Origin of the sequence: Pseudomonas sp. PDM17 (assembly GCF_014851985.1) — a bacterium.
GTDB lineage: Bacteria > Pseudomonadota > Gammaproteobacteria > Pseudomonadales > Pseudomonadaceae > Pseudomonas.
Genome location: NZ_JACVAT010000009.1, coordinates 167386 through 223944 on the forward strand (window position 1 = coordinate 167386; position 56559 = coordinate 223944).

General features: G+C 63.9%; 52 protein-coding genes and 2 pseudogenes (2 of these 54 cut by a window edge). 20 read left to right on the plus strand and 34 right to left on the minus strand.

Annotated features, from left to right (window positions below):
* On the minus strand, positions 1 to 215 hold the 5' end (the start) of the coding sequence (locus tag IB256_RS27105; RefSeq protein ID WP_192294954.1) for an SDR family NAD(P)-dependent oxidoreductase. Its footprint begins 676 nt before the window's first position; 215 of the gene's 891 nt are visible here — the first part of the coding sequence; the start codon lies at positions 213 to 215; the stop codon falls past the left edge of the window.
* A pseudogene (locus IB256_RS27110) lies at positions 212 to 1803 on the minus strand (flavin-containing monooxygenase). The gene IB256_RS27105 and the pseudogene IB256_RS27110 overlap by 4 nt, the downstream one beginning before the upstream one ends.
* A 76-nt stretch (positions 1804 to 1879) precedes the next feature.
* Between IB256_RS27110 and IB256_RS27115 the strand changes: the two are divergent.
* The 8 genes from IB256_RS27115 (at position 1880) to IB256_RS27150 (ending at position 8364) form a co-directional block, all read left to right on the plus strand.
* The gene (locus IB256_RS27115) at positions 1880 to 2575 is read left to right on the plus strand and encodes a TetR family transcriptional regulator (RefSeq protein WP_192294952.1); all 696 of its coding nucleotides are present in this window, start codon (positions 1880 to 1882) and stop codon (positions 2573 to 2575) included.
* Positions 2576 to 2605: 30 nt separating this feature from the next.
* The gene (locus IB256_RS27120; RefSeq protein ID WP_192294951.1) at positions 2606 to 3001 is read left to right on the plus strand and encodes a GFA family protein; all 396 of its coding nucleotides are present in this window, start codon (positions 2606 to 2608) and stop codon (positions 2999 to 3001) included.
* A gap of 945 nt (positions 3002 to 3946) precedes the next feature.
* A complete protein-coding gene (locus tag IB256_RS27125; RefSeq protein WP_225601978.1) occupies positions 3947 to 4591 on the plus strand; it encodes an iron-containing redox enzyme family protein in 645 nt (214 codons plus the stop codon).
* Between the two features lie 50 nt (positions 4592 to 4641).
* The gene (locus IB256_RS27130) at positions 4642 to 4812 is read left to right on the plus strand and encodes a rubredoxin (protein ID WP_192294950.1); all 171 of its coding nucleotides are present in this window, start codon (positions 4642 to 4644) and stop codon (positions 4810 to 4812) included.
* Between the two features lies 1 nt (position 4813).
* A complete protein-coding gene (locus IB256_RS27135; protein WP_192294949.1) occupies positions 4814 to 5419 on the plus strand; it encodes a LysE family translocator in 606 nt (201 codons plus the stop codon).
* 96 nt (positions 5420 to 5515) lie between these two features.
* Positions 5516 to 6424 carry a hypothetical protein gene (locus tag IB256_RS27140; RefSeq protein WP_192404711.1) on the plus strand — a complete coding sequence of 303 codons (909 nt, stop codon included), beginning with the start codon at positions 5516 to 5518 and terminating at the stop codon, positions 6422 to 6424.
* Positions 6417 to 7679, plus strand: coding sequence for an ATP-grasp domain-containing protein (locus IB256_RS27145; RefSeq protein WP_192294947.1), 1263 nt, complete (start codon positions 6417 to 6419; stop codon positions 7677 to 7679). Before IB256_RS27140 ends, IB256_RS27145 begins: the two co-directional genes overlap by 8 nt.
* The gene (locus IB256_RS27150; RefSeq protein WP_192404712.1) at positions 7672 to 8364 is read left to right on the plus strand and encodes a substrate-binding periplasmic protein; all 693 of its coding nucleotides are present in this window, start codon (positions 7672 to 7674) and stop codon (positions 8362 to 8364) included. The genes IB256_RS27145 and IB256_RS27150 overlap by 8 nt, the downstream gene beginning before the upstream one ends.
* Before the next feature lie 283 nt (positions 8365 to 8647).
* Here IB256_RS27150 and IB256_RS27155 read toward each other — a convergent pair whose 3' ends face one another.
* The 17 genes from IB256_RS27155 to ccoN (IB256_RS27235) all read right to left on the minus strand — a co-directional run bounded on the left by IB256_RS27155 (position 8648) and on the right by ccoN (IB256_RS27235) (position 25292).
* Entirely contained in the window at positions 8648 to 9478 is an 831-nt protein-coding gene (locus IB256_RS27155) for a metal-dependent hydrolase (RefSeq protein ID WP_192294945.1), read from the minus strand.
* Between the two features lie 275 nt (positions 9479 to 9753).
* A complete protein-coding gene (locus tag IB256_RS27160) occupies positions 9754 to 10302 on the minus strand; it encodes an adenine phosphoribosyltransferase (RefSeq protein ID WP_045209111.1) in 549 nt (182 codons plus the stop codon).
* A 115-nt stretch (positions 10303 to 10417) separates the two neighbouring features.
* On the minus strand, positions 10418 to 11152 hold the full coding sequence (gene anr, locus IB256_RS27165; protein ID WP_024763934.1) for a transcriptional regulator Anr: 735 nt from the start codon (positions 11150 to 11152) through the stop codon (positions 10418 to 10420).
* Between the two features lie 258 nt (positions 11153 to 11410).
* Positions 11411 to 12793, minus strand: a complete 1383-nt coding sequence (gene hemN / locus IB256_RS27170; protein ID WP_151187650.1) for an oxygen-independent coproporphyrinogen III oxidase — start codon at positions 12791 to 12793, stop codon at positions 11411 to 11413.
* 72 nt (positions 12794 to 12865) lie between these two features.
* Positions 12866 to 13591: a sulfite exporter TauE/SafE family protein gene (locus tag IB256_RS27175; RefSeq protein WP_192294944.1), complete on the minus strand. Its 726-nt coding sequence runs from the start codon at positions 13589 to 13591 to the stop codon at positions 12866 to 12868.
* Entirely contained in the window at positions 13584 to 13805 is a 222-nt protein-coding gene (gene ccoS / locus IB256_RS27180; RefSeq protein ID WP_081518553.1) for a cbb3-type cytochrome oxidase assembly protein CcoS, read from the minus strand. The genes IB256_RS27175 and ccoS overlap by 8 nt, the downstream gene beginning before the upstream one ends.
* A 1-nt stretch (position 13806) precedes the next feature.
* Entirely contained in the window at positions 13807 to 16284 is a 2478-nt protein-coding gene (locus IB256_RS27185; protein ID WP_192404713.1) for a heavy metal translocating P-type ATPase, read from the minus strand.
* Positions 16281 to 16826, minus strand: coding sequence for a FixH family protein (locus IB256_RS27190; protein ID WP_192224380.1), 546 nt, complete (start codon positions 16824 to 16826; stop codon positions 16281 to 16283). The genes IB256_RS27185 and IB256_RS27190 overlap by 4 nt, the downstream gene beginning before the upstream one ends.
* 129 nt (positions 16827 to 16955) lie before the next feature.
* Entirely contained in the window at positions 16956 to 18371 is a 1416-nt protein-coding gene (gene ccoG, locus IB256_RS27195) for a cytochrome c oxidase accessory protein CcoG (protein WP_192294942.1), read from the minus strand.
* 210 nt (positions 18372 to 18581) lie between these two features.
* Complete coding sequence (gene ccoP, locus IB256_RS27200; RefSeq protein ID WP_081518549.1) at positions 18582 to 19547, minus strand: cytochrome-c oxidase, cbb3-type subunit III; 966 nt, start codon at positions 19545 to 19547, stop codon at positions 18582 to 18584.
* Positions 19544 to 19735: a cbb3-type cytochrome oxidase subunit 3 gene (locus IB256_RS27205; RefSeq protein ID WP_024763940.1), complete on the minus strand. Its 192-nt coding sequence runs from the start codon at positions 19733 to 19735 to the stop codon at positions 19544 to 19546. The genes ccoP (IB256_RS27200) and IB256_RS27205 overlap by 4 nt, the downstream gene beginning before the upstream one ends.
* Positions 19736 to 19740: 5 nt before the next feature.
* The gene (gene ccoO, locus IB256_RS27210) at positions 19741 to 20349 is read right to left on the minus strand and encodes a cytochrome-c oxidase, cbb3-type subunit II (protein ID WP_017516817.1); all 609 of its coding nucleotides are present in this window, start codon (positions 20347 to 20349) and stop codon (positions 19741 to 19743) included.
* Positions 20349 to 21791: a cytochrome-c oxidase, cbb3-type subunit I gene (gene ccoN, locus IB256_RS27215; protein ID WP_081518548.1), complete on the minus strand. Its 1443-nt coding sequence runs from the start codon at positions 21789 to 21791 to the stop codon at positions 20349 to 20351. Before ccoN (IB256_RS27215) ends, ccoO (IB256_RS27210) begins: the two co-directional genes overlap by 1 nt.
* Before the next feature lie 341 nt (positions 21792 to 22132).
* Positions 22133 to 23056 carry a cytochrome-c oxidase, cbb3-type subunit III gene (gene ccoP / locus IB256_RS27220; protein ID WP_138214736.1) on the minus strand — a complete coding sequence of 308 codons (924 nt, stop codon included), beginning with the start codon at positions 23054 to 23056 and terminating at the stop codon, positions 22133 to 22135.
* On the minus strand, positions 23053 to 23244 hold the full coding sequence (locus IB256_RS27225) for a CcoQ/FixQ family Cbb3-type cytochrome c oxidase assembly chaperone (RefSeq protein WP_017516305.1): 192 nt from the start codon (positions 23242 to 23244) through the stop codon (positions 23053 to 23055). The genes ccoP (IB256_RS27220) and IB256_RS27225 overlap by 4 nt, the downstream gene beginning before the upstream one ends.
* A gap of 4 nt (positions 23245 to 23248) precedes the next feature.
* Positions 23249 to 23857, minus strand: coding sequence for a cytochrome-c oxidase, cbb3-type subunit II (ccoO, locus tag IB256_RS27230; RefSeq protein WP_192294941.1), 609 nt, complete (start codon positions 23855 to 23857; stop codon positions 23249 to 23251).
* A 10-nt stretch (positions 23858 to 23867) separates the two neighbouring features.
* On the minus strand, positions 23868 to 25292 hold the full coding sequence (gene ccoN, locus IB256_RS27235; protein WP_192294940.1) for a cytochrome-c oxidase, cbb3-type subunit I: 1425 nt from the start codon (positions 25290 to 25292) through the stop codon (positions 23868 to 23870).
* A 121-nt stretch (positions 25293 to 25413) separates the two neighbouring features.
* Here ccoN (IB256_RS27235) and IB256_RS27240 point away from each other — a divergent pair, with 121 nt between their 5' ends.
* On the plus strand, positions 25414 to 26112 hold the full coding sequence (locus tag IB256_RS27240; protein WP_225601980.1) for an alpha/beta family hydrolase: 699 nt from the start codon (positions 25414 to 25416) through the stop codon (positions 26110 to 26112).
* 89 nt (positions 26113 to 26201) lie between these two features.
* Positions 26202 to 27374 carry a cationic peptide resistance protein CprA gene (gene cprA / locus IB256_RS27245; protein WP_225601981.1) on the plus strand — a complete coding sequence of 391 codons (1173 nt, stop codon included), beginning with the start codon at positions 26202 to 26204 and terminating at the stop codon, positions 27372 to 27374.
* Between the two features lie 113 nt (positions 27375 to 27487).
* On the opposite strand, the gene IB256_RS27250 is transcribed toward cprA, so the two are convergent.
* Positions 27488 to 29053, minus strand: a complete 1566-nt coding sequence (locus tag IB256_RS27250) for a methyl-accepting chemotaxis protein (protein ID WP_192404714.1) — start codon at positions 29051 to 29053, stop codon at positions 27488 to 27490.
* A 194-nt stretch (positions 29054 to 29247) separates the two neighbouring features.
* A complete protein-coding gene (gene acnA / locus IB256_RS27255; protein WP_192404715.1) occupies positions 29248 to 31980 on the minus strand; it encodes an aconitate hydratase AcnA in 2733 nt (910 codons plus the stop codon).
* 356 nt (positions 31981 to 32336) lie between these two features.
* Here acnA and rlmM point away from each other — a divergent pair, with 356 nt between their 5' ends.
* Positions 32337 to 33404 carry a 23S rRNA (cytidine(2498)-2'-O)-methyltransferase RlmM gene (gene rlmM, locus IB256_RS27260; RefSeq protein WP_192294938.1) on the plus strand — a complete coding sequence of 356 codons (1068 nt, stop codon included), beginning with the start codon at positions 32337 to 32339 and terminating at the stop codon, positions 33402 to 33404.
* A 100-nt stretch (positions 33405 to 33504) separates the two neighbouring features.
* Positions 33505 to 34383 (plus strand): MaoC family dehydratase, encoded by an 879-nt coding sequence (locus IB256_RS27265; RefSeq protein WP_192294937.1) that lies wholly within the window; start codon positions 33505 to 33507, stop codon positions 34381 to 34383.
* 56 nt (positions 34384 to 34439) lie between these two features.
* Here IB256_RS27265 and IB256_RS27270 read toward each other — a convergent pair whose 3' ends face one another.
* Complete coding sequence (locus IB256_RS27270) at positions 34440 to 35996, minus strand: alpha/beta hydrolase (RefSeq protein ID WP_192404716.1); 1557 nt, start codon at positions 35994 to 35996, stop codon at positions 34440 to 34442.
* Between the two features lie 152 nt (positions 35997 to 36148).
* On the opposite strand from IB256_RS27270, the gene tusA reads away from it, so the two are divergent.
* Positions 36149 to 36388 carry a sulfurtransferase TusA gene (gene tusA, locus IB256_RS27275; protein ID WP_015477744.1) on the plus strand — a complete coding sequence of 80 codons (240 nt, stop codon included), beginning with the start codon at positions 36149 to 36151 and terminating at the stop codon, positions 36386 to 36388.
* A 194-nt stretch (positions 36389 to 36582) separates the two neighbouring features.
* On the opposite strand, the gene IB256_RS27280 is transcribed toward tusA, so the two are convergent.
* The 8 genes from IB256_RS27280 to IB256_RS27315 all read right to left on the minus strand — a co-directional run bounded on the left by IB256_RS27280 (position 36583) and on the right by IB256_RS27315 (position 45217).
* On the minus strand, positions 36583 to 37398 hold the full coding sequence (locus IB256_RS27280; protein WP_192294934.1) for an ABC transporter permease: 816 nt from the start codon (positions 37396 to 37398) through the stop codon (positions 36583 to 36585).
* 10 nt (positions 37399 to 37408) lie between these two features.
* Positions 37409 to 38245 (minus strand): ABC transporter permease, encoded by an 837-nt coding sequence (locus IB256_RS27285; RefSeq protein WP_192404717.1) that lies wholly within the window; start codon positions 38243 to 38245, stop codon positions 37409 to 37411.
* A gap of 15 nt (positions 38246 to 38260) precedes the next feature.
* Positions 38261 to 39376, minus strand: a complete 1116-nt coding sequence (locus tag IB256_RS27290) for an ABC transporter substrate-binding protein (RefSeq protein WP_192294933.1) — start codon at positions 39374 to 39376, stop codon at positions 38261 to 38263.
* A gap of 56 nt (positions 39377 to 39432) precedes the next feature.
* Entirely contained in the window at positions 39433 to 40518 is a 1086-nt protein-coding gene (locus tag IB256_RS27295; RefSeq protein WP_192404718.1) for an ABC transporter ATP-binding protein, read from the minus strand.
* 140 nt (positions 40519 to 40658) lie between these two features.
* Positions 40659 to 41582 carry a LysR substrate-binding domain-containing protein gene (locus tag IB256_RS27300; RefSeq protein ID WP_081518536.1) on the minus strand — a complete coding sequence of 308 codons (924 nt, stop codon included), beginning with the start codon at positions 41580 to 41582 and terminating at the stop codon, positions 40659 to 40661.
* 370 nt (positions 41583 to 41952) lie between these two features.
* Complete coding sequence (locus IB256_RS27305; protein WP_192404719.1) at positions 41953 to 43266, minus strand: NAD(P)/FAD-dependent oxidoreductase; 1314 nt, start codon at positions 43264 to 43266, stop codon at positions 41953 to 41955.
* A 207-nt stretch (positions 43267 to 43473) separates the two neighbouring features.
* Positions 43474 to 44838: a glutamine synthetase family protein gene (locus IB256_RS27310; RefSeq protein ID WP_151187641.1), complete on the minus strand. Its 1365-nt coding sequence runs from the start codon at positions 44836 to 44838 to the stop codon at positions 43474 to 43476.
* Positions 44839 to 45028: 190 nt separating this feature from the next.
* Positions 45029 to 45217, minus strand: a complete 189-nt coding sequence (locus IB256_RS27315) for a hypothetical protein (protein ID WP_192294931.1) — start codon at positions 45215 to 45217, stop codon at positions 45029 to 45031.
* Positions 45218 to 45449: 232 nt separating this feature from the next.
* Here IB256_RS27315 and IB256_RS27320 point away from each other — a divergent pair, with 232 nt between their 5' ends.
* Both IB256_RS27320 and IB256_RS27325 read left to right on the plus strand, forming a co-directional pair.
* The gene (locus IB256_RS27320) at positions 45450 to 45719 is read left to right on the plus strand and encodes a MoaD/ThiS family protein (RefSeq protein WP_192404720.1); all 270 of its coding nucleotides are present in this window, start codon (positions 45450 to 45452) and stop codon (positions 45717 to 45719) included.
* Between the two features lie 28 nt (positions 45720 to 45747).
* Positions 45748 to 46851, plus strand: coding sequence for a WD40/YVTN/BNR-like repeat-containing protein (locus IB256_RS27325; RefSeq protein WP_192404721.1), 1104 nt, complete (start codon positions 45748 to 45750; stop codon positions 46849 to 46851).
* On the opposite strand, the gene IB256_RS27330 is transcribed toward IB256_RS27325, so the two are convergent.
* Positions 46830 to 46973 (minus strand): hypothetical protein, encoded by a 144-nt coding sequence (locus IB256_RS27330; RefSeq protein WP_192294928.1) that lies wholly within the window; start codon positions 46971 to 46973, stop codon positions 46830 to 46832. The genes IB256_RS27325 and IB256_RS27330 overlap by 22 nt on opposite strands.
* Before the next feature lie 23 nt (positions 46974 to 46996).
* A pseudogene (locus IB256_RS27335) lies at positions 46997 to 48487 on the minus strand (RimK family protein); the annotation flags it as partial.
* A gap of 183 nt (positions 48488 to 48670) precedes the next feature.
* Here IB256_RS27335 and IB256_RS27340 point away from each other — a divergent pair.
* The 5 genes from IB256_RS27340 (at position 48671) to IB256_RS27360 (ending at position 51238) form a co-directional block, all read left to right on the plus strand.
* Positions 48671 to 49120, plus strand: coding sequence for a GNAT family N-acetyltransferase (locus IB256_RS27340; RefSeq protein ID WP_192404723.1), 450 nt, complete (start codon positions 48671 to 48673; stop codon positions 49118 to 49120).
* 75 nt (positions 49121 to 49195) lie between these two features.
* Positions 49196 to 49525 (plus strand): ArsR/SmtB family transcription factor, encoded by a 330-nt coding sequence (locus tag IB256_RS27345; protein WP_081518528.1) that lies wholly within the window; start codon positions 49196 to 49198, stop codon positions 49523 to 49525.
* Complete coding sequence (locus IB256_RS27350; protein WP_192404724.1) at positions 49522 to 49956, plus strand: YeeE/YedE family protein; 435 nt, start codon at positions 49522 to 49524, stop codon at positions 49954 to 49956. The genes IB256_RS27345 and IB256_RS27350 overlap by 4 nt, the downstream gene beginning before the upstream one ends.
* A complete protein-coding gene (locus IB256_RS27355; protein ID WP_081518526.1) occupies positions 49953 to 50378 on the plus strand; it encodes a DUF6691 family protein in 426 nt (141 codons plus the stop codon). The genes IB256_RS27350 and IB256_RS27355 overlap by 4 nt, the downstream gene beginning before the upstream one ends.
* Positions 50375 to 51238, plus strand: a complete 864-nt coding sequence (locus IB256_RS27360) for an MBL fold metallo-hydrolase (RefSeq protein ID WP_192404725.1) — start codon at positions 50375 to 50377, stop codon at positions 51236 to 51238. The genes IB256_RS27355 and IB256_RS27360 overlap by 4 nt, the downstream gene beginning before the upstream one ends.
* Positions 51239 to 51308: 70 nt before the next feature.
* Here IB256_RS27360 and IB256_RS30890 read toward each other — a convergent pair whose 3' ends face one another.
* Together IB256_RS30890 and aceF are read right to left on the minus strand one after the other, a co-directional pair.
* On the minus strand, positions 51309 to 54635 hold the full coding sequence (locus IB256_RS30890; protein ID WP_192404726.1) for an autotransporter domain-containing protein: 3327 nt from the start codon (positions 54633 to 54635) through the stop codon (positions 51309 to 51311).
* 323 nt (positions 54636 to 54958) lie between these two features.
* On the minus strand, positions 54959 to 56559 hold the 3' portion of the coding sequence (gene aceF / locus IB256_RS27370; RefSeq protein WP_192404727.1) for a dihydrolipoyllysine-residue acetyltransferase. It continues 328 nt past the right edge of the window; 1601 of the gene's 1929 nt are visible here — the last part of the coding sequence; its start codon lies beyond the right edge, outside the window; it ends in the stop codon at positions 54959 to 54961.

The window sequence follows — 56559 nt, forward strand, 5'->3', positions numbered from 1 at the left end:
GCGTGCACCTGCTCGCGGTCGGCGACGTTCACCGTGTCGATGGACACCCGCACGCCGGAGGAGGAGAGCAGTTGGCGGGTTTCCTCCAGGCCTGCGGCATTCACGTCCGCCAGGGCCAGGTGGCAACCACGGGAGGCCAGTTCCACGGCCAGGGCGCGGCCGATGCCGGAGCCTGCGCCGGTGATGGCGGCGACCTTGTTCTCGAAGTTCTTCATGCCGGCACCTCCTCGGCGTGGCGTTGCGGTTGGACGACAGGGCTGCTCAGGGGTTTGGCCTTCAGATGATAGGCGCCGGGATCGAACTGGCTGGTCAGGGCGCGGAAGCGCCAGGTGAAGCCCGGCCACAGGGTGCAGTTGCGCCCGCTCACCGGGTGCAGGTACCAGCTCTTGCAGCCGCCGGTGTTCCATACGCTGTGGTTGAGGCCACGCTGCAGCTTCTCGTTCCAGCGCTCTTGCACCTCCTGCTTCACTTCGACGCTCTGCAGCTCGCGGCGATCCATCAGTTTGATGGCGCCCAGCACGTAGGCGATCTGCGACTCGATCATGTAGACCATCGAGTTGTGGCCCAGGCCAGTGTTCGGGCCCATGAGGAAGAACAGGTTGGGGAAGCCGCGGGTCATGGTGCCCTTGTAGGCTTCCGGGCCGTTCTTCCAGGTGTCGAGCAGGTCCACGCCGTCCCGGCCGAACACCACGCCGCGCGGGATCGGGTCGTTAGCGGTGAAGCCGGTGCCGAAGATGATCGCGTCCACCTGACGCTCGCGGCCATCGCTGGTGATGATGCTGCCGGCCTTGATCTCGCGGATGCCGTCGACGATCACCGAGGAGTTGGAGGCCGCCAGCGCCGGGTAGTAGTTGTGCGACATGAGCACGCGCTTGCAGCCGATGGTGTAGTCCGGGGTCAGCTTGCGGCGAAGGTCCGGGTCCTTGACCTGCTGGCGGATGAAGCGCTCGGCCAGTTTGCCCACCAGCTTCATTGCCCAGGGTGCGAAGGTGAAACCCAGTACACGGCCTTCGAGCATGCTGTAGAGCGCGCCGCGCCAGAGTTTCTGCACGGCGGGGAAGTGGCGGAAGCGTGCGCGCTCCTTGTCGCTGATGGCGCGGTCCGGCTTGGGCAGGATCCACGGCGCGGTGCGCTGGTAGAGGTCGAGCTTGGCCACCAGCGGCTGGATTTCCGGGACGAACTGGATGGCTGAGGCGCCGGTACCGATCACCGCGACGCGCTTGCCCTTGAGGTCGTAGTCATGGTCCCACTGTTGGGAGTGGAAGGCCTTGCCCTGGAAGTTCTCCAGGCCCTTGAGCGCGGGGATCGCGGGGATCGACAGCGCGCCCATGCCGGAGACTACCGCCTTGGCGGTGTAGTGGTTGCCGGCGGCGTCGAACAGGTGCCAGAGCTGCTGTTCCTCGTTCCACTCGAAGCGCGCCATCTCGGTGTTGAGCAGCGTCTTGTCTTCCAGGCGGTACTTCGCCCAGCACTTCTCCAGGTACGCGCGGATTTCCGGCTGGCGGGCGAACATGCGCGTCCAGTCCGGGTTCGGCTCGAAGGAGAAGGAGTAGACGTGGGATTGCACGTCGCAGGCGCAGCCCGGGTAGTTGTTGACCCGCCAGGTGCCACCGACGCCGGCATCCTTTTCGAACAGCAGAAAGTCATTCTCGCCTTCCTGCTTCAGGCGTATCGCCATGCCCAGCCCGGAAAACCCGGTGCCGATGATGGCGACCTTGCAGTGTCTGGGGGCAGTCTTTGGTTGGGTACTCACAACCGTACTCATGGCCACGCTCCTGTTATGATTATTGCTGGCGTATACAACTGTCTACGTGGTGAAATGTAGACACCTGTATACTGCGGGAACAACCAACCTTAGGTGGGGTCGGGCGCCAGACACATGGAAATCGGACAGGAAGAACGGCCAGTGGAGGCCGCCGGCAAGCGCGCGCTGATCGATGCGGCGCTGCGCCTGGCGGCCAGCCGGCGCAGCCTCAGCAGTCTCGGGCTGCGCGAGCTGGCGCGCGAAGCGGGGCTGAACCCGAATACCTTCTACCGGCACTTCGGTGACGTGGATGATCTGGGCCTGGCGATCATTCGCGACATCGCCACCCAACTGCGCCAGCCGCTGCGCGATCTGCGCCGCGAGGCCGCCGAGCGCGCGCAACCGGGGGAGGGCACGGCCAGCGTGCCTTTCGGCCTGGACCTGGAGCGTGGCCAGCGGGTGACGCGGGAGACTGTGCGGCTGTTCTTCGACTTCGTGGAAGGCAACCCGCAGGCCTTCATCATTGGTGTGCGCGAGCTGCATGGGCCGTCGCCGGTGCTGCGCGAGGCGTTGGCGCGAGTGATGGACGAGTTCGGTGAGGACATGGCCGAGGACATCCGCCAGTTCCACTTGTTGCCGGACATCGACGAGAACGAGTTGAACCAGCTCTCGCGGCTGATCAGCCGGCAATTGTTCCAGCAATCGCTGGACTATCTCGAGCGCCCGCCGGAGCAGCGCGGGGAAGTCTGCGCCCTGGCCGAACGACAAATCCTGTTGCTCTTCACCGGCGTCGCGGTGCTGCAGACTTTCGGCATGCTCGCTAGGCTGTAAGTCTTCTTGGGTCATAGCGGGAGCGTCAGCATGTTGCCTTTGCCCCTGTTTGGCGGCTGCGCCTGCGGCGCGGTGCGCTACCGGGTGGATGCCGAGCCGGAAGAGACCGGCTACTGCCATTGCCGCATCTGCCAGAAGTCCAATGCCGCGCCGGCGGTGCCCTGGGCTGTGATTCCGCTGACGGGCTTCGCGTATACCGCCGGCGAACTGGGAGTGTGGCGCTCAAGCCCGGACGGCGAGCGGCGCTTCTGCGTGAAGTGCGGCACGCCGATGGAGTTCCGCGTGCGCGACGGCGAGACGGTGGGGCTCAACACCGTGACCCTGGACGAGCCGGAGCTGATCGAGCCGCAGTGTCATGTCTGGTGTTCGTCGCAGCTTTCGTGGTTCGACACGGTGGATGATCTGCCGAGGCGCGCTGAGGGCTGACGCCTGGTCATGCGTTGCAGGGGCGAGCTTGCTCGCGAACCTCTCGGCACCGGAGCGGCGTCCGTTCGCGAGCAAGCTTGCTCCTACAGAAACCGTCATTCGGTGCGATGTGCGGAATTGCATTGCACTTGATCATCCGTTTGCATTTGTTCTGACCATTGATTGCACCGGATTTGCTCAGAACCTTTGAAACCATGGTCTGTTGAGAGCGCTCAAGCCTCTGAAAAAACAGGGCCAGTCCTGTTGCTATCCTGCCGGCCGCGGTCATAGCAAAGGCTGTCCATGAGGAGTTCATCCAGGGTGAAAATCTAGACCAAACCAAGCTACTGCCCGACAGCTTGGATAATTAAGTCGCGGATACCAATCCGGCACCGGCATTGTCGGTTAGATGCTCGAACTTTCCGTTTGAAGAGTCGCTAAGCAGAAATTTTCCGGCGACTATTATGGGTCGTTCAAATGATTGGCGCCGATATGTGATCTCATACCTAAGTTGTACTGGTGGCGGTGCTTGGATTGTCAGATGGTTCTTGTTTTCTTGGTTGTTTATAGAGCTCTATTGTGGGACGGTTCTGTAACCCGATTTAGAGAGTTTTTCGCTGATCCTTGGTATCAAGTTGACACCATGTTGACAGGCATTGAAGGGGGATATAGAAACATTCTGCGGCATGTAGTCGGGGCAGAATTATCTGGATGGCCAGGGAGGAGGTATCTCAAGATGCGTCCACGTCATTCAATATTGGCCGCAATTTCAATACATTCATTGAGGTGATAACTTTGGATATTCAACAGGCGTTCACTCTTCGTGAAAATTAAGTCGCACGAGACCACGGTCAAAGCGATACTATTTACACTGAAATTGCATCGGCGGTAGTTCGTCATAATGCCATCAAAGAGCTTGATCGTTTTGGCCAAATTCTGGCCAGTCGACCGCTTGATCATGAAGGCTTGGCAACTTTCTTCGGGACCCTTTGGGCATTTTTCAAAGACGTTCCCTCTGGCATCATCGCGCTGGCCGCTCGCATTACTGACGAACTGCTGGCCGAAGACACGTGGAACGCAACTGCAAAAGCTGCATGCGTGCTCTACGCATCTGTTGACGAGTTCGGACTGCACCAGCATCAGCGACACATGCTGCCTACTCATCACCAAATGTTCCGGGAACTGACCGAACATCTTAGGCTGAGTCATCAAGACCTGCACAATCCAGCTTTTGTCTTGCCGGAAGGGGTCGCCATGGGCGATGCAACACATCGTCTCTATCGTTCTGATCAACTCGGTGAGGCCCTGGGATTCCATCTCGCATCCGAGATGACATCGTCCCGTGAGTTCCAATATTTCTTGGCCGGCTTCCAGAAGTACGCCAAGGAATATGGTCTGAAAGACGAGGATGACCCGGTTCTGGCCTTCTTCGCCGTACACTGCGAAGTTGAACCGATGCATGTATCCACTGGGCGAGACGTCTTGGTGTCGTTCCTGAACCGTGACGAGCGCATCGGCAAGCAGGCATTACGGGGCGCCATGGCATTCATGGATGGCTTCGAACGCATGTTCGCTGCCTTGAATCGTAAGCTGGGTCACAGTATTCAGTGATCGCGCCAAGGGCGCAGGCGTTGCCTGCGCCCTTTAAATGGAGAGTTATCATGGCTAGCAAGGAATATGAGTGCAATTTCTGCCATTACGTCTACTCGGAGGAACAAGGTGAGGAGACGGAAGGGGTAGTTCCAGGGACACAGTGGGAAGACCTTCCTGAAGATTTTAAATGCCCCCACTGCCGAACAAAGAAGAAGAACTTCACTGAACGGACGCTCTGACGTGCTGCCAGCAAGTGCCCTCAAGGCCTTTCTCTTTGGCATTACACTTTCTATTGCCGTAGGGCCTATCGCATTAATAATCATCCGAAACGGCATTCAGCATGGCAGAGTCGTTGCCATAAAGAGTGCGTTAGGGGCGGCGATTGGAGATCTTTTCTTTAGCGTGATTGCGTTTGCCGGCGCAAGCTTGGTAGTGGGATTTCTATCCAGTCATCAAAGGTTCCTGAGCGCAGCTTCCGCGCTAATTTTAATTCTATTCGGACTGCACATGATATGTGGCGAATTCAAGGCCAAGACTGATAGTGGCGTCCCGTCAAAAAACATTGGCTTTACAACTACGTTCATACTAACGATTTCAAATCCATTAACTATTCTGGCTATTTCAGCATTTGCAACTCAAGTTGACGGGCGCACAATAACTTCCCTCGTGATATCGTGTCTTTGTTTGTTTGCGGGGAGCTTATTTATTCAATGCTTGTACGCATTGGGTGGCACCGCATTAAAGCCATTCATCACCAATAATAGCCGCCTAAGAATTCTTGGATTTTTCAGTGGCTTGGGTGTCACGATGTTCGGCTTGGTCGAGGCTGCTTTTTTATGGAAATAGTGCTCCCCTTAATATTTCCGAGATCAGAGATACAGCTTCTTAAATTTCAAAAATTAACATCCATGTACCCTGCTATCGACATCAAGGGAGGGGGCTATGCTCGTTGAACACCGCTCCTTGGCAGTCGGGCTTTGCCTACTGCTCGCGCATAACATGCTCACCGGTTGGCAGGATGTATACCGCGCCGTTGCATTCCGGAAGCTAGACGTATTCTTCCTGACTTTCGTCGCCTTCTTGATTGTCATAGCGACTTTCGAGGTGTGTTTCAGGGGAGGCGGAGGCGAAGCCCGGCTGCGATGGAAGGAGGTCGTCTCGCTGAACCTCTGGACCGCGGGAAGTTGGGGGGCGTTGTTCCTTTCAATCTGGCTCATCCCCCCAGCCCTTGCCGCTGCGATTGCAACCTCCCTCTGTCCGATATTCACTTACTTCGTAAACCGTCGACTGCGCCCGAGTTCGCCGGCTGCCCTCCGCGACATCGCTGTATGCTTGGCTGCACTCGCAATCACTGCATTCTTGTCTTGGGCGACAATCGCCACAGATGCAGGAAAAGGGACGAATGGCCTCGTTCTTTGGGGAATCCTCCTAGCCATGGCAGCGGCTTTCTCGGATGCGTTCATGACCGTGTCCATGAAGGCCTGTTATGACCGGGGGGGTTCTGGTTCCGAACTGCTCGCGCGGAGGTTCTACTTGCTGACAGGCTTGGCGTTCATAGGCGCGCTTGTAAGGGGAGCTTTCTCAGTGTCAGCTGAAGAACTTATGAGCGGAGCCTCTCTCGCGCTTCTCGGTGTCATTCCCGCAACGCTCCTCCTGCAGAGAAGTCTTAAGTACATTGAGCCGGTACTTTTCGAGATTGTGCTCGCCACAGCACCTGCCTTTGTCCTCGCGTTCCAGTTCACGCATTCCGCCCTCACCCCATCTACTCCGGCCATTGTGGGCGTCGTACTGGTCATCGGCCTGTCCCTGGCCCAGATCTATCACTCCTTCTTTGGTGCCCGTCATGCATAGCCTTGGGATCATCGTTGATGCGTACTCAACCGGAAACAAGCTCGCCAGGGAGTTCTCGGCCTACGGAGTCGAATGTTTCCACGTCCAGTCCAGGGACCCTATCCTGGTTTTTGACGCGCCGTCTTTCGTGCCGGAGGACTTCACCAGAAATTTTGTGTACCAGGGAGATGTAGCTAAGCTGGCTGAGGACATCGGGAAGCTCTCGCCTTTGTTTGTGATAGCCGGCTGCGAGTCGGGCGTCCCCCTAGCCGACGCGCTATCGGAAGTCCTCAAGCTGCCTTCGAACGGAACGGCTAAGTCCAGCACCCGACGAGACAAGTTCCTCATGCAGGCAGCCCTAAAGGACGCCGGCGTTGAGCATATTCGGTCGCTGCGAACGGATTCGGCTGCAGAGGCGATCACATGGTGTGATCGGCAGTGCGCATGGCCTTGCGTGGTGAAGCCCCTCGACAGCGCTGGATCTGATGGAGTCACCTTTTGCCATGTGCCAAATGAGGTCCGCGCGGCCTTCGCGTCCCTACTCGGTAGGACAAATGCAATGGGGACAGTCAATACGCTGCTTATCGTGCAGGAAAGATTGGTTGGCGAGCAGTACATAGTCAACACAGTAAGCCTTCAGGGGAGCCACTACGTCTCCGAAGTGTGGAAGGACGTCCGTCTTGAAGTGCCCGGGGCGTGCGCAGTTGGATGCTACGAGGCGCTGCTCAAGTCCGCATCCACAGAATCCACTGTTCTCGGTCGTTATGCCGGCTCCGTCCTTGACGCTCTCGAGATTCAGAACGGCCCTGCCCACTTAGAGATCATGCTTGTCGAAGGACGCGGTCCCGTGCTCATAGAAGTGGGCGCCCGTATGCAGGGATCCATCTGCGACTCCGTGGTTCTTTCAACCCTCGGCCACAGCCATGTGACGCTCACTGCGCTGCGCTATGCGGACCCGAGTGGCTTTGCCAGCTATTCGAATACGCCTTACCAAGCCCGGAAGCCGGTGTTGGCGGCGATGCTTGTGTCCCCCCGAGACCTTCGAGTATCGGACTCTAGGTTCCCGTCAGCGATCAGGGCTCTACCGAGTTACGCAGCGGACCAGGGACTGCCAACGTCTGGGACCTCCATCAAACGGACAATCGACATGGATACCTGCCCGGGAATCGTCTACCTGTCCCACGAGTCGGCCGAAGTGCTCCAAGCAGACTACGTTCGCCTCAGGGAGTTGGAGGTGCAGATGTACGAGGAAGCTGTGGAGGAAGTCGATGTTTAGGATTGGTTGCGATCCCGACAACCCTCCCTACACGAAACTGTCAGCCGGTGTGTGGAGTGGGACTGAGTACGAGTTCATCACCTCATTGCTTTATGAGACCAGGCTGGAATTCGAGATCGTCCCAGTCTCTTGGGGTGACATGTTTGATCAGTTGCGGCTTGGTAAGGTTGCTGCAATCTTCTCGAGCCTCTCGGCAACGGAAGAGCGGCGGCAAGAGTTCCTTTTCAGCGACGCCTATTTCGACTCCCCAGAGACGCTGATGGGATGGGAAGGTGTCAATCTGGAAAGTATCGAACTGGGGCGCTGCTCCTTGGCGGTGCTCGCTGGATCCAACCATGAGCGCTACGCGCGGGCATCCTTCCCAGGAGCGGATATCCGCCTTTTCAGTAACTCAGTCGAGATGCTTAATGCGCTCGAAAGCGCAACTGTCGACACAGTCGTGTCTGAGTTAAATGCGGCCCAACATTGGCTTCATGGCCAAGGCAAACGAGAGAAAATCCGAGTTCTGGGAGAACCGATAATCTGCCCGGAAATATTCGGTAATGGTTCCTCGGCGGCGGTCGGCAGGTCTTTCCCGGAACTGAGAGACTGCATTAATACTGCCCTGCGGGGCACACCTGGCCAGGCATCTGCAGGATTAGGATGCGTAGTAGAGGATGGCCTGGGAGCACAAGTAATCGACTAGTGAACGCCGGGATTATGTGGATTGGCTGTGCCAAGCCGCAGGTCGCAGACTGCAGCGCGAGCCCCGATGCTCCGGCCTGATCAAACAGTTGCACCCAGCGCAGTATTCCAATCGTATGGGGCGTTCTCTGTCGGTCATGGCCACGCTGTGTAATGGTCAGGTCCGATGCAAATGATTGGTCAAGTCAAATGCAATCAGGTGGTCAAGAAAGTGCAATTGCGCTCGATGGGGTTGAATGAAAATCGCCAGGCGTTTGCCTGGCGTTTTCCTTGGTGCGCGACAGTCAGCCGGCGAAATCCAGCGTTTCCTTCCAGCGGGTTTCCAGCGCCTTGGTGTCATGGTCGAAGGGGTGGAAGCCGGGACGGAAATAGTCCAGCCACGGGCGGATCAGGTTGACGAAGTAGCCGCGGCGCGGGTGCAGCAGCACGCCCAGACCGTGTTTCCAGCTGCGCCAGTTGAACAGCTGGCCGTCGCGGCGCAGTAGGTTGATCTGGAAGCCGGCGATGACGCCGAGGAAGATCCCGGTGGTGAGCAGCATCACCGCGGTACGGGTGAAGTAGCCGCCATAGACCTGCTGGTAGACGTCGTAGGCCACCGCCTTGTGCTCGTTCTCCTCGACGGCGTGCCACATCCACAGCTTGTACATCTTGTCCGACTTCATCTGGCTGCTCAGGTCTTCACGCTTGAGCAACTGCTCGGCCATGGTCGCGGTGAAGTGTTCCAGGGCGCAGGTGATCGCCAGCTGGTGCTTCTGGGTGGTGACCTTGCTGATGGATTCGAGCAGCACCTTGATGCGCAGCTCCAGGGTTTCCAGGTCGATGCCGTGCTCGTCGGCGTACTCGTTGTAGGCCGCGTGCTCCTTGGAGTGCATGGCTTCCTGGCCGATGAAGGCGCTGACGTCCTTCTGCAGCTGCGGGTCCTGGATGCGCTCGCGCACGGCGCGCACGCTGTCGACGAAGAACTTCTCGCCATAGGGGAACAGCGAGGACAAGTTGTTCATGAAGTGGGTCATGAAGGGTTGCCCGTCCCACCAGTATTTCGGCGTTTCGCTGAAGCTGAAATCCATGCGGCGGACCGGGAAATTGGCGCGGATCGGCGTGGTGCTGGCGTTCATGACTAACTCCTTCTTGTTGTGCGGGAGGGCGCGCGCGGCAGGGGCGGCGACCCAGGCAAGCCCTGTCGTTAGTTCGCTATGCCACCTCGTAATGTGTCATTAGCTGATGTCATGTTCGGAGTCTTGTCGGACAATCGAAAGGTCATATGTGGCCGTGGCGGGGTCGAATCAGGCCAAGCGGGTCACGACCAGCCATTGGATGGGGCGTCTGAGCGGTGGGGAGGGCGGAAACGAAAACGGGCGCCGAAGCGCCCGTGTTTACCGACAGCGGTCTGTCACTGCTCGTCGAGGGCGAAGGCAGTCAGGCTGTAGGTGGGGATCTGTGCGTCATTGAGCTTGGTCGAACCGCCCAGCTCCGGCAGATCGATGATCGCGGCGGCCTCGAACACGCTGGCGCCCATCCGGCGGACCAGCTGCGCGGCGGCCAGCAGGGTGCCGCCGGTGGCGATCAGGTCATCGAAGATCAGCACGCTGTCGCCTTCGCACAGGCTGTCGGCGTGGACTTCCAGCAGGGCTTCGCCGTACTCGGTCTCGTAGGCCTGGGCCAGCACGTCAGCCGGCAGCTTGCCACGCTTGCGGAACAGCACCAGAGGCTTGTTCAGCTCGTAGGCGATGATCGAACCGATCAGGAAGCCGCGCGCATCCATGGCGCCGATGTGGGTGAAGTCGGCCTCGACATAGCGCTGGATGAAGCTGTCGGCGACAAAGCGCAGGGCTCGCGGCGACTGGAACAGCGGGGTGATGTCGCGGAACATGACGCCGGGCTTGGGAAAGTCGGGAACGGCACGGATCACGGACTTCAGGTCGAGTTGGTTGAGGATCATGCTGGATGTGCACCTGATGCGGTTTTTGCTGAGGCCAAAGTATAACGGGCCCGCCAGTCGGCGAGCCCGTTTTCGATGACCGGAAAGTCAACCAATAGGTCAGCTTTCGTGTCTGTCAGCTTTCCAGCTGGCCGCCGGCCAGTGCGCACAGCTCGATGGAATCGAGGATGTGCACTTCCTTGCCTTCGGCGGCGATCAGGCCGTTCTGCTGGAAGCGGGTGAACACGCGGGAGACGGTTTCCACCGCCAGGCCAAGGTAGTTGCCGATCTCGTTGCGCGACATGGCCAGGCGGAACTGCTGGGCCGAGAAGCCACGGGCGCGGAAGCGCGCGGAGAGGTTCACCAGGAAGGTGGCGATGCGCTCGTCGGCGGTCTTCTTCGATAGCAGCATCATCATCTGCTGGTCGTCGCGGATTTCACGGCTCATCACGCGCAGCAGCTGGCGGCGCAGTTGCGGCAGTTGCTCGGACAGCTCGTCCAGGCGTTCGAAGGGAATCTCGCAGACCGACGTGGTTTCCAGGGCCTGGGCCGATACCGGGTAGCTCTCGGTATCCATGCCGGACAGGCCGACCAGCTCGCTGGGCAGGTGGAAGCCGGTGATCTGCTCCTCGCCGCCGTCGGTGATGCTGAAGGTTTTCAGGGCGCCGGAGCGCACGGCGAAGACAGAGCCGAAGGCATCGCCCTGGCGGAACAGGAACTCGCCCTTCTTCAGCGGGCGTCCGCGCTTGACGATTTCATCGAGGGCGTCCATGTCGCTGTGGTTGAGCGACAGGGGCAGGCAGAGTGGAGCCAGGCTGCAATCCTTGCAGTGCGCCTGGGGCAGGGCGCGCACTTTGATGGTTTCGGCCATGAGTGTTCCTTGAATGGGATGGCACACAAAAACCAAGGGTACCGCAGACCGCAAGTCGCGCGCCAGTTGGCGACCTGTCTGAATCGCTGGTTCCAGCGATGGGGATGAGGGTTTCGTAGGGGTTGGAGCGGTCTCGAATCCTTTCGAAAAGTGCCGGTTCAGGGCTGTTCCTACACCCTGGGGTGAAGGACATATCCTGTAGCAAAGGGTGCGACAGTTGGCCCCGTACCGTCGGTCGTACGGAAGGGAACCCGCGGGTCAGATGACCCGCGAGAAGCGTTGCAGGTTCTGCATCGGCAGGTAGCGGTCGAACAGCATGCACAGCGAGCGCACCAGCAGCCGGCCGGAAGCACTGACATCGATACCGCGTGGGCCGAGGCTGATCAGTCCGTCGCGGGCGAAGCGTTCGAGGTCGTCCCAGATTTCGGCGAAGTAGCCACGGAAATCGATGTTGTAGAGGTCCTCGATGTCCTCGAAGTCCAGCTGGAAATGGCAGATCAGCTGCTGGATCACCGCGCGGCGGATCAGGTCGTCCTTGTTGCAGTGCAGGCCCCGGCGAGTGGCGAGCTGACCCTGGTCGAGGGTGTTCTGGTAGTCGGCGATGTCATTGCTGTTCTGGCAGTAGAGATCGCCGATCTGGCTGATCGAGGAAACCCCGAGGCCCACCAGGTCGCAGTGACCGTGGGTGGTATAGCCCTGGAAGTTGCGTTGCAGGGTGCCGTCTTCCTGGGCCATGGCCAGTTCGTCGTCCGGCAGGGCGAAGTGGTCCATGCCGATGTAGCGATACCCGGCGGCTTCCAGTTGCTCGGTGGTGCGTTGCAGCATCTCCAGTTTCTGTCCGGGGGAGGGCAGGTCCTCGGCCTTGATGCGCCGCTGCGGCGGGAAGCGTTCGGGGAGGTGTGCGTAGTTGAACACGGACAATCGGTTGGGCTGCAGGGCGATGACCTGCTCGACGGTGCGGGCGAAGGTGTCCGGGGTCTGCCGGGGCAGGCCGTAGATCAGGTCGATGTTGATCGAGCGGAATTGCAGCGTGCGCGCCGCGTCGATGATGGCGCGGGTCTCGTCGAGGCTCTGCAGGCGGTTGATCGCCTGCTGCACTTCCAGGTTGAAGTCCTGCACGCCGATGCTGGCGCGGTTGAAGCCCAGCTCGCGGAGCAGGCCCATGGTCGACCAGTCGGCCTCGCGCGGGTCGATCTCGATGCCGTAGTCGCCGAAGTCGCCCTCGACGAAGTGAAAATGGGTGCGCAGTTGCGCCATCAGCTCGCGCAGCTGGCCGGGGCTCAGGAAGGTCGGGGTACCCCCACCGAAATGCAGCTGCTCGACTTGCTGCTGGCGACCCAGGTGACGGCTGACGATCTCGATTTCATGGATGAGACGGGCGAGGTAGGGGGCGCTGCGGCCACGATCCTTGGTGATGACCTTGTTGCAGGCGCAGTAGTAGCAGATGTTCGCGCAGAACGGGACGTGCACGTAGAGCGAGAGCGGGCGCTGCGCCTTCTGGCTATCGCGCAGCGCGTGCAGCAGGTCGAAGGGTCCGACTCCTTCGTGGAACTGCACGGCTGTGGGATAGGAGGTGTAGCGCGGGCCGGCCAGATCGTATCGGCGTATCAGATCTGCGTCCCAGCGAATATTGTCGAGCATGCCGATGTTCCCCGGTGGCGAGCTTTTCCTGCGCAGTCTAGGGAGAGTCCGACAGAGGCCTGTTGACCTGTATCAAGCGGCTTTATGGTGGGGAGCGGCGGCGCTGGCGTGCATGTCGTGGCCCATGATCCAGGCCTGGTGCGGGCCGGGGAGGGTCCACAGGCCAAAGAGGATCACCAGGATACCGCCGGTCATGCGTACGCTGCGTTTGCGCAACAGGGCGGTGATGCGCTCGGCGGCGAGCCCGGTAGCGAGCAGTACCGGCCAGGTGCCCAGGCCGAAGGCGAACATCAGCAGGGCGCTGTCTACCGCCGAGCCCTGGCTGGTGGCCCAGAGCAGGGTGCTGTAGACCAGGCCGCAGGGCAGCCAGCCCCAGAGTGCGCCAAGTAGCAGCGCGCGCGGCAGCGTGGCGACCGGCAGCAGACGGCTGGCAAAGGGCTGTATGTGCTTCCACAGGCCGCGGCCCAGGGCTTCGATGCGGGTCAGGCCGCTCCACCAGCCGGCCAGGTACAGGCCCATGGCGATCAGCAGCAGGCCGGCGATCACCCGCAGCGCCGAGGCGAACGGCGTACGCGCGACGGCCCAGCCGGCGAGGCCGAGCAGAAGGCCGGCACAGGCGTAGCTGAGGATGCGGCCGAGGTTGTAGGCCAGCAGCAGGCGCAGGCGGCGCCCACGCTGCTCTGGCGGAATGGCCATGGTCAGCGCGCCCATCAGGCCGCCGCACATGCCCAGGCAGTGACCGCCGCCGAGCAGGCCGAGGATCAGCGCAGACGCCAGCAGCGGCGCCAGGTCAGGCATCGCGCTTGTCCTGCTTCTGGCTGGCGTGCGCGTCGTCACCCTCGGCTTCGTCGATGCCAGCCTGGTGCCTGGGATCTTCGTCGTCGAACAGGATGCTGTGGGCCGGCCCGTCCAGGTCGTCGTACTGGCCGCTGTTCACCGCCCAGAAGAAGATCGCGATGCAGATGCCGACGATTACCACCGCGACCGGGATCATGATGTAGAGAGCGGGCATTTCAACTCCGTGGCAGCGCCTGCGCCGCTTGCGGGGCGACGGGCAGGGCAGTGGTCGCTGGTGGGGCGCCGGCGCCCTTGTGCAGCCGTGTCAGGCGCAGGGCGTTGAGCACCACGGTCAGCGAACTGATCGACATGCCCACCGCGGCCCACACGGGCGTGATCCAGCCGAGGGCGGCGAAGGGCAGCATGAACCCATTGTACAGCCCCGCCCAGATCAGGTTCTCGATGATTACCCGGCGAGTGCGACGGGCCAGGCCGAAGGCCTGTACCACGCTGTCCAGACGATTGGAAAGCAGCACCGCGTCGGCGCTGGTCTTGGCGAGATCCGTGGCCGAGCCCATGGCGACGCTGATGTCGGCGGCGGCCAGTACCGGCACGTCGTTCACGCCGTCGCCCAGCATCAGCACGCGGCGGCCTTCCTGATGCAGTTGGCGCAGCACTTCGAGCTTGTCGTCCGGGCGCAGGCCGCCGCGGCAGTCGTCGATGCCCAATTCGGCGGCAACGCGGCCGACCATGGGCGAACTGTCGCCGGACAGCAGCAGGGTGCGCCAGCCGCGGGCACGACAGGCGTCGAGCAGGTCGGCGGCGTCATCGCGGATGCGGTCGTCCAGCACCAGCCACGCGAGGGCACCGCCTTCATCGCCCAGCAGCAACCACTGGCCGGGTTCCTGCGGGTGTTCGGGCGCGCCGCTACCGCTGAGGGCGCAGACGAAGGACGGTTCGCCAATGCGCAGGCGGCGCTCGCCGACCACACCTTCCAGGCCCCGGCCGGGATGGCTCTCGACATTCTCGGCGGGCTGCGGCGCACGGCCGAAGGCGCGGGCGATGGGGTGTTCCGAGCGGTTCTCCAGCGCGGCGGCCAGGGCCAGGCAGGCATCGCTGTCCAGCGCACCCATCGACCTTACTGCACGCAGCGTCAGGCGGCCTTCGGTGAGGGTGCCGGTCTTGTCGAAGATCACCGTGTCGATGTGGTTCAGGCCCTCCAGCACGTGGCCGCGGGTCACCAGCAGGCCGAGCTTGTGCAGGCTGCCTGTGGCGGCGGTCAGCGCGGTGGGCGTGGCCAGGGACAGGGCGCAAGGACAGGTCGCCACCAGCATCGCCAGGACCACCCAGAAAGCGCGGGAAGCGTCGTGCTGCCACCAGAACAGGCCGACCACGGCGGCGAGCACCAGCAGCGCGACGAGGAACCATTGCGCGGCCTTGTCGGCCAGTTCGGCCAGGCGTGGCTTGTCCGACTGGGCGCGTTCGAGCAGGCGGACGATGGCGGAGAGCCGGCTGTCGCCGCCCAGCGCCTTGACCTGCACGGTCAGCGGGCCTTCGACGTTGAGGGTGCCGCCGGTGACGCTGTCGCCGCTCTGGCGCGCCTGCGGCAAGTATTCGCCGGTGAGCAGGGATTCATCGACGCTGGACTGGCCCTCGAGGATCAGGCCGTCGGCCGGGATCACCGCGCCGGGCTGTACCAGCACGTGGTCGCCGACGTTCAGTTCACTGAGCAGCACGCGGCTGCTCTGGCCACTCTCATCCAGGCGCAGGCAGGACGCGGGCAACAGGTTGACCAGCTGTGCGGTGGCGGCGGCGGTGCGTTCGCGGGCGCGGCGTTCGAGGTAGCGGCCGGCGAGCAGGAACAGGGCGAACATGCCCACGGCGTCGAAGTACAGGTCGCCATGGCCGGTGACAGCGGTCCAGATGCCGGCCAGGTAGGCGCCGCCGATGGCCAGGGACACCGAGACGTCCATGGTCAGGTGGCGGGTGCGCAGGTCACGCACGGCGCCGCGGAAGAACGGCTGGCAGGAGTAGAAGACGATGGGCGTGGTAAGGAACATCGCCACCCAGCGCAGGATCTCGTGCAGCTCGGGGCTCAGGTCGATGTTGAATTCCGGCCAGGTGGCCATGGTCGCCATCATTGCCTGGAACCACAGCAGGCCCGCGACACCCAGCTGGCGCAGGGACTTGCGGTTTTCCTGGTGCAGCTGCTCGGCGGCGCGGTCCGGTTGGAACGGGTGAGCGGCGTAGCCGATCTTGCGCAGTTCGGCGAGCAGTTCGCTCAGCGGCAGCTCGCTGTCGGACCAGCGCACATGCAGGCGGTGATTGGACAGGTTGAGGCCGGCCTCGGCGACGGCGGGCAGGCCCTTGAGGTGCTTCTCGATCAGCCAGCCGCAGGCGGCGCAGCTGATGCCTTCCATGATCAGGGTGGTCTCGGCCAGTTCGCCCTGGTGCTGGACGAAGGGCTGCTGCACGTCGGGGCGGTCGAACAGCCTCAGCTCGTCAGCGAGTTGTTCGGGGAGGGCATCAGGGTTGGGGGCGGCTTCGGTGCGGTGGCGGTAGTAGCCTTCCAGGCAGCCGGCAACGATGGCTTCGGCCACGGCCTGGCAACCGGGGCAGCAGAATTCGCGGGGCTCGCCCAGGACGGGCGCAACAAAGCGGCTGCCGGGGGGAACCGGCAGCGCGCAGTGGTAACAGAGCAGCGCGGCGCTCATGGGCGCTCGGCTTCATCTCCGCTGAGGGGCTCGTCGCCGAGGTCGAAGGAGCCGCCGGGGGCGACTTTCTCTTCCTCGAACAGACGCCAGGTCTTGCCGTTCTCCTCGCCGAGCAGTTCGACGAAGCGGCGACCCTTGACGGCGGCATCCAGGCTGGCGGTGTAGCGGCCCGGCTCGGCGGGGCTGGCGCGCAGCTCCAGGTGCTTGTCCTGCGACTCCAGGGTAGGGGAGAGCAGGTTCAGGGTGAGCGTGGCCGGACGGCTGTTGCCGGTGAGGCGCAGGTCTACTTCGCCGGTCAGTTCGTCGAAGCTGATCCTGGCGCGCAGCTTGAGTTCCTGTGCCAGGTGCTCGCGGTCGAGGGAGCGGTTGATGCCCTTGCCGGCCTCGTAGTAGTTGTCGCTGACCAGGGAGTCCTGATTATTCACGGCGATGTTGACCATCGTCAGGCTGAGGGCGATCGAGGTGGCCAGCATGGCGATGATGATCCACGGCCAGAGGTGCTTGTACCAGGGTTCCACGGGCGTTTTCATGGCCGATTGCATGGTCTTTTTTCTCTCGCTGGCAGTGCCGCAGGGGCGCTGCCCGGTGAAGGGGCGGGCGAAATTCTACGTGCTTCGTTCGGTACTGGCACCCCATGCGCAACATGGGGTGCCAATTCGTTCAGCGTTGGTTCAACGAACGCGCGGGCCGATGAAGCGGCTGGTGGATTCCTTGCTGATGGACGGGTCGTCCACCGACTGGATGGTGAAGCTGATCTCGTTGGTGGTGGAGGGCAGCTTCTCCGGCTCGATGGACAGTTCCACCGGCATGGTGAAGATGTCCCCGGCGGCGACCGAGATTTCCTTCTTGCCTTCCAGGATCAGGCCGTCCATGCCCTTGGCGCTGAGCACGTAGGTGTGGTCCTTCTGGTCCTTGTTCATGACCTTCAGGCTGTACACGTTCTCGATCCGGCCTTCGGCGTTCTCGCGGTAGAGCACGCGGTCCTTGCTGACGTCGAAGCCCACCAGCGGGCGCAGGACGATGGCGGTAATCAGCAGGCCGATCATGATGCACAGGGCGATGGCGTAGCCGATCAGGCGCGGGCGTACCAGGTGGGTCTTCTGGCCCGACAGGTTGTGCTCGGTGGTGTAGCTGATCAGGCCCCGCGGGTAGTTCATCTTGTCCATGATGCTGTCGCAGGCGTCGATGCAGGCAGCGCAACCGATGCACTCGATCTGCAGGCCGTCGCGGATGTCGATGCCGGTCGGGCAGACCTGTACGCACATGGTGCAGTCGATGCAGTCGCCCAGGCCCTGGGCCTTGTAGTCGACGGTCTTCTTGCGCGGGCCACGCTTCTCGCCACGACGCGGGTCGTAGGAAACGATCAGGGTGTCCTTGTCGAACATCACACTCTGGAAGCGCGCGTAGGGACACATGTAGATGCATACCTGCTCGCGCAGCCAGCCGGCGTTGCCGTACGTGGCGAGGGTGAAGAAGCCGACCCAGAAATAGGCCCAGCCGTCTGCCTGGCCGGTGACCAGATCGCTCAGCAGTTCGCGCATCGGGGCGAAGTAGCCGACGAAGGTCAGGCCGGTCACCAGACCGATCAGCAGCCAGAGGCCGTGCTTGGCGATCTTGCGTAGCAGCTTGTTGCCGCTCATGGGCGCCTTGTCGAGCTTCATGCGCTGGTTGCGGTCACCCTCGGTGACTTTCTCGCACCACATGAAGATCCACGTCCACACGCTTTGCGGGCAGGTGTAGCCGCACCAGACGCGGCCGGCGAACACGGTGATGAAGAACAGGCCGAACGCGCTGATGATCAGCAGGCCGGAGAGAAGGATGAAGTCCTGCGGCCAGAAGGTCGCGCCAAAGATGTAGAACTTGCGCTCGGGCAGGTCCCAGAGAACCGCCTGACGACCGTTCCAGGTCAGCCACACGGTACCGAAGTAGAGGAGGAAGAGGAGGGCGCCCCCGGCCATGCGGAGGTTGCGGAAGAACCCGGTAAAGGCTCGGGTGTAGATCTTTTCCCGGGAGGCATAAAGGTCGACGCTTTCACCCTTGCCCTTGGTGGGCGGGGTGACGTCCTGGACCGGAATTTGTTTGCTCATCAGTGCATTCCACGGCAGCGGGAGGGCGCCCTGTCGATACATGCCGAGAGGGTCAGAAATATGCTTGCACGCCTAACAATGATACGGCGTGGTGGGTGTTGCAACCGTGCGACAGTTGGTCGCGCAAGGAATTATGGACCCAGAAATAGAGCGGCGCCGGTGTAGAAACCGGCGCCGCTGGGTGTCGCTCTGGGTGTAGGAAGAAGAGGCTTATTCGGCGCTCTTCTCACCTTCGCCATGGGACAGGCTGTACACGTAGGCAGCGAGCAGGTGAACCTGGTCTTTGCCCAGACGCTCCAGCTGAGCCGGCATCTGGCCCTGACGGCCGTAGCGGATGGTCTGCTGCAGCTGAGCGAAGCTCGAGCCGTAGATGAACGCAGCCGGGTGGGTCAGGTTCGGCGCGCCCATGGCGGCGGTGCCTTTGCCTTCGGCGCCGTGGCAAGCCACGCAGTTGGTGGAGAAGATCTTCTGGCCGTTGGCGACCTGCTCGTCAGTCACGCCTTCGGGCAGCTTGCGGCCGTCCAGCTTGGTGGTGACGAAGGCAGCTACGTCATGAACGCCCTGGTCGCCGATGACCTCGCCCCAGGCCGGCATGGCCGCGTGGCGACCGCCTTCGATGGTTGCGATGATGTCCTTCGGCTCGCCGCCCCAGCGCCAGTCGGCGTCGGTGAGGTTCGGGAAGCCGTGGGCACCCTTGGCGTCGGAACCGTGGCAGACGGAGCAGTTGGAAGCGAACAGGCGGTTACCCATTTTCAGGGCCTGCTCGTCCTTGGCCACTTCCTCGATCGGCATGGCGCCGAACTTGGCGTACAGCGGGCCGTACTTCTCATCGGCCTTGGCCATTTCCTTTTCCCACTGGTGCACACCGGTCCAGCCTTGTTCGCCGTTGGCGAATTCGGCCTTGTCCTGGTAGCCCGGCAGCAGGCCCTTCCAGTTGCCCAGGCCCGGGTACAGGACCAGGTAACCGAGGGCGAAGATGAAGGTGGCCACGAACAGCATGAACCACCACTTCGGCAGCGGGTTGTCGTACTCCTCGATGCCATCGAAGGCATGGCCGACGGTTTCATCGGTGGCTTCGTTGCGCTGACCGCGACGGGTGGCGAACAGCAGCCACGCCAGGGCGAAGATGGTGCCCAGGGTAAGTACGGTGACGTACAGACTCCAGAAGGTTGTCATTCTTTGTTGCTCCTAGAAGCTTGCTCTTGCTCGACGTGCTTTTTGGCGACCGGGTCATCCGCGAAGGGCAGCAGGGCGTCTTCGTCGAAGCGCTCCTTGCGTTTGCCGCCATAGGCCCAGAGCAGGACGCCGACGAAGGCGACCATGACTACGACGGTGCCGATACCGCGAATGGTCCCGATATCCATCACTGTCACCGTTTGCTCTTGATGATGGTGCCGAGGCCTTGCAGGTAGGCGACGACAGCGTCCATCTCGGTCTTGCCTTTGACGGCATCACGGGCACCGGCGATGTCTTCGTCGGTGTAAGGCACGCCCAGCGTACGCAGGGCTTCCATTTTCTTCGCCGTGTCCTTGCCGTCGAGCTTGTTCTCCACCAGCCAGGGGTAGGAGGGCATCTTCGATTCCGGCACTACGTTGCGCGGGTTGTACAGGTGAGCGCGGTGCCAGTCGTCCGAGTAGCGGCCGCCGACGCGGGCCAGGTCCGGACCGGTACGCTTGGAGCCCCACAGGAACGGGTGATCCCAGACGCTTTCACCGGCGACGGAGTAGTGGCCATAGCGCTCGGTCTCGGCGCGGAACGGACGGACCATCTGCGAGTGGCAGCCAACGCAGCCTTCGCGGATGTAGATGTCACGGCCTTCCAGCTCCAGCGCGGTGCGCGGCTTCATGCCCTCGACCGGCTTGTTGGTCACATCCTGGAAGAACAGCGGGACGATCTGGGTCAGACCGCCGATGCTCACCGCAATGACCATGAAGAAGGCCAGAAGGCCGATGTTCTTCTCGACTACTTCGTGCTTCATCAGTGAGCTCCTACAGCGGGGATCTGGGCAGCGGCATCGGCGTCAGCCAGTTTGAAACCGCGCACAGTACGGAAGGTGTTGTAGGCCATCAGCAGCATGCCGGAGGCGAAGAAGGCGCCGCCCAGAGCACGGACGATGAAGCCCGGGTGGCTGGCCTGCAGGGCTTCCACGAAGGAGTAGGTGAGGGTGCCGTCGGCGTTGATCGCGCGCCACATCAGGCCCTGGGTGATGCCGTTGACCCACATCGAGGCGATGTACAGAACGGTACCGATGGTGGCCAGCCAGAAGTGGGCGTTGATCAGGCCGATGCTGTGCATCTGCTCGCGACCGAAGACCTTCGGGATCAGGTGGTACAGGGAGCCGATTGAGATCATCGCAACCCAGCCCAGAGCGCCGGCGTGTACGTGGCCGATGGTCCAGTCGGTGTAGTGCGACAGGGAGTTGACGGTCTTGATCGCCATCATCGGGCCTTCGAAGGTGGACATGCCGTAGAAGGCCAGGGATACCACCAGGAAGCGCAGGATCGGGTCGGTGCGCAGCTTATGCCAGGCGCCCGACAGGGTCATCATGCCGTTGATCATGCCGCCCCAGCTCGGAGCCAGCAGGATCAGGGACATCACCATGCCCAGGGACTGGGCCCAGTCCGGCAGGGCGGTGTAGTGCAGGTGGTGCGGACCGGCCCAGATGTACAGGGTGATCAGCGCCCAGAAGTGCACGATGGACAGGCGATAGGAGTAGATCGGACGCTCGGCCTGCTTCGGAACGAAGTAGTACATCATCCCGAGGAAGCCGGTGGTCAGGAAGAAGCCCACGGCGTTGTGGCCGTACCACCACTGGATCATCGCGTCGGTGGCGCCAGCGTAGACCGAGTAGGACTTGAACCAGGTCACCGGCAGTTCCGCGCTGTTGACGATGTGCAGCATGGCGGTGACGAGGATGAAGCCACCGTAGAACCAGTTGCCCACGTAGATGTGCTTGGTCTGGCGCTTGACGATGGTGCCGAAGAACACCACGGCGTAGGTGACCCAGACGATGGCCAGCAGGATGTCGATCGGCCATTCCAGCTCGGCGTACTCCTTGGAGGAGGTGTAGCCCAGCGGCAGGGTGATGCCGGCCAGCACGATCACCGCTTGCCAACCCCAGAAGGTGAAGGCCGCGAGGCTGTCAGAAATCAGGCGGGTCTGACAGGTGCGCTGTACGACGTAGTAGGAAGTTGCGAAGAGAGCACAGCCGCCGAAGGCGAAGATCACCAGGTTGGTGTGCAGCGGACGCAGGCGCCCGAAACTGGTCCAGGGAAGGTCCAGGTTCAACTGGGGCCAAACCAACTGTGAGGCGATGTAAACACCCACCCCCATTCCAAGTATCCCCCAGACCACCGTCATGATGGCGAACTGGCGGACGACCTTATAGTTATAAGCAGTCGGACTGATTGCTGTGCTCATTCTAAGGTTCCACGGTTTTTGGATTTTATGGACAAAAAAACGGCGGCAAGTATGGAGAAAGCAGGTGGCCATTGCAACGCGCCGGGCCTTGGCACGGTGCCGGTTCGACGCCTGCTCCGAAGCGCTTTGCGCCGCTGTTTGCGCCTGTTTCGAGTCGCCCGTACCAACCTGGGAAGTGGGTCAGGTTAGTCGTATTGCAGGTTTGCGAATGGAATCCAGCTTAGACGTGAACCGGAAGGGTGTGAAGAAAGGAGATAGAGAGGGTGCGACACTTCGTCGCGATATTGCGGGGGTAAGAAACTCGCGCCCGTTTTAATGGGCGCGAGTTGGGGGCGGGGAGTTTACTTCGCCTGGCCGGAAATGTTGTAGATGTAACCGGCGAGAATGTGCACTTTGTCTTTGCCCAGGTATTGCTCCTGCGCTGGCATCTGGCCCTGGCGGCCGTGGCGGATGGTCTGCTGCAGTTGTGCGTAGCTGGAGCCGTAGATGAAGGCGCCCGGGTGGGTCAGGTCAGGCGCACCCATGATCGGGTTGCCCTTGCCTTCCGGACCATGGCAGGCGACACAGGTGGTAGCGAACAGCTTGCCGCCGTTGTCGACGTTGTCCGCAGTCACACCTTCGGGCAGCTTGCGGCCGTCGAGGTTGGCGGTGACGAACGCGGCGACGTCCTGAACGCCTTTCTCGCCCAGTACTTCGCCCCAGGCCGGCATGGCAGCGTGACGGCCACCGAGGATGGTGGTCTCGATGTCCTGGGCGGTACCGCCCCAGCGCCAGTCGCTGTCGGTCAGGTTCGGGAAGCCCTGGGCGCCTTTGGCGTCGGAGCCGTGGCAGATGGAGCAGTAGGTGGCGAAGAGGCGCTCGCCCATTTTCATGGCTTGCGGGTCTTTTGCCACTTCTTCCACGGGCATGGCGGCGTATTTGGCGAAGATCGGGCCGTATTTTTCCTTGGCCAGGGCTTCTTCGCGCTCCCATTGCTTGTCCTGGGTCCAGCCGCCGTCGTAACCCGGCAGGATGCCTTTCCAGGTGCCCAGGCCCGGGTAGAGGACCAGGTAGCCGGCGGCGAACACGATGGTGCCGACGAACAGCAGGAACCACCACTTGGGCAGCGGGTTGTCGTATTCCTCGATGCCGTCGAAGGCATGGCCCATGGTCTGGTCGGTGGTGTTCGAGGACTGCCCGCTGCGGGTGGCGAATACCAGCCACAGCAGGGCGATCAGCGAGCCGACTGTTAGAACGGTGATGTACAGACTCCAGAAGGTAGTCATGCGTTGTTGCTCCTAGAAGCTTGCTCTTGCTCAGCGTGACGCTTGGCTGCCGGGTCATCCGCGAAGGGCAGTAGCGCGTCTTCGTCGAAGCGCTCCTTGCGTTTGCCGCCGTAAGCCCAGAGCAGTACGCCGACGAAGGCCACCATCACGATGACGGTGCCGAGGCCGCGAATGGTCCCGATATCCATGCTGTCACCGCTTGTTCTTGATGGAGGTGCCGAGGACCTGCAGGTACGCGACCACCGCGTCCATTTCGGTCTTGCCTTTGACGGAATCGCTGGCGCCAGCGATGTCGTCGTCCGTGTAGGGCACGCCCATGACACGCATCACTTCCAGTTTCTTCGCCGTGTCCTTGCCGTCGAGCTTGTTCTCGACCAGCCAGGGGTAGGCGGGCATCTTCGATTCCGGCACCACGTTGCGCGGGTTGTACAGGTGCGCGCGATGCCAGTCGTCCGAGTAGCGCCCGCCGACGCGGGCCAGGTCCGGACCGGTACGCTTGGAGCCCCAGAGGAACGGGTGGTCCCAGACGCTTTCGCCGGCGACGGAGTAGTGGCCGTAGCGCTCGGTCTCGGCGCGGAACGGACGGATCATCTGCGAGTGGCAACCTACGCAGCCCTCGCGGATGTACACGTCACGGCCTTCCAGTTGCAGCGCGGTGTAGGGCTTCATGCCTTCCACCGGGGTGTTGGTGACGTCCTGGAAGAACAGCGGAACGATCTGGGTCAGGCCGCCGATGCTGACGGCGACGGCCATGCACAGGGCCAGCAGGCCGACGTTTTTCTCGAGTATTTCGTGTTTCATGTCGGACTCCTCAGGCCATCTGCGCCGCGGCTTGCATTTCGGCCGGCTTGGCGGCCGCTACGGTGCGCCAGGTGTTGTAGGCCATGACCAGCATGCCCAGCAGGAAGATGGCACCACCGATCATCCGCACGATGAAGCCGGGGTGGCCGGCGGCCAGGGCTTCGACGAAGGAGTAGGTGAGGGTGCCGTCGGAGTTCACTGCGCGCCACATCAGGCCCTGGGTGATGCCGTTGACCCACATCGAGGCGATGTAAAGAACGGTGCCGATGGTGGCCAGCCAGAAGTGGGTGTTGATCAGGCCCACGCTGTGCATCTGCTCGCGACCGAAGACTTTCGGGATCATGTGGTAGAGCGAGCCGATGGAGACCATGGCTACCCAGCCCAGAGCGCCGGCGTGTACGTGGCCGATGGTCCAGTCGGTGTAGTGGGAGAGGGCGTTGACGGTCTTGATGGCCATCATCGGGCCTTCGAAGGTGGACATGCCGTAGAAGGCCAGGGAAACCACCAGGAAGCGCAGGATCGGGTCGGTGCGCAGCTTATGCCAGGCGCCGGAGAGGGTCATCATGCCGTTGATCATGCCGCCCCAGCTCGGAGCCAGCAGGATCAGGGACATCACCATGCCCAGCGATTGCGCCCAGTCCGGCAGGGCGGTGTAGTGCAGGTGGTGCGGGCCGGCCCAGATGTAGACGGCGATCAGTGCCCAGAAGTGCACGATGGACAGGCGGTAGGAGTAGACCGGACGCTCGGCCTGCTTGGGAACGAAGTAGTACATCATCCCCAGGAAGCCGGCGGTCAGGAAGAAGCCCACGGCGTTGTGGCCGTACCACCACTGGATCATGGCGTCGGTGGCGCCCGAGTACAGCGAGTAGGACTTGGTCAGGCTGACCGGGATTTCCAGGTTGTTGACCACGTGCAGGATCGCCACGGTCAGGATGAAGCCGCCGAAGAACCAGTTGCCCACATAGATGTGCTTGGTCTTGCGCTTCATCAGCGTGCCGAAGAAGACGATGGCGTAGGAAACCCAGACGATGGTGATCAGGATGTCGATCGGCCATTCCAGCTCGGCGTACTCCTTGGAGGAGGTCATGCCCAGCGGCAGGGTGATGGCGGCACACAGGATCACCAGCTGCCAACCCCAGAAGGTGAAGGAAGCGAGCGTGTCGGAGAACAGGCGGGTCTGGCAGGTACGCTGCACCGAGTAGTAGCTGGTGGCGAACAGTGCGCAGCCGCCGAAGGCGAAGATCACCGCGTTGGTATGCAGCGGACGCAGGCGGCCGAAGCTCGTCCACGGTAAGCCGAGGTTAAGGTCCGGCCACACCAGTTGCGCGGCGATCAGGACACCGACGGCCATGCCGACGATCCCCCACACCACTGTCATAATGGCGAACTGGCGGACCACCTTATAGTTATAAGCGGTCTGATTGGTTGTGCTCATTTATGGGCTTCCATCCACGGTTATGGGCTATGCCCATCCCGGCAAGGTTTTTTACGGCTTACGGCGTATGCCGCCCCTCCCCCTTGGGATAGGTACTAATTCGGAATTAGCGGAGTGAAGGATGGATAAAGGCACTTCCCGGAATATTGATTCGGATCAATTGGCACCTGAGACCCCTGTCGCGGGCGCCTGCGGTCCTTTGTCGCTGCTGCGGAACCCGGCACAGCGCGCACTGTCGGCGACGCTGGTTCTGGCGCACGGAGCGGGTGCACCGATGGACAGCCCGTTCATGGACGACATCGCTGCGCGCCTGGCCGAAAGGGGTATCTCCGTGGTGCGCTTCGAGTTCCCCTATATGGCTATGCGCCGCAAGGATGGAAAGCGCCGCCCGCCGAATCCGCAGAAGCAGTTGCTCGAGTGCTGGCGGCAGGTTTACGCGCAGGTCCGCGCCGAGGTGCCGGGCAAGCTGGCCATTGGGGGCAAGTCCATGGGCGGGCGGATGGCCAGCTTGCTGGCGGACGAACTGGGCGCTGATGCGCTGGTCTGTCTCGGCTACCCGTTCTATGCCGCCGGCAAGCCGGAGAAACCGCGCGTCGCGCACCTGGCCGATCTGCAGACGCCGACCCTGATCGTGCAGGGCGAACGTGATGCGCTGGGTGATCGGCCCACGGTCGAAGGCTATTCGCTGTCGCCGGCGATCCACCTGCACTGGCTGGCCGCTGCCGACCACGACCTCAAACCGCTCAAGGCTTCCGGGGTGACCCACGAGCAGCATCTGGAAAGCGCAGCCGCGAGGATCGAAGCTTTCCTATTGCGCTAATCGGTCCTTAATGCACGCGTTCCTATCCTCGCCGGCGTCGGCTCCCTGCAGTCGACGCCCCGCATCCAGAGGACAGGCCGAACGCTGCCATGAACCCCGATTACGCTGAACGCATTGCCACCCAACCCTTCCGATACTCCCCCGGCGCCGCGCACAGCCTGTTGTTGACTGGCGCGACCGGCTTCCTTGGCGGCTCCGTTGCCGCTCACCTGATCGCCGACGGTCACAGCCTGTCGCTGCTGTTCCTCGTTCGAGCAGAAAATCCGGAACTGGGCCTGGAGCGGCTGCGCGACAACCTGCGCCTGCACTGCGTGCCGGAGACTGCGCTGGAGGGCCTTCAAGAGAGCCAGATACTCTGCGGCGACCTGCTGGACACTGCATGGATGCAGGGCGAGCGCGCTCGCCTGATGCGCGTGGAGCAGGTAATCAACTGCGCCGCCGTGGCCTCGTTCTCGAAAAACCCGAGCATCTGGCCGGTAAACGTCGAGGGCACCTTCGCGTTTGCCCGCCTGCTCAGCCAGTCGCGCAACCTCAAGCGCTTCCTTCATGTGGGCACCGCCATGTGCTGCGGCCCGCAGCGCGAGTCGCCAGTGCGTGAGTCCTGGGATTTCCCCGACAGCGAAGAGCAACTGGTGGACTACACCGCCTCCAAGGCCGAGATCGAGCGGCGCATGCGCGAGGAACTGCCGTCGTTGCCGCTGGTGGTGGCGCGCCCCTCCATCGTGGTTGGGCACCGCGAACTGGGTTGCCGTGCGTCGGGGAGTATTTTCTGGGTGTTCCGCATGGGTTTCGCCCTGGAGAGCTTCACCTGCGGCCTGGACGAGCAGATCGATGTGATCCCGGTGGACTACTGCGCCGAAGCGCTGGTAGCCCTGGCGCTGAAGCCGACACTGAGCCACAGCCTCTACCACATCTCTGCCGGCCACGGTTCGGCGTGCACCTTCGGCGAGATCGATCGCGCTTATGCCGACGCTCGTGGCGAGGAGCCTGTGGGCGAGCGTTATCGCAAGGTCAGCAGCGAGGACCTGCGCGAGTTGGCCGGCAGCTTCGAGAGCCGTATCGGCAAGGCCAATCCGCGTCTGGTGCTGCGGGCGTTACGCCTGTACAGCGGCTTTGCCGACCTCAACTACCTGTTCGACAACCAGCGCCTGCTGGACGAAGGCATCGCCGCGCCGCCGCGCTTTACCGATTACGTGGGCGTGTGCGTGCATTCCTCGCGGGATGTCAGTATCCCGGCTCAGATGCAGTGGGACTTCAAGTAACGCGAACGGCTCTTCTGCAGGAGCGAGCCTGCTCGCGAAAAGCCCCGCAGCGGGGCCGGGGCCGCGAGCAATAACGATGGCGTCCCCCTCGCTCCTGCGAAGGCGCTCGCTTCCTAGCGATTGAACCGTTCCACCAGCGAGTACTGGCGGTGCGCAGTCTGCGTCAGCTCCTCGCTGAGCAGCGCGGTGCGCTGGGCCTCGCCGGAGGTCTGGTCGGCCAGGTTGGCGATGGTGCTGATGTTGCGGTTGATCTCTTCCGCCACGGCGCTCTGTTCCTCGGCAGCGGCGGCGATCTGGGTGGCCATTTCGGTAATGTTGGCCACCGCGTCGCTGATGCCCACCAGCGCGTTGTCCGCCTGCAACACGCGCTCCACGCCTTCGTCGGCCTGGCGGCGGCCGGAGTCCATGGCACGCACCGCCTCGGTGGCGGTGTTCTGCAGATTGGCGATGAGCTGGTGGATCTGCCCGGTGGACTCGGCAGTGCGCTGGGCCAGGGAGCGGACTTCATCGGCGACCACGGCGAAACCGCGGCCCATCTCGCCGGCGCGGGCAGCTTCGATGGCGGCGTTGAGCGCCAGCAGGTTGGTCTGGTCGGCGATCCCCTTGATCACGTCCACCACGCCACCGATCTGCTCGCTGTCGCGGGCCAGTTGGCTGACTGCATCACCGGTTTCGCCCACGGAGCTGGAAAGACGCTGCATGGCCTCGCGGGTCTCGGCGGCGATCTGCCGGCCTTCGGTGGTCAGGTTGTTGGCCTGGCGAGTGGCGTCGGCGGTGCGCTGCACGTTGTCGGCCACTTCCTGGGTGGTGGCGGCCATCTGGTTGACGGCGGTGGCCACCTGCTCTGTTTCCTGGCGCTGGCGGTCCAGACCGGCGGAGCTGTGGTGGGCGAGGGAGTCGGCTTCACGGGCCTGCTCGGTGAGCGTTTCGGCGGTGTCCTGCAGGCGGGTCAGACAGGTCTTCAACCGTGCCTCCTGGCTGAGGATCGACATTTCCAGGCGCGCCTGAGCGCCACGGCTGTCGGTGTACATCTGCGCGATCAGCGGGTCGGATGTGGTCTGTTCGGCCAGGCGCAGCAGGCGTTTGAGCCCGCGTTGCTGCCAGCCCAGGCCTGCCAGGCCCAGCGGGATCGAGAGCAGTGCTGCGAGCAGGAAGCCCCAGTGGGAGTTCAGCCAGACGCCGATGAGGAAGCCGATCTGGCCGATCAGGATGAACGGCAGCCAGTCCAGCAGCACCGGCAACCAGCGGTCGCGGGCGGGGATGGCCGACTTGCCGGCATTGATCCGCGCGTACAGCGCTTCGGCGCGGCGCACCTGTTCGGCGGTGGGCTTCACCCGCACCGATTCGTAGCCGACGATCTCGTTGTGCTCGTACATCGGTGTGACGTAGGCGCTGACCCAGTAATGGTCACCGTTCTTGCAGCGGTTCTTGACGATGCCCATCCAGGGGCGGCCTTTCTTCAGGGTCGCCCACATGTGCGCGAATACCGCCGGTGGCACGTCCGGATGGCGCACCAGATTGTGCGCTGCGCCCAGCAGTTCTTCGCGGGAGAAGCCGCTGATGGCGCTGAAGGCATCGTTGACGTAGCTGATGACACCGCGGGCGTTGGTCGTGGAGATCAGTCGCTGTTCGGCGGGGAAGGTGCGTTCACGCTGGGTGATCGGCTGGTTGTTGCGCATCAGGCTGGGATCTCGGAGAAAGGCGAATTGGCACGTCTGTCCAGCTTATCGGCCGCTGGATCGAAAATTTGATGGCGATCACAGAAAAATGTCAGAAGAGTGACGCCGAGAGAATGACGATAGCGTATCGCCACTGGTCAGCGAAATGAAACCAAAGAAGCAAGCGGCGGCCCGTTGCAGGCCGCCGCAGCGCTCTAGATCAGGCTGCGCAGCACATAGTGGAGGATGCCGCCGGCCTTGAAGTACTCGACTTCGTTCTGGGTATCGATGCGGCAGAGCACCTCGAAGCTGTCCTGGCTGCCGTCCTCGCGTTTCACCGTGACCTTGAGGTTCATGTGCGGCTTCAGCTCGCCCGACAGGCCGCTGATGCTCAGCACTTCCTTGCCGGTCAGCTTCAGCGCCTTGCGGTCCTGCCCGTCCTTGAACTGCAGCGGCAGCACGCCCATGCCTACCAGGTTGGAGCGGTGGATACGTTCGAAGCTTTCGGCGATCACGGCTTTCACGCCCAGCAGGTTGGTGCCCTTGGCCGCCCAGTCGCGGGACGAACCGGTGCCGTATTCCTTGCCGGCGACGATCACCAGCGGCGTGCCGTCCTGCTGGTAACGCATGGCGGCGTCGTAGATCGCCAGCTTGTCGCCGGTGGGAACATAGAGCGTGTTGCCGCCTTCTTCGCCGCCGAGCATCTCGTTCTTGATGCGGATGTTGGCGAAGGTGCCGCGCATCATCACCTCATGGTTCCCACGGCGCGAGCCGTAGGAGTTGAAGTCGGCGTAGGCCACGCCGTGCTCGCTGAGGTAGCGGCCGGCGGGGCTGTCCTTCTTGATGTTGCCGGCGGGGGAGATGTGGTCGGTGGTCACCGAGTCGCCCAGTACTGCGAGGATGTTGGCGCCCTGGATATCCGCAACTTTCGGTGGCGCCTCGGCGATGTGCTCGAAGAACGGCGGATGCTGGATATAGGTGGAATCGTCCTGCCAGGTGTAAGTCTGGGCGTCCGGCACCTGGATCGCACGCCATTTCTCATCGCCCTGGAAGACTTCGGCGTATTCCTTGTGGAACATTTCCGTGTCGACTTTCTGCACCGCCTCGGCGATTTCCTGCTGGGTCGGCCAGATGTCCTTCAGATAGACCGGCTTGCCGTCCTTGCCGGTGCCCAGAGGGTCTTTCGTCAGGTCGGTGCGCACGGTGCCGGCCAGCGCATAGGCGACCACCAGCGGCGGTGACGCCAGCCAGTTGGTTTTCACCAATGGATGCACGCGGCCCTCGAAGTTGCGGTTGCCGGAGAGTACCGAGGCGACGGTCAGGTCCGCCTGCTGTACAGCCTTCTCGATGGGGTCGAGCAGCGGGCCGGAGTTGCCGATGCAGGTGGTGCAGCCGTAACCCACCAGGTCGAAGCCCAGCTCGTCGAGGTAGCGGGTCAGGCCAGCGGCATGGAAGTACTCGGTGACCACCTTGGAGCCGGGAGCCAGCGAGCTCTTCACCCAGGGCTTGCGCTGCAGCCCCTTCTCCAGCGCCTTCTTCGCCAGCAGGCCGGCGGCCATCATCACGCTGGGGTTGGAGGTGTTGGTGCAGGAGGTGATGGCGGCAATCACCACGGCGCCGTTCTTCAGCCGATAGGTGTGGCCGTCGTGCTGGTAGTCGGCCTCGCCGGTCTGGGCTGCCGCGCCCACGGCGGCGCCACCACCACCTTCGCTGAGCAGGCGGCCTTCCTCGGTGGAGGCGGGTTTGATCTGCAGGCCGAGGAAATCATCGAAGGCCTGGCTGACGTGGCCGAGGGCCACGCGGTCCTGCGGGCGCTTGGGTCCGGCCAGGCTGGCCTCGACGTCGCCCATGTCCAGTTGCAGGGAGTCGGTGAATACCGGTTCGTGGCCTTTTTCACGCCACAGGCCCTGGGCTTTGCTGTAGGCCTCCACCAGCTTGACGGCGTCTTCCGGGCGACCGGACAGGCGCAGGTAGCCCAGGGTGATGTCGTCCACCGGGAAGAAGCCGCAGGTGGCGCCGTACTCCGGGGCCATGTTGGCGATGGTGGCGCGGTCGGCCAGCGGCAGGTCGGCGAGGCCGTCGCCATAGAACTCGACGAATTTTCCGACGACACCTTTCTTGCGCAGCATCTGGGTGACGGTCAGCACCAGGTCGGTGGCGGTGATGCCTTCCTTCAGCTTGCCGGTCAGCTTGAAGCCGATCACCTCGGGAATCAGCATCGACACCGGCTGGCCGAGCATGGCCGCTTCCGCCTCGATGCCGCCAACGCCCCAGCCGAGTACGCCGAGGCCGTTGATCATGGTGGTGTGCGAGTCGGTGCCGACCAGGGTGTCGGGGAAGGCGTAGGTACGGCCGTCCTCGTCCTTGGTCCAGACGGTGCGCCCCAGGTACTCCAGGTTGACCTGGTGGCAGATGCCGGTGCCCGGCGGCACCACGCGGAAGTTGTCGAAGGCGTTCTGCCCCCAGCGCAGGAAGGCGTAGCGCTCGCCGTTGCGCTCCATCTCGATCTCGACGTTCTGAGCGAAGGCGGACTGGCTGGCGAACTTGTCCACCATCACCGAGTGGTCGATGACCAGGTCGACGGGGGACAGTGGGTTGATCTTCTGCGGGTCGCCGCCGGCCTTGGCCATGGCGTCGCGCATGGCGGCGAGGTCGACCACCGCCGGTACGCCGGTGAAGTCCTGCATCAGCACACGGGCGGGGCGGTACTGGATCTCGCGCTCGGAGCTGCGGGTCTTCAGCCAGCCGGCCAGGGCTTTGAGGTCGTCGCCGGTGACGGTGTTGCCGTCCTCCCAGCGCAACAGGTTTTCCAGCAGGACTTTCAGGGACATGGGCAGCTTGCCCAGGTCCCCCAGACTCTTCGCCGCTTCAGGCAGGCTGTAGTAGTGATAGGTCTTGCCGGCGACCTCAAGGGTGCGCAGGCTGTTCAGGCTATCCACTGCGGGCATGACATTCTCCTCAGGCTTGGATTCTGCTCGTGATCGGCGGCGCGGCCGAATCAACGGCGCACTGGCGATACTTGGCGAAGGAGGGCGCTAACGTCCTGATCCATCGCAGGCCTACTTCAGACAGGCCGCAATCGGGGGCAATCTTCGCCAGGCAGGGCAATCATCGGGCAGTCTTCTGGCGGGCTGGGCCAGACCACTCAAGCTAGACCGCCCGAAGGGGTATTGCCATCTGTTCTGGACCCCAGGTTCCTGAGTGGGGTTCAGAACAAGTGGCTCAGGTCGTGGGATATTTCCGGCGAATCTGCATGAAACCTTCGTGGCCAGCCTCTATAGTGCGCGGCCAAGGAGACACCCCGATGAATACCCTCTTACTGCATTGCCGTCCGGGCTTCGAGAACGAGGTCTGTGCCGAACTGTCCGAGCACGCCGCGCGCCTGGACATCCCCGGCTACGCCCGAGCCAAGCCGGCCTCTGCCTACGCAGAGTTCATCTGCATGGACGCCGATGGTGCTGACCGCCTGATGCGCCAGCTGCGCTTCCCTGAGCTGATCTTCCCGCGCCAGTGGGCGCGTGGTAACGGCTTCACCGCACTGCCGGAAACAGACCGCATCGGCGCGATCCTCGAAGCCCTCGCTGGCTTTGCGCAATGCGGCAGCCTCTGGCTGGAGGTGTTCGACACCAACGACGGCAAGGAGCTCTCGACCTTCTGCCGCAAGTTCGAGAAGCCCCTGCGCGCCGCCCTGGTGAAAGCCGGCAAGCTGGTGGAAGACCCCAGCCTGCCGCGCCTGCTGCTGACCTTCCGTTCCGGCCGCGAGGCCTTCATCGGCATTGCCGAGGCGCGCAACTGCGCCATGTGGCCCATGGGCATCCCGCGGCTGAAGTTCCCCCGCGAGGCGCCCAGCCGTTCGACGCTGAAACTGGAAGAGGCCTGGCACCATTTCATTCCCCGCGCCGACTGGGACCGCCGCCTGGCGCCGGACATGCTTGCCGTGGACCTGGGCGCATCGCCCGGCGGCTGGACCTGGCAGTTGGTGAACCGGGAGATGCGCGTCGTCGCCGTGGACAACGGGCCGATGGCGGAGAATCTGATGTATTCCGGGCTGGTCGAGCACCAGCGCGTTGACGGTTATGCCTTCCGTCCGCGCCAGCGCATGGACTGGATGGTCTGCGACATCGTCGAGAAGCCCGCGCGAACCGGCGCGATGATCGAAACCTGGATCGGCGAGGGGCTGTGCCGCGAGGCCATCGTCAACCTCAAGTTGCCGATGAAGCAGCGCTACGCCGAGGTGCGACGCATCCTCGACCGCCTGGAGGAGTCCTTCCGCGAGCGCGGGCTCAAGGTGCAGATCGGCTGCAAGCAGCTCTACCACGACCGCGAGGAAGTGACCTGCCACCTGCGCCGCATTGAGAAGGGCGAGCGCTAGCGACGCGCAACTGCCCGGTCACGCCACCCGACCTTCGGTGACTTGCCGCGCCGCCCGGCATTGCCCATGCTGTGCGGCGCGAGATCTTCCGGAGACCTTCGTGAAGCGAAAGTTGCCCTCCCTCCTGGGCAGTTACAGCCGCATGCTGTTGCCACGCCGTGGCCTCGGCCAGGGCGAGCGCGTGCCCTACCTGGCGATGGACAGCCGCACCCTGAAATTCGACCTGCGCCACCTGCGCGCCTACCGCCAGCATTTCGGCCTCGACCCGACGCTGGGCGTGCCGCTGCTCTATCCGCAAGTCATCAGCCTGCCGCTGCACCTGCGCCTGCTCAGCCGCTCGCGCATGCCGCTGTCGGTGGTCGGGCTGATCCACCTGCGCAGCCATATCCAGCGTTACCGCCTGCTCGAAGAGCACGAGCCGCTGCAGTTCGACTGCCGCATCCTCACCAGCCGCCGCAGCGAGCTGGGCCTGGAGGTGGATGTGGTCACCGAGGCCTGGCACCACGACATGCTCTACTGGCAGTCGATCACCACCTACCTGCGCCGGGGCGACTTCCTCGATGGCGGGAGCGAGCCTGATCCGCTGCCCGAGCGTGCCCAGTGGCACACCCTGGAAGCGCCGGTGCATTCCGGTGTGCAGTGGCGCGTGCCGAAGATCGTCGGCTGGCGCTACGCTGGGCTGAGCGGCGACTTCAACCCACTGCACCTGTCGCGGCTGATGGCCTCGCACTATGGCTTCGGCAAACCCTTCGCCCACGGCATGTGGGGCCTGGCGCGCAGCCTGACTGGCCGCCGCCTGGCCGAGAACGTGCGCCTGGACGCGCACTTCAAGGCGCCTTTGCCGTTGGGGAGCCAGGTGAAGCAGGTGTACCGCCGCTTGGGCAAGAAGGAACAATGGGCGCTGCTGCCCGCCGAGGGCGATGGTCAGCCGATGCTGCTGGCGCAGCTGGACGAAGCGCCGGACGGGCCTTTGCGCTGAGGGTCCGCTCCTTTGTAGGAGCGGGCCATACCCGCGATCGCGTCCATGGGACGCTCCTACAGGGAGCCCGCGACTCGTGGTTGCAGCGGGATGAGGTTGGGCAGTTGTACTTCGCCCTGCAGCTCTACCGGCGCAATCCGCCAGGAACTGTTGAACAGGTACTGGTCGCTGAACCCGCTCACCAGCAATCCGATTTCATCCCCCGGCGCGAGGCTGGCGCTGACGGCGTTCAGTCGCGTGCTGCCCTGGTTCGCCAGCGGTTTCACCTGTTCGTCCAGGCGTCGGGTGCTGCCATCGGCGCTGCGGATCGCCAGAGCGGCGAACAGCTGCGCGTCGGGGCGCTCCGTCAGCGGCCGGTTCAGGCGTACTTCGGCGCTGCCGAGCAGGGCGCTGTGTTCGCTGACGCGCTGCAAGGGGATGAACCTTGAAGGTTGCAGCAGGCCGCTCACTGCCGGGCGGATGGCGGTGCCCGGCAATGCCACGGTGGGGCCGGGAGCCGGCAGATCATCCAGCGCCACGCCCTGGTCAAGATCGAGGCTGATACACAGGTCCGGCACACCGTCGGCGGCGCCGGGGCGCTTGCGCAGCTTTTCCTCGTACCAGGCGACGATGCCGGTGTAGAGGTTGATCGCCCGCGAGCCGCAGTGGATCACCGGCTCGTTGTTGAACGGTGGCAGTCCGCTCCAGGCCTGCAGCGGCGGCGGCAGGATGTGCCCGCCCTGCATGCCCAGCAGGCGCACGTCCGCCGGGCCCTGTTTCAGGCACTGGCGGATCTGCAGGCCCTGGTCCAGCGGGAACAGCGTGTCGCGCAGACCCTGGATCAGCAGGGCATCGGCGTGGGGCAAACGGCCGGCCGCGCAATAGCTGGCAAGGCTGTTGGCATGCAGTTCCGCCTGCACCGGTGCAGCCATGCGCCCACCGGTGGTATGCAGGTAATCGGCCTGGACGAACTTGCCCAGGTCGTAGCCTGTGGCCAGCCCCAGGCTCACCAGCACGCCGCCCCAGCCGATCTTCAGCTGGCCATCCGGTGCCAGGGCATCGGCCAGGTCGTACCAGGTGGCGATGGGGACGATGGCATCGATGCGCGAGTCTTCCGCCGAGGCCAGCAGTTGCACGGCGCCGCCGTAGCTTTCGCCGAGCATGCCGACGCGCGGATCGTTCGGGCCGTCCATTGTCAGCCGCGCCAGGTGCGTGGCGGCCCAGTCGATCACCGCGCTGGCGTCCTGCACCTCGAACTGCGGGTTCATCATCTCGATGCGCCCGTCGCTGCCGCCCCAGCCGCGCTGGTCGTAGCTGACCACCCAGAAACCGGCCTTCCAGGCGCGCAGCGCGGCGCGGCCGGACATCATGTTCTTGCCGTAGTATCCATCCGGACCGGTCACCCGCCAGCCGCCCCAGCCGTGGGTGTGGACGATCAGCGGGGCGTTTTCGCCGGCCTTGAGCGCCGGTTGGAACACGGTGGCGGAGAGCCTGGTACCGTCGCGGGCGGTGATGACGGCCTCGAACCAGGTGGCCGGCAGGTCTTTGCCTTCGCTGGTGTTGAAGTCGGGGACCTGGTCGCGGGCGGCGCAGCCGGCGAGCAGCACGAGGCACAGGCAGAGGAGGGTGCGCATCGACATTCCGTTGTGGGGGAGCGAATACGCCAGCATGCCCGGCGCCCGCCGCGCCCACCCCCAACCAAGGTTCGGTGACCCGGACGGACGCAGGGTGACCGCACGGTGCGCTTTGCGCGACAATGCGCCATTGGTTTTTCTGGAGTGACGCGATGTCCCAGCCTGTCGATGCGATTCTCGACGCCACCGGCCTGAACTGCCCCGAGCCGGTCATGATGCTGCACAACAAGGTACGCGACCTGCCGGCCGGCGGCCTGCTCAAGGTGATCGCCACCGACCCGTCCACCCGCCGCGACATCCCCAAGTTCTGCGTCTTCCTCGGCCATGAGCTGGTGGAGCAGCAGGAAGAGGCGGGGACCTACCTGTACTGGATTCGCAAGAAGGCGGAGTGATCTGCCGGGCCACTGCGTGCCCAATTTGCAGGATGACTATTGCGTAGGATGGGTGGAGCGGAGCGATACCCATGCTGTGTGCGCAGGAAGTCAGTGGGTATTGCTGCGCTCCACGCCATCCTGCGTGGAGCTTCCATGGGGCGATGTTCGCGGGGCTGGGCGGCGCATAACGTCGAACGTTATGCGCCCTGCTGTCAGCTCCCCGCTGGGCGCGCTGCGAGCCTCTGGGCGATCATCCGCCCGATCAGCGCGACGAAGGTCAGGGCGATCAGCACCACCGAAATGGCCGCCACGGCCGGGTCGATGTTGTCGCGCAGGCCGGACCAGATCTGCCGCGGCAGGGTGTTCACCTCGGTGCTGGTGACGAACAGGGTCACCGCGATCTCCTCCCAGCTCAGCGCGAAGCACAGTAGTGCGGTGCTCGCCACGCCCAGCTTGAGGTTCGGCAGCACCACCATGAAGGTGGTCTGGCCCAGGCTCGCGCCGAGGTTGCGCGCGGCCAGTTCGATGCGCCGGTCCAGTTGGCTCAGTGCCACCAGCATGGTCACCACACCGTAGGGCACGACCATCACGATGTGCGCGATGGTCAGGCCGAACAGGGTGTCGTAGCCCAGGCTGGGGGCGAACTGGCTGACCTTGGTTTCCATGAAATACAGAACCATCGCCGAGATCATCGGCGGGATCGCCATGGGCAGCAGCACCAGGCCGATCAGCAGGGTCGCCAGGCGCGAGCGCAGATACCAGATGCCGAGGCTGAAGCTCACCGCCAGCGCGGTCGCGATGATGCAGGTGGCGGTGGCGACCATCAGGCTCTGGCCGATTGCCGAGAGCCATTCCGGGCTGTCCAGCAGCGCCTGGTAGTGGCGCAGCGACCAGTTGCCGTTGGGCATCGAGAGGAAGCGCTTGCTGGTGAAGGACACCGGGATCACTGCCAGCAGCGGGAAGACCATGAAGATCATCGCCATGGTCGCCAGCAGGCGGCTGGGGGCTTTGGTTTCGTGTGCGTTCATCGTTGTGTCCTCAGCCGACCAGCTTGTCGACGCGGGTCATGCGCAGCAGCGCCCAGATCATCCCGCTGACCAGCGCCAGCAGCACCACCGAGAGCGCGGCGCCCAGGCCCCAGTTGCTGGTCTGGAACATCTGCAGGTAGACGTACTCGGCCACCATCACGGTCTGTCCGCCGCCGAGGATCGCCGGGGTGATGAAGAAGCCCAGGCAGAACACGAAGACGATGATGAAGGCGCCGAGGATGCCGGGAATGGTCTGCGGCACGAAGATGCTCCAGAAGGTGCGCATCTGCCCGGCGCCCAGGCCGCGCGCGGCCAGCAGCACGCGCGGGTCCAGGCGGCGCATGGTCGACACCAGCGGGAACAGTGCGAAGGGCACCATGAAGTGCACCATGCCGATCACCACGCCCATCTCGTTGCGGGTGAGCTGCAACGGCTCGCTGGTGATGCCCAGGTACTGCAGCCAGTCGTTGAGCAGACCGTTGCTGCGCAGGGCGATCAGCCAGCCGAAGGCGCGTACCAGCACCGACAGCCAGAACGGGATGAATACGCAGATTTCCACCACGCGCTGCCAGAACGGCGGGCTGTAGACCCAGCAGTAGGCCATCAGGTAAGCGATCAGCAGGGAGATCACGCTGACCGTGGTGCACAGGCGGAAGGTCCGCCAGAGCACGTCGTGGATCGCCGGGTCCGTCATGATCCGCTGGTACTGCTCGATCCCCGGCTCCGGCAGGGTCACGCTCCAGCCGAGCACGCCGAGGAAGGGCAGTACGTAGAACACGATCAGAACCACCGGCAGCGGCAGCAGCAGGGCGCTCAGCTTGAGCCGCGAGGGGGCGTTATCGGCCATGACCTGCGCTCCGCGTCACTTGGAAATGTGGGTCAGGTACTGCTCCAGGGTCGCCGCATAGTGGTCGGTGTACCACTCGTGGCTGAGCATCACCTGCTTGGGCAGGTTGGACGGATCGGTGCAGTTCAGGTGCTTGCGGTCGTCCGGGATCAGCGCGGCGGCGGCGGGGTTGGCCGGGCCGTTGCCGAACATCTTGAACAGCTCGACCTGGGACTGCGGGTCCTGGGCGTAGGCGATGAACTTCATGGCCGCCTCGGTGCCAGCCGGGTTGCCCTTGAGCACGCCCCAGTTGCTGCAGCCCAGCAGGGCGTTGTCGAAGGTCCACTTGATGCGGCCTTCGCTGTCCTCGGTGATCACCTGGGCGCGGGTGTTCCAGATGGCGCCCATGGACACTTCGCCCTCGATCAGCAACTGCTGGGTCTCCGCGCCCGAGCCCCAGAAGGCCAGCACGTGGGGCTTGAGCTCCTCGATCTTCTTCATGGCACGAGCCACGTCCAGCGGGTAGAGCTTGTCCGGCGCCACGCCGTCGGCCAGCAGCGCGGCCTCGAGCATGCCGTTCATCCACTTGTAGAGGGTGCGCTTGCCGGGGAAGGTCTTCACGTCCCAGAAGTCGGCCCAGGTCTTGGGCGCCTTGTCGCCGAAGCGCTCGCTGTCGTAGGCGATCACGTAGCTGAGCATGTAGTCGGCGATGCCGTATTCGTAGGCGAAGCCGGGCAGCACCTTGTCCTTGGAGACGACGTTGTAGTCGATGGCCTGCACCAGGCCTTCCTTGCCCAGGTTCTGCAGGATCGAGCTTTCCGCGTCGACCACGTCCCAGCTCACCCGGCCGCTGGACAGCTGGGTGCGGATGGCGCCTTCGGTGGGGCCGCTGCCGTCGATCTTCACCGGGATGCCGGTGGCCTTGGAGAAGCCCTCGGTCCAGGCCTTGCCGAACGCCTTGATGGCGTCGCCGCCCCAGTTCACCACCACCAGCGGCTTGTCGCCGGCGGCGAAGCTCACGCCGCTGCGCAAGGCCAGCGGCAGGGCAGCCATCAGGCCCATGCCCTTGAGGAAGGTGCGGCGGTCGATGTGCCCGCGGCGGGTCTTTTCGATGAGGACTTCGATGCAGTCTTGCTGGTGAGGATTGAACATGGGTGCAGCTCCCGATCAGGTGGGATGGCGAATAGGGGACGAACGCGTTCGGCGACTCAGGCGATCAGCAGGCTTTTCTCGATGGGCCAGCTCAGCCAGACCTTGGCGCCCTGTTCCAGGCGCGAGGCCTGGTGGTCGGCATGCACGGCCAGGCTCATCGGTTGCTTGCCCTCGCTGCCGGCACCCAGGCACAGCTCGGTGCTGGCGCCCTGGTAGGTCTTGGCGGTGAGTACCGCCTGCACCACGTTGTGGCCGTTCACCTGCGGCGGCACGCTATGCAGTTGCATGTGTTCCGGACGCACGGCCAGCAGCGGTGCTTCGGCCTGCACGGCCGGGGAGTAGCCGGCGCGCAGCTCGGCCTCGCCGAAGCGTCCGCAGGCCAGCTCGCCGGCGCGGCCCACCTGGCTCAGCGGGAACAGGTTCATCTTGCCGAGGAACTCGGCGACGAAGCGGTTGCTGGGCTGGTTGTAGATGGTCTGCGGGTCGTCGACCTGGGCCAGTTGGCCGCGGTTGAAGATGGCGATGCGGGTGGACAGGGCGAGGGCTTCGTTCTGGTCGTGGGTGACGAAGACGAAGGTGGTGCCGACCTGGCGGTGGATGCGCTGCAGTTCGGCCTGCAGCTGCTCGCGCAGGTTCTTGTCCAGTGCCGAAAGAGGTTCGTCGAGCAGCAGCATGTCTGGCTCGAACACCAGCGCCCGGGCGATGGCCACGCGTTGCTGCTGGCCGCCGGAGAGCTCGCCGGGGCGCTTGCCCAGGTGCTCGCCGAGGCCTACCACGTCGAGCATGTGGCGTACGCGGCGGTTGCGCTCCTCGGCCTTCACGCCACGGATCTTCAGCGGGAAGGCGACGTTGTCCTCGATGCTCATGTGCGGGAACAGGGCGTAGCCCTGGAACACCATGCCGAAGTTGCGCTTTTCGGCGGGGCGCCGGGTGATATCGGCGCCGCCCTCTTCGAGCTTGCCGCGAGACGGGGCCTGGAAGCCGGCGAGGATCATCAGGAAGGTGGTCTTGCCGGAGCCCGAAGGCCCGAGGAGGGTGAGGAACTCGCCCTGCTGGATGTCGATGGACACGTTGTCCAGCGCGTTGAAACTGCCGTAGCTCTTGCCGATGCCGATGGCACGTAGTTGGGGCTGTCGCTCCACTGCACTTACCTCGATTTCTTGTTCTTGTTCGAGCGGCCGCCGGGTGAGGATCGGGGTAAAAATCAGCGGCCTTTTTTTAATGCAGTATTGTTAAATCTCTCTCCGCATCAATCGCGTTTTTTTGCCCTCATTGTTCGAAATCATTCACCTATCACGGCGCTCCGGCCGCTGTGGCGGAACTGCTCGGACATCCGCAACTCGGCCTTCATCCAGGCCTTGAAGGCCCGCACGTCGGGGCGTTCGGACTTGGCCGGGTCGGTGACGAAGTAGTAGCGGTTGGGCGGCTCGATGGCGACGTTGAACAGCCGCACCAACTGCCCCTTGGCCATGGCGTCGCCGCTGACCAGCGCGTCACCCATGGCCACGCCTTGTCCGGCGATGGCCGCCGACTGCACCAGGTGCGCGTCGGAGAAGACGATGCCGTTACGCACGTTGAGGTTCTTCACCCCGGCGGCGGCGGTCCACAGCAGCCAGTCGGAGTGGTCGACCATGTGCAGGAAGGGCAGGCTGGCGAGGTCTTCCGGCGAGTCGAGGCCGCCGACGGAGTTGATCAGCGACGGGCTGCACACGGGAAAGGTGTCCAGGGTGGCGATCAGGTCGACGTGCAGGTCGGTCCAGTCGCCGACGCCGTAGGCGATGAACAGGTCGACGTCGCGGTCGCTGACGTCGTCGGGTACCCGCGGCGAGACCAGGTTGAGCTCCACCTGCGGGTGTGCGCGCTGGAACTTGCCGATCTGGTGGCACAGCCAGTAGGTGGCGAATCCGGGCGTGCAGCTCACGCACAGGCGGCCGGAGACTTCCTCGGCATTGGCGAAGCGCCGCGCCTCGTTAAGGATCGCCAGGGCGCGCTGGGTCTCGCGGGCGAAGCATTCGCCGTGGTAGGTCAGCGCGATGCCGCGGCCAACCCGCTCGGTGAGCGGGATGCCCAGGCAGTCTTCCAGGCTGTGCAGCTGGTGGCTGACGGCGCTGCGGGTCAGGCTCAGTTCGCTGGCCGCACCGGACAGGCTGCCCAGGCGGGCAACGGCGTCCAGCACGCGCAGGGCGGTCATCGAGGGGAAACGCATGGCTCACTCCAATTTCGAAGTGGAGCCTTTATCCCTGAGCGGGGCGGTGGTGTCGAGTGGCTGCGGGTACGGGCGGAGAGGGTGGGTGTTTCAGGGCGTTTCGCTTGGCGCCTGCAGCGGGCGCCCTGCTGCGACGGATGCTCACTTGTAGGAGCGGGCCATGCCCGCGACCAGACTGGCCCCCGCACCTGCTGCACGGCGAAGCACGAACGTAGGATGGCGTGGAGCTTGCGATACCCATCGATGACCGGGCACCGGCAGCATGGGTATCGCAAGCTCCACCCATCCTACTTAGGCGTTTGCCGGCGAAGACACTGGAATGCGGTTCGCGAGCAAGCTCGCTCCTACAGGTGGACCTCGAGGCCTGGTGTCAGCGCAGCTTCTCCATCATCTGGTAGTACCACATGCCCGCGGCCAGCATCGGGTTGCCGAACACGTCGCCCATGGGCACGCGGATGTGCTTGCACTGGGCGAAGGTGTCGAACTTCTCCAGGTCGCCGGTCATCGCCGTGGCCATGATCTCGCCCATGATGTGGGTGGTCGCCACGCCGTGGCCGGAGTAGCCCTGGCAGTACCAGACGTTCTCCGACAGCTTGCCCAGCTGCGGGATGCGGTTCATCACGATGCCCATGGCGCAGCTCCACTGGAACTCGATGTCCACGCCCTTGAGCGCCGGGAAGGTGCGCTCGATGCATGGGCGCAGCTCGCCGGCGATGTCGCGCGAGTCGCGGCCGGAGTAATTGGCGCCGCCGCCGAACAGCAGGCGGCCGTCGCCGGTCATGCGGTAGTAGTCGAGCACGAAGCGGCAGTCGTAGACCGCCAGGTCCTGCGGGTTGATGCGCTTGGCCAGCTCGCCCAGCGGCCTGGTGGTGACGATGCCGCCCATGGCCGGGAAGATCATGCCCTTGAGCTGCTTGCGTTCCAGCTTGTGGTAGACGTCGCCGGCCAGCATCACCTGGGCTGCGTTGATCCGTCCGCCGGAGGTGACCACTGCCGGACGCGGGCCGTGGATGATATCCAGCACTTCGGAGTGCTCGAAGATCAGTGTGCCCAGGCTGGCGGCGGCCTTGGCTTCGCCGATGCACAGGTTGAGCGGGTGCAGGTGCATGTTGCGGGTGTTCTTGATGGCACCGCAGTACAGGTCGCTTTCCAGGTGCGCGCGCACGCCGGCGCTGTCCAGCAGGCTGATCTCGTCGCCCATGCCGCGACGCTTGGCGTCGTCGAAGGTAGCCTTCAGTTCGTCCATGTGCGACTGCTTCATCGCCGCGTGCAAATGGCCGAACTTCAGGTCGCACTGGATGCCGTACTTCTCCACGCGGCTCTTGATGATCTCGTGGCCGCGCCAGCGCAGGTGCCAGATGAAGTCGTCGACGTCGTCGCCCAGCCATTGGCGCATCTGCTTCTCCATGGCGGAGTCGCCCGAGAGGCTGCCGGTGACCTGCCCGCCGTTGCGCCCGCTGGCGCCCCAGCCGACCTTGTTGGTCTCGACGATGGCGACCTTGTAGCCGCGCTCGGCCAGCTCCACGGCGGTGGCGACGCCGGTGAAGCCGCCGCCGATGATGGCGATGTCGACGTTCACCTCGCCCTGCAGCGTGGGGTAGCTGGTCTCTTCGTTGAGGCTCGCGGAGTAGTAGGACTTCGCGCGCTCGGGGGCGGGAGTGGCGGGGTTAACAGCGGCGTTCATTGCGGTGTTCCTTTCTTGTTCGTTCGTGTGGCCTGCCTCCCTCACCCTAACCCTCTCCCAGAGGGAGAGGGGACTGATCGGAGCAAGCTTAGATGTCTGGTTTTTGCCGGGCGTTTCAGTGAGCGGGAAGCTCATCTCGGCACATTCGGCTCCCTCTCCCTCTGGGAGAGGGTTGGGGTGAGGGGCTTTTTAGCGACCCTCGAATACTCACGCCTGCGTCAGATACCAGCGCCAGTCCTGCTCGCCGACCTCGCCCATGAACTGGCGGTACTCGGCCTGCTTGACCTTCAGGTAGACGCCGAGGAATTCGTGGCCCAGCGCATCGCGCGCCCAGCTGGAGCGCTCCAGCGCGCGCAGCGAGGTCAGCCAGTCGGTGGGCAGCAGTTCCTTGGCCTGGGCGTAGCCGTTGCCTTCCACCGGTGCGCCCGGGTCGATCTCCTCGCGGATGCCGCGATGGATGCCGGCGAGGATGGCTGCGGCGGCCAGGTAAGGGTTGGCGTCAGCGCCACAGATGCGGTGCTCCACGTGCCGCGTGTTAGCCGGGCCGCCCGGCACGCGCAGGCTCACGGTGCGGTTGTCGCAGCCCCAGGTCGGCGCCAGCGGTGCGTAGCTGTTGGCCTGGAAGCGGCGGTAGGAGTTGGCGTTGGGGCAGAACAGCAGCAGTGAGTCGAGCAGGCTTTTCAGCATGCCGCCCACGGACTGGCGCAGCAGCGGAGTGCCCGCCGGATCTTCACTGGCGAAGAGGTTGTTGCCCTCGGCGTCGGCCAGGGAAACGTGCATGTGCATGCCGGTGCCGGCCAGGTCGTCGAACGGCTTGGCCATGAAGCACGCCTGCATGCCGTGCTTGTGCGCCACGCCCTTCACCAGGCGCTTGTAGCGCACGGCCTGGTCCATGGCGACCAGCGCATCGCCGTGCTCCAGGGTGATTTCCACCTGGCCCGGTGCGTACTCGGAGATGGCCGTGCGCGCCGGAATGCCCTGGGCCTTGCACGCGGCATAAAGGTCGGCGAGGAAGGGTTCGATCTGCTCCAGCTCGCGCAGGCCGTAGACCTGGGTGGCACGCGGGCGGCCACCGTCGGCGTCCAGCGCTGGTTGCGGGCGGCCATGGGCGTCGCGCTTGGCGTCCAGCAGGTAGAACTCCAGCTCGCAGGCCATCACCGGGTGGTAGCCGGCGGCCTTGAGGCCGTCGATCACATGGATCAGTACATGGCGCGGGTCGGCGATATCCGCCGGCTTGCCTTGTTCGGGATGCATGCTGACCTGCACCGCCGCCGTGGGAATCTGCCGCCAGGGCAGGCGCACCAGGCTGCCTTGCAGCGGGTAGGCGCGGCAGTCGATATCGCCAACGTCCCAGACCAGCCCGGAATCCTCCACATCCTCGCCATGCACGGTGAGGCCGAGGATGGTGCTGGGCAGCGGCCGGCCGGACTGGTACACGGCGAGCAGTTCCTCGCGGTGCAGCAGCTTGCCGCGCGGCACGCCGTTGGCGTCGAGGATGAACAGCTCGACCATCTCGATATCGGGGTTCTGGGCCAGGAAATACTGGGCTTCTTGCACAGAGGCGAAATTCATGGGGCTCTCGTTAGCATCCACGCGGATGCGCTGACGACCTGCAGGCCAGGGCCGCACCGAGGGGCACGGGATTGAAGGCAGGCAAGCGATGCAACGGGCTACGTCTTGTTCGATGAAAAGCGTTGGCCGTGATGAGCCGAGCTCTTCGATGAATGTAGTTCCGTCGGGCGAAGTCGGGCGGGGTGCCCGGTCAGCGAGAGGTATGGTCGGGCGGGCGCGCGTGGCGGCAATGCCAGAGCGCCCAGAAGGCCAGTTCCAGAGGCAGGGTCAGCGGTTGCAGCTCGAGCCAGCGGGCATGTTTGCGCGGCAGGCGGACAGCGCTGCCGGCCTTGCGGGCGGCGACGGGTTCCAGCGGTGCGGGCGAAACGAGCAGGTGCATGTCGAAGGATTTGGCTGACGATTTCCGCAGACTCGCACGGCGTATGGGTTTGTTAAATGTGATTTTCACGACGTTTGGATTTGCAAAATCGAAACTGAATGCTCGTTGCTGATCGGCATGAAGGCCATTCCAGAGCCTTTGCGTTGCTCTTCGCGCACCTCGTCGAAGCACTCGTAGCGCTCGCCGTGTCTGCCCTAGACTGGGGCAATCAGCGTCCGCCACGGGCCCGTCCATGTGCCGCATCGTCTTCGCCCCATCGATCCAGCGCCATGTTCCCATCGAGGAGCGCGAGTTGCCGGCCGTGACCCTCGCCGGCGCGCTGGAAGCGGTATTTGTCGAAGCGCCGAAATTGCGCGGTTACCTGCTCGACGACCAGGGCGGGTTGCGCCGGCACCTGACGATCTTCATCGACGGCCTGCGCCTGCGTGACCGCGCCCGCCTTAGCGATGCGCTGGCAGCGGACAGCGAGGTCTACGTGGTCCAGGCCCTGAGCGGCGGTTGAGGGCAAGGCGGCATATCAGGAGGGCAAGATGGATGATCGATTGCTGGTGGCGACCCGCAAGGGGCTGTTCACCTTCCAGCGTGGCGCGGACGGCTGGCAGGAAACCCGTCGGGACTTCATTGGCGAGCCGCTGAGCACGGTGCTCGCCGACCCGCGCGATGAAACCCTCTACGCCGCCCTCAACCTCGGCCACTTCGGCTGCAAGCTCTGGCGTCAGCGTGTCGGCGAGGGCTGGCAGGAGATCGCCGTGCCGACCTACCCGCCGCAACCCGATCCGCTGCCCGCGCCCCAGGAGGGGGAAGCCCCGCCCGCGCCCTGGGTCCTGCAGCAGATCTGGTGCCTGGAGATTGGCGGCGCCGCCGAGCCCGGCGTGCTCTGGGCCGGGACTATTCCCGGCGGCCTGTTCCGCAGCGACGATGGTGGCGATAGCTGGCAGCTCAATCGCCCGCTCTGGGACCGCCCCGAGCGCTCGCGCTGGATGGGCGGCGGCTACGACTGGCCGGGCATCCACTCGGTCAGCGTCGACCCGCGAGACAGCCAGCACCTGACCATTGCCGTGTCCTGCGGTGGCGTCTGGCAGAGCGACGATGGCGGTGCCAATTGGCGCCTCACCACCAGCGGCATGTACGCCGACTACATGCCGCCGGAGCTGCGCGAGGAGGGCGCCATCCAGGACCCGCACCGCCTGGTGCACTGTCCCGCGCAGCCGCAGCGCCTGTGGGTGCAGCACCACAACGGCATCTTCACCTCCACCGATGGCGGCGCGCGCTGGAGCGACGTGCAGGTCAAGCCGTCGAGCTTCGGCTTCGCCGTCGCCGTCCACCCGACCCGGCCGGACACCGCCTGGTTCGTCCCCGCGGTGAAGGACGTCTGCCGGATTCCGGTGGATGCCCGTTTCGTCGTGACCCGTACCCGTGATGGCGGCGCCAGCTTCGAAGTGCTCGACAGCGGCCTGCCGCAGGGCGCGGCCTTCGACCTGGTGTACCGCCACGGCCTGGCGGTGGACGACGATGGCGTGTGCCTGGCCATGGGGTCCACCACAGGCGGGCTGTGGCTGTCGGAGAACGGCGGCGATCACTGGCAATGCCTGTCGATGAACCTGCCGCCGATCTACTGCGTGCGCTTCGGCTGAGCCTTGCGCCTGGCCTGTTCGCGCACCTCGCGCGGCTTCATGCGGCGATCGAAATAGTTGATCGCGGTGCCGAACACGACGATGGCGATCAGGATGGTCAGGCCGATGTGCGTGGCATCCATGGGGTTCTCCTTGAGGGGGCGGATTACAGCGCCTGGCCGCGCCGCTTGAGCTCCAGGCGGCGGATGAATTCCTCCAGCACCTGGCGGTAGAGGTTGTCCCTGAGGCAGGCGTCTTCGATGCCGGCGTCGAGGTTGGGGTTGTCGTTCACCTCGATCACCATCACCTCGCCGTTCGCCTCCTTGAGGTCCACGCCATACAGGCCGTCGCCGATCAGGCTGGCGGTCTTCAGCGCCAGTTCCACCACGGCGGGCGGCGCGCTTTCCACCGGCAGGGTGCGGCATTCGCCGATCACCTCGCCGCCAGCCTTGTGCTCGACGATCTGCCAGTGCCCGCGGGACATGAAGTACTGGCAGGCGAACACCGGCTTGCGGTTGAGGATGCCGATGCGCCAGTCGTACTCGGTATAGAGGTACTCCTGAGCGAGCAGCAGCACCGAGTGCTCGAACAGTTCGGCGCTGACGCTGCGCAGTTGCTGGGCGTCCTCGACCTTGTAGACGCCCCGGGAGAAGCAGCCGTCGGGAATCTTCAGCACCAGCGGGAAGCCCAGCTGTGCACCGACGCGCTCCAGTTCCTGAGGGTTGTCCTTGTAGAGGATTTCCGTGTCCGGCATGCCCAGGCCCTGGCCGCGCAGCAGGTCGGTCAGGTAGACCTTGTTGGTGCAGCGCAGGATCGAAGCCGGGTCGTCCATCACGATCAGTCCCTCGCGTTCGGCCTTCTTGGCGAAGCGGTAGGTGTGGTCGTCGACGCGAGTCGTCTCGCGGATCAGCAGCGCGTCGTACTCGGCCAGGCGCGCGTAGTCCTTCTTCTCGATCAGGTCGACATCGATGCCTAACTGCCGGCCGACGCGGACGAAGTTCTGCAGCGCCGCAGCATTGGACGGCGGCAGGCTCTCCGCCGGGTTGTGCAGGATGGCCAGGTCATAACGCGCCAGCCGCCGCGAGTTGGGCTGGCGCCAGACGCGCCGGCTGAAGCGGTCGAGGGCGTCGGCGAACTGGTCTTCCTGTTTCTCCCGCAGCTTGTGCAGGGCGCCGGGGCGAACGCCGGCGATATGCCAGGCATCGGTGCGGCGGAAGTCCACCAGCAGGATCGGGCAGGGGAAGGCCTCGAACAGCTGGCGGGCGATGGGTTGCAGCGGCTCCAGGTCGGTGCGGCCGAAGTACAGGCGCAGGGTGAAGCCGTCGGTGCTGGCGCAGGGATGCTGGTCGAGGGCTTTCTCCAGGGTTTTTTCCAGGCCGTCCAGGGCTAGCCCGTAGAGGGATTTCTTCGCCAGTTCGCTGATCGTGCGTACCGATGGGATCACCTTGTGCCCGCGCGCCTCGGCGAGTAGCGAACAATAATAACCGTGGCCCAGGTATTTATAGTTTCGACACAGGTTGATCACTTGGAAGCGTTTTCCCGCATCGAACTGGCGGGAGTCTTCCAGGTATTCCCGTGCGCTCAGCATATCTTCGCTGGGAATATACGAAGCCCAGTCTTCCTTGCGCTCGACGATGATCAGGACCTGGCTGGAACGGGCTGAAGGCGGCTCCGCAGAGGTGTCGGTGACAGCCTGGAGGGAACTTGCATTCAACTTTTCATGGAAGTTAGTGTGTAGCGAAGACATTGTTCACGGACCTGTCTGGAAGTTGCCGTGTGTCTATTAAGCAGCAACTTCTGGAAATGTCCCGATTCATGACGAAAGTTTTACGGAGAACCCATGCCGCTGTTATATCGCCTTGCCACCCGTGCCGATTTAGCGGCTCTTGTGGCGCTGGAGGAGGGCACTTTTCACCAGGACCGTCTGAGTGCGCGCAGCTTTCGCCAGATGATCGCCGCACCGAGTGCCGAGCTGATCGTGGCGCAGGAGGGCAACGAGTTGCTCGGTTACGCCTTGCTGCTGTTTCGCCGGGGCACGAAGGTGGCGCGCCTGTATTCGCTGGCGACCTCGCAGCAGGCTCGCGGCAGGGGACTGGGCAGCGGATTGCTGGAACAGGCGGAGCGTAGTGCCGCGCGGCACGGTTGCAGGGCGTTGCGGCTCGAGGTGCGCGTCGATAACTGCGTCGCCATTGGGCTCTATGAGCGGCGTGGCTATCGCCGCTTCGGCCGGATCGCCAATTTCTACGAAGACGGCGCCGATGCCTGGCGGTACGAGAAACCGCTGATCTGATGAAGGGGGAGGGGCTGGTCAGGGTGCGGAAAACAATCTATAAAAATATAGATTGTATATTGGTAGATCGTCCCCATGACCGCCACCACGCTCGAACCCGCCGACGCCCTGCGCCTGCACCAATCCGCTGAATCCGCCTGCCAGTTGCTCAAGGCGCTGGCCAACACCGATCGCCTGATGCTGCTCTGCCAGTTGGCCCAGGGCGAGCTGAACGTCGGCGAGCTGGAAGCCTGTACCGGCATCACCCAGCCTACCCTGTCGCAGCAACTGGCCGTGCTGCGCCGCGAGGAGCTGGTGGAGACCCGCCGCGATGGCAAGCAGGTCTACTACCGCATTGCCAGCCAGCAGGCACTGGCGGTGATCGAGACCTTGTACCGGCTGTTCTGCGCGGAGCAGGCGAGATGATCGACTGGGCTCATTTCACGCCGTGGAGCGCGCTGGCCGGCGGCGCACTGATCGGTCTTTCGGCCGGGCTCTATGCCGTGCTCGATGGCCGCGTCGCCGGTATCAGCGGCTTGCTCGGCGGGTTGTTCAACAGTGCAGGCTGGAAGGGCGAAGGATTGTTCTTCCTGATCGGGATACTCGCTGCCCCGCTGTTGTGGACGGTGCTGCATCCGCTGCCGGAGATCCGTTTCGAGGCCGGCTGGATGACGCTGGCGGTGGCGGGCCTGGTGGTCGGCGTTGGCAGCCGTTTCGGTTCCGGCTGCACCAGTGGGCATGGCGTCTGCGGTTTGTCGCGGCTCTCCGGTCGCTCGCTGGTGGCGACGTTGTGCTTCATGGGCACCGGCTTTGCCACCGTGTTTGTCGTGCGTCATCTGCTGGGGAGTGGGGCATGAGCCGCATCGTCGCGTTGCTGGCCGGCCTGCTGTTCGGTTTCGGCCTGCTGCTGGCCGGCATGGCCAACCCGGCCAAGGTGCTGGGGTTCCTCGATCTCGCCGGGGCGTGGGACCCGTCGCTGGCGCTGGTGATGTTCGCCGCCATCGCGGTTGGTCTACCGTTTTTCACTTGGGCGCGGCGGCAGCATCGTTCGCTGCTGGGCGGCCTGATGCAACTGCCGCAGCGCCGTGAACTGGATGGCCGACTGATCGGCGGCAGCCTGCTGTTCGGCGTTGGCTGGGGCATTGCCGGCATTTGTCCGGGGCCGGCTTTGGTGACCTTCGCTGCCGGCTACTGGCAGGGAGCGCTGTTCTGCATCGCCATGCTGGTGGGGATGGCGGGCTACGAATGGAAAATCGAGACCAGGAGGAGACCCACATGAGCGCCACCATCCAGCACTTCTTCGATCCCGCCACATCCACCTACAGCTATGTAGTGGCGGATCACAGCACCGGGCGCTGCGCCATCATCGACCCGGTGCTGGACTACGATGCCGCCGCCGGCCGCGTTGGCAACGCCGGCGCCCGCCAGATACTCGAGTACGTTCGCGAGCAGGCGCTGACGGTGGAGTGGCTGCTGGAAACCCATCTGCATGCCGATCACCTGTCCGCCGCCGCCTGGCTCAAGGGCGAACTGGGCGGCCGGCTGGCCATCGGATCGAGCATCGCCCAGGTTCAGCGCACCTTCGCCGGCCTGTTCAACCTGGATGAAGATTTCCCCTGCGACGGCAGCCAGTTCGACCATCTGTTCGAAGATGGCGAGTGCTTCAGCATCGGCGAACTGCAGGCCCAGGCGCTGCACACGCCCGGCCACACACCGGCCTGCATGACCTACCTGGTCGGCGATGCGGCGTTCGTGGGTGACACCCTGTTCATGCCCGACTACGGCACTGCCCGGTGCGACTTTCCCGGCGGCGATGCACGGCAGTTGTACCGCTCGATCCAGCGACTGTTCGCCTTGCCGGACCAGACGCGGCTGTTCATGTGCCACGACTACCTGACTGCCAATCGCGATCACCATGAGTTCGAAACCAGCGTGGCGCGGCAACGCCAGGACAACGTGCACGTGCATGAGGGGGTGAGCGAAGACGCCTTCGTCAGCATGCGTCAGCAGCGCGATGCAGGGCTGCATGCGCCGGCGCTGATCTGGCCGTCGATCCAGGTGAACATGCGTGCGGGCGAGCTGCCGGAGGCGGAAGCCAACGGCGTGCGTTACCTGCGAATTCCGCTGGACCGCCTGTGAAAAAAGCCGCCCCGAAGGGCGGCAAGCACCGAGGAAGATGGTTCCCCGCGCAGGGCGCGGGGAGGGTGGATCAGAAGCGCCAGTCCAGCGACAGGTTGCCCGACACCGAGTTGTAGCCGGTGCGGAACAGATCACTGGCAACCCCGGCGCCGATGTCGACGTTCTCGCTGAGCGAGTAGCGGATGTTGCCGCGCACGCCCATGGAGTCGCGGTCCATGACGGTGTTCTTGCTGCGGAACGAGGAGCCCTGGTAGGTGGCGAAGGTCGCGTCCTGGATCAGGTCGGTGTTCAGCAGTTCGTGGTTCCAGGTGACCTGGCCCTCGGCCTTGATGGCGCGGCCGCCTTCCAGCGGGAAGTTCATCGCGCTGTTCAGGCCGATGCTGGAGCGCAGCGAATCGAACTGCTGCGATTCCAACTTCAGGGCCGAGCCATCGGCGCCTTTCTCGTGGGTGCCGTCGCGCCACAGGCTGGTGTAGGTCAGGGTGGCGATCGGACCCAGGCTGACGTTCTCGTTCAGCTGGAAGCGATAGCCGCCCCCGCCGACCAGCGACGCGCTGGTGCCGGTCCAGTCGGCCTTGTTGCGCGCGGAGTAGTCGTCGAAGTCGATCTTGCGCTTGAGTTCACCGCTCTCGTAGCCGACGCGGGCGCTGCCCAGCCAGTAGGTGCCGGCCATCGGGTCGAGTGCGTAGCGGACGTGTGCACCCAACTCCAACGCCGTGGTATCGCCATCGCCGCGCTGCGGGTCCTTCAGGCTGAGGTTCTGCTTACTGGCGGCGCCATGCAGGCCAACGATCAATGCGCCGTCGCTGGAGGCGGCGGTTTCCGCACCGAAGATCACGCCGTAGCTGTCGGTGGTGTAGCCCACGGCATCGTGATCGCTGTTCTGCCGGGAATTGCCGCCGAAGGGCTGGATGAAGGTCTGCCACTCATCGTCACGCAGCTTGCCCGGTTCGCGGGCGCTGATGGCGTCGGCCACTTGCTGCTCGCGCTGCAGCGAACTGGCCATCATGGCGCTATAGGCGGACGGGGAGAGCTGCTCCAGCGCCCTGGCGATGGTGCTGCCGTCGGGGTTGGAGAAGTCCAGCGCGGTGTACAGGTTCTGGCGGTCGGTGCTGGCCGGCGAGGAGGTGGTTTCGCTCAGGGCTTCACCGACATTACGCCCGTTTTTGCTCGTGGCGTACTGGCTGTAAGCATCGCTGGTGCGGTTGAAGCTCAGTAGCTGGCTGCCGTTGATTTGCGGAGTGGCCAGCAGCGACAGAGTCGGCGAAATAGGCGTGGCCTGCACTTCGTCGAAGGCGCCGGTGGTGGAGTTTGCCGCCAGCAGTTGGCTGGAGCTGATTTTCCATTGCGGCGAGTACCAGCCACGCTGCGGCGAGACGGTCAGGCGACCGGCGAGGTCGGCGTTGCCCTTGACCACCAGGCTGTCGTGGGCGCCCTTGTCGTTGACCTCCACCAGCAATTGGCCGGAATCGGTCTGCTGGTAGTTGCCGTCGACGGTGATGCTGCCGATGGAGTTTCCCGGTGCGACGGTGCCACGGTTGACGAACGAGCCGTCTTCGTTGAGCTTGAAATAGCCGTTGCCGGCCAGCGTTGCGCCTTCAGCGACTTCCATGCTGTAGACCTGGTTGTGCCCGCCCAGGGAAGTGACGCCGCCACGCAGGTTGAGGGCGAAGTTGGTGATGCCTTGGATGTCGCCGTTGTAGGTCATGCGGAAGTTCGGGTCGGCCTGGTTGGTGGCGCGGCCCTGACTATCGGCCAGGCGACCGAAGGTCAGTTGGGTCAGGCGCTGGTTACCGTTGTCGTCCTCCTGGTCATAGGCGGAAAGGATATTGCCTTCGAGCTTCGCGCCGGACAGCACGTTGAGGGTATTGACCAGGGCGTTGCTGGAGATGGAGATGGCCGCTGCCTTGCCGGCCAGGCGACCGCTGATGTCGACGTTGTCGACCAGGGCGCCTTCGAGCTCCGGGAGCAGGTCGGAAGGACTGCCATCTTCAGTGCGAATGAACGATCCGCGATACTCGCTCTTGTTGCCCACTAGATTGTTGCCGAAGTTGAATTCGGCCGCGATGCCCTGATCGCCCAGCGCCTCGACATCACCGCGCTGGATGAAGTTGTGGTCCATGCCGTAAGCGAAGAGCACGCCTCGACCGTTCAAGCCGTCGGCATGAATGCGGGTGCCGGGTTCTACTATCAGGGTGTTGCCTTCGCCGTCGATTCGCACGCCGGCGGCCCCGGCGCCACGGGTCAGCAGGTTGGCCTGCTGGAAGATCAGGTTATTGTTGCCGTAAACGTGGAGCCCCAAGCCCATCAACGTGTTGCTGTAGGCGCCAACCAGGTAATCGGTGCCTTCGGCATTGCGCTGGTAATAGCCGTGCTGGTTGTACAGAGTCTGGCCGTCGCCATACACCGAATAGCCGAAGAAATTGCGGCGGTCGATCTGGTAACCCAGGTCCTGCAGGGCCGCCAGTTCCGCCTCCATGAAGGTGGTGTAGTTGCGATAGTTCTGGTGGCTCATCAGGCTGTTCTTCAGCTCGATATGGGCCATGTAGTCAGTGTCGATGGTGCCGTCCAGGCTCAGTATCCGCACGGGAACGCCGGGCATGGCGCCAGCCAGGACTTCATCCACATGCTTGCCTGTGACGTAACCGTTGTCCTGGCGCAGATCGAAGCCGGCGGGGTCATAGGGGGTGGCGCAGACCGAGCAGAGTACGGCCTGGCCCGGCTGCGCCGGATTGCCATTGTCGTCCCGCATATGCTCTTCCCAGGACCCCAACGAGGATTGGAAATAGGGGGTTTTGGAACCGCTGCCATTTTTATCGGCAACGTAAGTGGTGACTCCCAGTCCATGCGCCAGTTCGTGGAGTGCCGTGGCGCTGAGATCGAAGTTGGTTGAGCGCGGCTGCTGGGAGGGTAGGTAGGCGATCGAATCGTAGGTGAGCCCGTTGCCCATCTGGAATTGCGCATGGGACCCATAGTCCAGCGACTTGACCAGATCGTTCCGCCCGATGAGGGCTGCCTGAACAGCGGTGAGTGCGCTTGTCTCGGTAACCTGGACCGAATCGCTGGCGCCGCCGGCATTGTCCTCGTTATTGGTCCCCACGTTGACCACGGCAATGGGCGCACCCGGAGCCGGCCGGATCACTGTCGCCCAATACTCGATGGCTTTCTGAATCTTGCTCTTCTGGTCGCCGCTGAGATTCCATGTTGATACTTGCGCGGTGTCCCCGTCGGTCATGTAGGGGCCGTCGCCTACATCGAAGAAGCGCGTTTCGAAGACGGGAACGCCCTGTGGGCCGTAAGCCAGTCGGGACTCCTGGGCGCACAGCGAGAAGCTGGCGGCGGCCAGGGAGATGGCCAGTGAAACTTTGTTTCGGCTGAATGCCTGGGTTCTTTTCACGTTTAACTCCTGTCAGCTAGTACCTGCCAGCGCGTCATGGCGGCAGGACTTCCTCGAAACGCCAGGTGGCCTGTAATGCCCGACCTAGAGCTTTTTTATGCCTGGAAGCAGAACGGAGTGTTTGGAAGACAGGGGGGAGGAACAAGGTGAATTCAGGAGTGGTGGGGAAGGTATTTTCCGAAGCGCAAGAAAGTGTGAAGAGCGTGGCAAACGAAATAGGAAGGAGAGCCCTGACATTTGCGCGTGCGCTGACCGATGTTGCCGGGCCCAACCAGCGGAGCCCCAGGAACAATTCCGCCTGAGCGGGATTGTTCCTGGTTTTTTTAAAGCAGCAGGCTGCGAATATCCCCCAACACCTCCCCAAGCCTGCGGGTGAACCGCGCTGCCGCTGCGCCGTTGATTACCCGGTGGTCGTAGGACAGCGACAGCGGCAGCATCAGCCGGGGCTGGAAGACCTTGCCGTCCCACACCGGCTGGATGGCTGCCTTGCTCACACCGAGGATCGCCACTTCCGGCGCGTTGACGATGGGGGTGAAGCCGGTACCGCCGATGTGCCCGAGGCTGGAGATGGTGAAGCAGGCACCCTGCATGGCGTCGGCGGATAGCTTCTTCGTCCGCGCTTTCTCCGCCAGCTCGGCGGCCTCCAGCGCAAGCTGCAGCAGCCCCTTCCGGTCGACGTCGCGGATAACCGGCACCAGCAGGCCGTCCGGCGTGTCCACGGCGAAGCCGATGTGCACGTACTTCTTGCGGATCAACGCCTTGCCACTGGGGGCGAGGGAGCTGTTGAAGTCCGGCAGCTCGCGCAGCAGGTGGGCGCAGGCCTTGAGCAGGATCGGCAGGATGGTCAGCTTGGTGCCGGCCTTTTCCGCCGCCGCCTTCTGCGCGATGCGGAAGGCCTCCGCCTCGGTGATGTCGGCGGACTCGAATTGCGTCACATGGGGCACGTTCAGCCAGCTGCGGTGCAGGTTGCTGGCGCCGACCTGCATCAGGCGGGTCATCGCCACTTCCTCGGTTTCGCCGAACTTGCTGAAGTCGATCTCCGGGATCGGCGGGATGCCTGCGCCACCGGTTGCTCCTGCAGCGGCACCGGACTTGCTGCGTTGCAGCTGCTCCTTCACGAACGCCTGTACGTCTTCCTTGAGGATGCGGCCCTTGGGCCCGCTGCCGGTGACTTGCGCCAGCTCGACACCGAACTCGCGGGCGACCATGCGCACGGCGGGGCCCGCATGCACCCTGGTGCCGTCGCGGCTGGGCGCGCCCACCGGGGCGACGCCCGGCGCCTTGGGCGGTTCGGCTTTCGCCGCTGGAGCAGCGGCTGGTTTTTCTGCAGCGGCTGCGGGAGCCGCCGCTGCGCCCGCCACTTCCAGGTCGAGTATCTCGTCGCCTTCCGTGAGGGTGTCGCCGATCTTCACCTTGATCGCCTTCACCACGCCTGCTTTCGGCGCCGGAATCTCCATGCTGGCCTTGTCGGATTCCAGCGTCAGCAGGCTCTGGTCGGCCTCGATGTGGTCACCCACCTTGACCATCAGTTCGATGACGTTGCCCTGGCCGTTGCCGATATCGGGCACGCGGATGCTCTCCACGCCGCCACTGGCAGTCGGGGCGGGCGTTGGCTTTTCTTCCTTCGCCGGAGCCGGAGCAGAGGCGGGCGCCGCCGCGGCCGGCGTGCTGGTCGTAGCAGCGCCGCCCTCGGTTTCCAGTTCGAGGATGTCGTCGCCTTCCTTGAGGGTGTCGCCGATCTTCACCTTGATCGCCTTCACCACGCCCGCTTTCGGCGCGGGAATCTCCATGCTGGCCTTGTCGGACTCCAGCGTCAGCAGGCTCTGGTCGGCCTCGATGCGGTCACCGACCTTGACCATCAGTTCGATGATCTCGCCCTGGCCATTGCCGATGTCCGGCACCTTGATGGTTTCCACGCCGCCAC

Coding starts and splice junctions, on each gene's coding strand:
- IB256_RS27115 (WP_192294952.1), top strand. CDS start 1,880: ATGGAAATCGGACAGGAAGAACGGCCAGTGGAGGCCGCCGGCAAGCGC.
- IB256_RS27120 (WP_192294951.1), top strand. CDS start 2,606: ATGTTGCCTTTGCCCCTGTTTGGCGGCTGCGCCTGCGGCGCGGTGCGC.
- IB256_RS27130 (WP_192294950.1), top strand. CDS start 4,642: ATGGCTAGCAAGGAATATGAGTGCAATTTCTGCCATTACGTCTACTCG.
- IB256_RS27140 (WP_192404711.1), top strand. CDS start 5,516: ATGCTCGTTGAACACCGCTCCTTGGCAGTCGGGCTTTGCCTACTGCTC.
- IB256_RS27145 (WP_192294947.1), top strand. CDS start 6,417: ATGCATAGCCTTGGGATCATCGTTGATGCGTACTCAACCGGAAACAAG.
- IB256_RS27150 (WP_192404712.1), top strand. CDS start 7,672: ATGTTTAGGATTGGTTGCGATCCCGACAACCCTCCCTACACGAAACTG.
- IB256_RS27155 (WP_192294945.1), bottom strand. CDS start 9,478: ATGAACGCCAGCACCACGCCGATCCGCGCCAATTTCCCGGTCCGCCGC.
- IB256_RS27160 (WP_045209111.1), bottom strand. CDS start 10,302: ATGATCCTCAACCAACTCGACCTGAAGTCCGTGATCCGTGCCGTTCCC.
- anr (WP_024763934.1), bottom strand. CDS start 11,152: ATGGCCGAAACCATCAAAGTGCGCGCCCTGCCCCAGGCGCACTGCAAG.
- hemN (WP_151187650.1), bottom strand. CDS start 12,793: ATGCTCGACAATATTCGCTGGGACGCAGATCTGATACGCCGATACGAT.
- IB256_RS27175 (WP_192294944.1), bottom strand. CDS start 13,591: ATGCCTGACCTGGCGCCGCTGCTGGCGTCTGCGCTGATCCTCGGCCTG.
- ccoS (WP_081518553.1), bottom strand. CDS start 13,805: ATGCCCGCTCTCTACATCATGATCCCGGTCGCGGTGGTAATCGTCGGC.
- IB256_RS27185 (WP_192404713.1), bottom strand. CDS start 16,284: ATGAGCGCCGCGCTGCTCTGTTACCACTGCGCGCTGCCGGTTCCCCCC.
- IB256_RS27190 (WP_192224380.1), bottom strand. CDS start 16,826: ATGCAATCGGCCATGAAAACGCCCGTGGAACCCTGGTACAAGCACCTC.
- ccoG (WP_192294942.1), bottom strand. CDS start 18,371: ATGAGCAAACAAATTCCGGTCCAGGACGTCACCCCGCCCACCAAGGGC.
- ccoP (WP_081518549.1), bottom strand. CDS start 19,547: ATGACAACCTTCTGGAGTCTGTACGTCACCGTACTTACCCTGGGCACC.
- IB256_RS27205 (WP_024763940.1), bottom strand. CDS start 19,735: ATGGATATCGGGACCATTCGCGGTATCGGCACCGTCGTAGTCATGGTC.
- ccoO (WP_017516817.1), bottom strand. CDS start 20,349: ATGAAGCACGAAGTAGTCGAGAAGAACATCGGCCTTCTGGCCTTCTTC.
- ccoN (WP_081518548.1), bottom strand. CDS start 21,791: ATGAGCACAGCAATCAGTCCGACTGCTTATAACTATAAGGTCGTCCGC.
- ccoP (WP_138214736.1), bottom strand. CDS start 23,056: ATGACTACCTTCTGGAGTCTGTACATCACCGTTCTAACAGTCGGCTCG.
- IB256_RS27225 (WP_017516305.1), bottom strand. CDS start 23,244: ATGGATATCGGGACCATTCGCGGCCTCGGCACCGTCATCGTGATGGTG.
- ccoO (WP_192294941.1), bottom strand. CDS start 23,857: ATGAAACACGAAATACTCGAGAAAAACGTCGGCCTGCTGGCCCTGTGC.
- ccoN (WP_192294940.1), bottom strand. CDS start 25,292: ATGAGCACAACCAATCAGACCGCTTATAACTATAAGGTGGTCCGCCAG.
- IB256_RS27240 (WP_225601980.1), top strand. CDS start 25,414: ATGGATAAAGGCACTTCCCGGAATATTGATTCGGATCAATTGGCACCT.
- cprA (WP_225601981.1), top strand. CDS start 26,202: ATGAACCCCGATTACGCTGAACGCATTGCCACCCAACCCTTCCGATAC.
- IB256_RS27250 (WP_192404714.1), bottom strand. CDS start 29,053: ATGCGCAACAACCAGCCGATCACCCAGCGTGAACGCACCTTCCCCGCC.
- acnA (WP_192404715.1), bottom strand. CDS start 31,980: ATGCCCGCAGTGGATAGCCTGAACAGCCTGCGCACCCTTGAGGTCGCC.
- rlmM (WP_192294938.1), top strand. CDS start 32,337: ATGAATACCCTCTTACTGCATTGCCGTCCGGGCTTCGAGAACGAGGTC.
- IB256_RS27270 (WP_192404716.1), bottom strand. CDS start 35,996: ATGCGCACCCTCCTCTGCCTGTGCCTCGTGCTGCTCGCCGGCTGCGCC.
- tusA (WP_015477744.1), top strand. CDS start 36,149: ATGTCCCAGCCTGTCGATGCGATTCTCGACGCCACCGGCCTGAACTGC.
- IB256_RS27280 (WP_192294934.1), bottom strand. CDS start 37,398: ATGAACGCACACGAAACCAAAGCCCCCAGCCGCCTGCTGGCGACCATG.
- IB256_RS27285 (WP_192404717.1), bottom strand. CDS start 38,245: ATGGCCGATAACGCCCCCTCGCGGCTCAAGCTGAGCGCCCTGCTGCTG.
- IB256_RS27290 (WP_192294933.1), bottom strand. CDS start 39,376: ATGTTCAATCCTCACCAGCAAGACTGCATCGAAGTCCTCATCGAAAAG.
- IB256_RS27300 (WP_081518536.1), bottom strand. CDS start 41,582: ATGCGTTTCCCCTCGATGACCGCCCTGCGCGTGCTGGACGCCGTTGCC.
- IB256_RS27305 (WP_192404719.1), bottom strand. CDS start 43,266: ATGAACGCCGCTGTTAACCCCGCCACTCCCGCCCCCGAGCGCGCGAAG.
- IB256_RS27310 (WP_151187641.1), bottom strand. CDS start 44,838: ATGAATTTCGCCTCTGTGCAAGAAGCCCAGTATTTCCTGGCCCAGAAC.
- IB256_RS27315 (WP_192294931.1), bottom strand. CDS start 45,217: ATGCACCTGCTCGTTTCGCCCGCACCGCTGGAACCCGTCGCCGCCCGC.
- IB256_RS27320 (WP_192404720.1), top strand. CDS start 45,450: ATGTGCCGCATCGTCTTCGCCCCATCGATCCAGCGCCATGTTCCCATC.
- IB256_RS27325 (WP_192404721.1), top strand. CDS start 45,748: ATGGATGATCGATTGCTGGTGGCGACCCGCAAGGGGCTGTTCACCTTC.
- IB256_RS27330 (WP_192294928.1), bottom strand. CDS start 46,973: ATGGATGCCACGCACATCGGCCTGACCATCCTGATCGCCATCGTCGTG.
- IB256_RS27340 (WP_192404723.1), top strand. CDS start 48,671: ATGCCGCTGTTATATCGCCTTGCCACCCGTGCCGATTTAGCGGCTCTT.
- IB256_RS27345 (WP_081518528.1), top strand. CDS start 49,196: ATGACCGCCACCACGCTCGAACCCGCCGACGCCCTGCGCCTGCACCAA.
- IB256_RS27350 (WP_192404724.1), top strand. CDS start 49,522: ATGATCGACTGGGCTCATTTCACGCCGTGGAGCGCGCTGGCCGGCGGC.
- IB256_RS27355 (WP_081518526.1), top strand. CDS start 49,953: ATGAGCCGCATCGTCGCGTTGCTGGCCGGCCTGCTGTTCGGTTTCGGC.
- IB256_RS27360 (WP_192404725.1), top strand. CDS start 50,375: ATGAGCGCCACCATCCAGCACTTCTTCGATCCCGCCACATCCACCTAC.